Below are 57,671 nucleotides of genomic sequence, written 5' to 3'. Positions count from 1 at the left end.
ACACGCCGAAACGCACATCGGACGTAAATTCACTGAATTGCAGGGCTGGATGAATCAATATCTGGCTAAAAATGCAGATGAAGTGGTATTGATGGTTTCCGGGATTCCGGTTAAAATAAAATAAGGAAATGAATTTTATGACTTCCTGGAGTGGCGGAAAGGATTCCTGCTACGCTATGATGAAAGCAGTTGCCTCGGGCTTAAAACCGAAGGTGCTACTCAATATGATGAATGAAAACGGAAAGGTTTCACGCTCCCACGGATTACCACTGTACATTTTGAAACAGCAGGCAGCAAAAATGAATCTGCCCATTGAGACAATTCCGGCTACCTGGAATGATTATGAATCCAAGTTTATTGAGGCCTTACAAAAGCTGAAAAAGAATTATGGTCTGGATGCAGCTGTTTTCGGAGATATTGATTTGCAACCACACAGGGATTGGGAGGAAAAGGTATGTAAAGCAGCCGGATTGGAAGCAATTTTACCGTTGTGGCAACAGGATAGGGTAGCATTGGTCAAAGAAATGATTGAGGGAGGCATACAAACCATGATTGTATCCTGTAATGTCCAAATGGGAGAAGCTTATCTGGGTAAAATCATGACATTGGAACTGGCTGAAGAATTAGAAGCAAAAGGAATTGATCCTTGTGGCGAAAATGGTGAATTCCATACCATGGTGATGAATTGCCCGTTATTTACCGAAGCGATAACATTGCCGGAACACACAACACAAACCTATAACGATTACTGTTTTATCGTTTGGGAAACCAATTAAATTGAAAGTATGAGTTATTTGGATGATATATTAAAATCACGCCGGGATACCCGACATTTTGAAAGCGACGCCGTACTGGATGAGGTTCTGGAGAAGGCTTTACAGGCGGGACATTGGGCGCCTTCCGTTGGTTTGACCGATGCTACAAAGTATTATATCATCAAAACTCCTGAACTGAAGAAGGAAATTAAAAACCTGTTCTTGGAATATGATGAAAAAGCAGCTAATCAAACCGATAACTCTTCCCAAAAGCAACAATATAAATCGTTAAAGCTCGAAGCGATTGAAGAAGCACCGCTCGGATTGATTATCTGCTACGACCGCTCGGTACTCAATAATTTTACGATTGGAACTGTAGGCAGTAATGAAGCGATTAAATTCAGTGCCGTATGTTCCGCACAAAATATCTGGCTATCATTAACTGAACAGGGTTATTCCATGGGATGGGTTTCAATCCTGAATTACTACCAATTCAAAAAACTAATCGGATTACCCGAACATATTGAGCCCCTGGGCTATTTCTGTGTCGGTAAGCCGTCAACTGATTATGACAACCAACCCATGTTGCAGCAATTGAATTGGAAACAGAAAAGTGAACGCCCATTTGTAGAAGAAATTACCCTAATGCATCTGGATAAGTCGCAAACTGAAGAATTACCGAATGCAAAAAGTAATGAAGACCATACTCTGGAATCTAAATTACAGCATAAAATTGATAACAAAACCAAACCAACGGGTGCACTGGGGGTTTTGGAAATTCTGGCAAAGCAAATCGGAATCGTTTTCCAATCCTTAACTCCTGAAATTAAACAACCCAATATTGTGGTTTTTGCTGCCGATCACGGTATCGCGGCACATGGTGTGAGTGCCTATCCGCAGGATGTAACGCGTCAGATGGTGACAAATTTCCTCGAAGGCGGTGCTGCCATTAATGTTTTCTGTGAACAGCATGGTATTGATTTGTCAATTGTAAACGCAGGAGTGAATTATGATTTTCCGCCTAATGCCAAACTGATTGCTGCTCCAATTGATAAAGGAACGCAGTCTTTTTTACACGGCCCGGCTATGACTAAAAGCCAAATGGAACTTTGTTTTGAAAAAGGAAGTTTCATTGTTTCTGAAATTGCTAAAAAAGGAAGCAATTGTATCGGTTTTGGTGAAATGGGTATCGGAAATACCTCTACTGCATCGGTTTTGATGAGTATCATTGCCGGAATTTCCATTGAAGAATGTGTTGGTAAAGGAACAGGCGTCAATGATGAGAAATTGAAATTCAAAAGTGATATTCTCAGGAAAGCTATTGAGTCCTACCGAGGACAGGATGATTTAGAGGGTAAATTAGCGTATTTTGGCGGATTTGAAATTCTCCAGATGGCCGGCGGAATGCTGGAAGCGTATAAAAATAACATGTTGATTCTGGTGGATGGTTTTATTTGCAGTGTGGCTTTTCTGATTGCCTATACAAAAAGGCCTGAAATCATTAAAAATGCGGTGTTTAGCCATCAATCTGCCGAGCAGGCGCATACTAAATTATTAAGTTATATGAATGCCAAAGCTGTTTTGCAATTGGATTTACGTTTGGGAGAAGGAACCGGCTGTGCGATTGCTTTTCCGATCATTCAGTCGGCTGTAGCATTTTTGAATAAGATGGCTAGTTTTGAAAGTGCCGGAGTCAGCAATAAAGAAAGAATTTGATGAAAAAAGAACTCGATATATTTTTTACGGCGTTGATGTTTTACACCCGGATTCCCTGTCCGAAGAACATCGATCACAATCCTGATTATCTTAATAAAGCATCACGATATTTTCCTTTGGTGGGATGGATAGTGGGTTCGGTTACTTTTGGAGCGTTTTGTTTGTTTAATTATCTTATCGGACCTGAAATAGCTGTTTTGCTTTCGATGATTGCTTCCATTTTGGTTACGGGAGCTTTCCATGAAGATGGTTTTGCAGATGTGTGTGATGGTTTTGGTGGTGGATGGACTAAAGAGAAAATACTTCTGATTATGAAAGACAGTGCCATCGGAGCTTATGGTGCCATCGGTGTTGTTTTGCTGTTACTACTGAAACTGATGTCAGTTAACATGCTCCTCAAAATCACCGGAATACCGACTCTGAATTTGTACATTACTTACTTATTGGTATTTGTTACAGGACATTCTTTGAGTAGATTAGCTGCTGTTTCCATTGTGTTTACACATGAATATTCACGTGATGATGCGACCAGTAAAAGCAAACCGATTGCCCAAAATTATACCTGGCGGGAAGTAGTGGGCGCCTTCTTTTTTGGTTTGTTACCATTATTTATCTTGTCATATTTTCAATGGCAATTGATTTTGGTGTTGGTTCCTCTCTTTTTGATGCGGATTTATCTGGCCCGTTATTTCCAAAAATGGATTGACGGTTACACCGGAGATTGTTTAGGTGCCACGCAACAGGTTTGTGAGGTTGTTTTTTATTTATCTGCGATTGCAATATGGAAATTTATTTAGTCCGTCATACCGAAACCGTTAGTGAAAAAGGGGTTTGCTACGGCCAGACTGATGTGGAATTGCGCCAGCCATATATTCAGCAGTTCAAGGAAATTAAAGATAAATTGCCAAAGCAGGCTTTGTTTTATTCGAGTCCGCTGCAACGTTGTACCATTTTGGCCAATTTTATATCTTCTTCTGATTATAATGTCGATAAGCGATTGATGGAAATGGATTTCGGCAGTTGGGAAATGAAAAAGTGGGACGACATCCCATCTGATGAAATTGACCCATGGATGAAAGATTTCGTGAATGTAAAGGTATCAAGAGGTGAATCATTTGTCGAATTGCACAATAGGGTTTTAACGTTTATTGATGAAAAGTTAACCGATGTGCAGCAACCTGTCGTTATTGTCACCCATGCCGGTGTGATCAGAAGTTTTTTATGCAAACATATGAACCTCGATCTGAAAGATGCTTTTTCAAATAAAGTAGATTTCGGACAGGTAATTAAAATTATAGTTTAAATTATGGATACTACTTCAAATGAATTCATGTACGCCGTTTATACCATCGTTTTTTTACATGTTGTGGTTATTTCAGTGATACTTTATAAAAGATTGAAAAAGAAAAAGAAGTAATCTTTTGCTTAAATATTTTTAATAGGATTAGGATTACATTTAAATAATGCTAATTTTGCATCCGAATTTTGGTTGTTGTTTGAGAATTTTTCAAACAGCATTAAAAGGGAATCAGGTGAAATACCTGAGCTGTACCCGCAACTGTAAGCTATAAAGCTTGTTATTAACTACAATACCACTGCTCGCTCAGGCGAATGGGAAGGTGAATAACAAGACGCAAGCCAGGAGACCTGCCTAAGTTCATTTAATTATCAAATCTTCGGGAAAAAAGATTTAGAAAATGGACATGAAAAATCTCTTAACGGTTTGGGTTACCTTATTGTGCTATGTGGTATATGCGCAGCAAACTCCTGTTATACAGCTCGATGAGGTTCTGGTTTCTGATGTATTACTTAAAAAATTTACCGGAACACAATCGCTGCAGGTTTTAAATGATTCTGTTTTAAAGAAGAATCAACCGCTCTTAACCCAATTATTGAATTATAATACCGGTATTTATTTTAAAGAATATGGCTTGGGGATGACTTCTTCGGCTTCATTCAGGGGAACAACTGCTTCACAGACAGCCGTTATCTGGAACGGAATCAATATTAATTCCCAACTTTCAGGACAAACTGATTTTAACACACTCAATGCTTCCGATTATGAATCGGTTGCCGTACGTACGGGCGGAGGAAGTGTGATCTATGGAAGTGGTGCCATCGGTGGTAGTATACATCTCAATTCTGATTTCAGCTTTAAAAATACTTTCAGGAATTCACTGCATATTGATTATGGGAGCTTTGCAACCCGATTACTCAATTATTCATTGAAAACCGGAACTAATCAATTGTTTTTTGGTACTTCCATTACGCGGACTGATTCGGAAAACGATTATGATATCATCGGAACCAACCGTAAAAATCTGAACGGGTCATTTTATAATACCACTGCCAATATCACTTTTGGTTATAAAATCAATCCGAAGAATATCCTTAAATTTTATAGCAATATTTTTGACGGAGAACGTAATTTTTCGTTAATCTACCCAACCGAAACTCCTACAAAATACAATAACCTCAATGCCAGAAACCTTCTGGAATGGAATAGTATTTCAGGGAAGTTCAATTCTAAATTACGCTTGGCATTTTTGAATGAAAAGTACCGTTATTTTGCCAATAGCAACAATGATAACTTTTCTTTCGGTAAGGTAGAAACACTTGTGGCGAAGTACGATTTGGAATTCAATCTGTCAGACCACATAAAATTGAATTCCGTAGCCGATTTTACCCAAAACAAGGGAAATGGCTCTGATATTGAAAATAAAACCCGACATATAAGTTCACTTAATCTGATGTTTAGCCATAAGATTAGACAATTTCTCTATGAAGTTTCATTAAGACAGGAAGTAACCACGAATTACAAAAGTCCTTTTTTGTATTCCGGAGGTCTGAAATACAAATTCTTGAATTGGTACTCTTCACGGTTGAATGCGTCAAAAAACTTCAGAATTCCTTCCTTCGATGATTTGTATTGGATAAATAGCGGGAATCCAAACTTACAACCAGAAACTTCGCATCAATTGGAATGGGGAAACGAATTTATGTTTAAAAATTGGTCGGTCGAACTGGTCGGGTTTTTTAATGATATTGAAAATATGATCCGTTGGGTGCCGGCTGGTCCGGTCTGGACGCCTATCAATATTGATGAGGTTCAATCTTACGGTGCGGAAGCAAAACTCAACGGAAGTAAGAAGATTAAAAACCATCAGTTTTCTATTACCGGAACTTACGGTTATACGGTTTCTGAGAATAATGAAACAAAAAAGCAATTGATGTATGTTCCGTATCATAAAGCTACTTTGTCATTGGCCTATAATTATAAAAAGCTTTCGGCGTATTACCAGAATATGTTCGTGGGTGAGGTTTTTACACGTTCCGATAACAATCCACTTTATAATCTTAAAGAATACAACGTGTCAAATTTTGGCACCGACTATGATTTTGGTAAAAAAAATAACTACAAAATTGGCTTGAAAATCCAAAATGTCTGGAATGAAAAATATGAAAATGTGGAAGGACGTTTCATGCCGGGCAGAAACTTCAATATGTATGCAATCATAAATCTAAATAAATCATGAAATCAATAGGTAAATTATTTATTACTGTGGCTTCTCTATCACTTTTCTTTGTCTCCTGTAGTGATGACAGCGATTCGGGACAGAAACCTTTAGGCGATTACGAGAAAGGTTTTTTTGTTCTGAACGAAGGAAATAGTAATCCTTCAACGGCTTCGGTGACTTTTATCGGGGATAACGGCGCAATCGAACAAAATGTCTTCGGAAACGTCAATCCAAACGAAATAGGAATGGGAAGTTATCTGCAATCCATGTTTTTTGCCGGAGATAAGGCTTTTATCATTTCGGGTTCTGCAAACAAAGTGACGGTTGTTGATCGTTATACTTTCAAATATCTGGCTTCGGTTACCACAAATCTGGAAAATCCACGATATGGCGCATTGGTCAATGGAAAAATATACATTACCAATTATGCTGATTATTCGACAGGTGCCGATGATTTCTTAACGGTTGTCGATCCGTTGAATTATTCTACCACAAAAATTCTGTTGAACAATTGGTCTGAAAGAGTATTGGAGCATAACGGGAAGCTTTATATCGCCAATGGTTATTACGGAAGCGGTAATTCAGTTACGGTTTTTAATACAACTACCGGAACTGCTGATAAAGTAATCAATCTGGGAACTTCAAATTCCCCTAATTCAATGGAAGTTAAAGACGGAATTTTATATGTATTGGCATCAAACGATTCCGATCAGGGAACTATTTTCAGAATCAATCTCACAACGAACGAAGTAGTTTCTTCGGTAGAAGTTCCAGCCGAAATAGAAAACCCGAAACAGCTGGATATCGAAAACGACAAAATTTATTTCACGGCCGGAACTTCGGTATATAATCTGGGAATCAATGCGACATCGGTTGCCACAACTCCGGTAATGTCATACAGTTCAACATCAGCTTGGGGACAGATGTACGGATTTAAAATCCAAAACGGTAAAATCTACATTGCCGACGGTGGTGATTTTGCATCAGACAGCAAAGTATATCAGTATTCGGCTGCCGGGAGTCTGTTAAATACGTATACGGTGGGTGTTGGTCCAAATGGTTTTTACTTCCAATAATTAATTCAATTTTTAAGTACATAATATGAAAAATAAATACTTCTTTTCGATCATTCTTTTAATCTTAAACCTTTCAGGTTTTTCCCAATCTTTTTTAGATGGAATTTTAGTTCTAAATGAAGGGAATTTTGGAAGTAATGCTGCTTCAGTAAGTTTTATTAATGGAAGTAATCAGGTTACTAATAATATTTTTGGAAGTGCTAATAATAATGCTTCACTTGGAGATGTTGGACAATCAATGGCTATTCACGATGATAAAGCTTATATCGTTTTAAATGGTTCAAATACAATCAAAGTCGTAAACTATGAAACTTTTGAATTAATAGCAACAATTAACATTGGTGTAACATTTCCGAGACATATGGCTTTCCATAACAACAAAGCTTATGTAACCTGTTGGGGAGATGGTTATGATCCATCGGATGATTATTTAGCAGTTATAAATTTGACTACTAATTTGGTTGAAAGTACAATTCCAATGGCAGAAGGTGTTGAAACAATAGAAGTTGTAAACAGCAAATTATATGTGGCTCACACTGGTGGTTATGGATATGGAACAACTGTTTCAGTTATAGATATTCCTTCTTATACCATTTCTTCGATTACTGTTGGAGATCTTCCAAATTCAATGATTGTTAATGGTAATTATTTGTATGTATTGTGTAACGGAATGCCAAGTTGGTCAGGTCAACCTGAAACTCCGGGAAGAATAGTGAAAATTGATTTGTCCAACAATTCCATTGTGCAAAATTTACCCTTTGCAGGAATTACACATCCGAGACATTTAATTGCTGATGCTACAAACCTTTATTATACAGTAGGCGATTATATTTATAAAATGCCTTTTACGGATGTCGTATTACCTGCAAACCACTTTATCGATACTCCGGTTGTTGCTGATGAGTATTCAGGAATTTATGGATTAAACCTTATAGATAATAAAATATATGTTGCAGATGCCAACGGATATGCTGCGCAAGGGTATGCCCATGTGTACAACAACGCCGGAGTTTTGTTGAATACATATACATTGGGAAATATCCCGAATCATTTTTACAAATCGAAAGAAAGCAGTCTTGGCAATGATGACAACACATTAGGAACATTTACGGTTTATCCGAATCCGGCAGTTTCAACTGTTTTTATTACTACCGATAAAAATACTGAAGTAACACTTTATGACATGACTGGGAAGATGGTCAAAAAAGAATCGTACACACTTTCAGGAATTGATGTGTCAAATCTGCAAAAAGGGATTTACCTCATGGAAATCAATTCTGATAATCAAAAGCAGGTCGTAAAACTGGCCGTAAAATAAATTCAAATGCCGAAACATACTTTTTTGCTAATTCCAGTATTGTTTGCAGCCATTCAGGCTACGGCACAATCTTATGCTCCGGCTGCAGGACTTTCGGGTTCTACAGCTTTGCATAAGAATGACGTTTCTTTTGTGGCATGGGCCAAAAATGTCAGTATTATACGCGGTTATAAAAAAATAACCGATCCTTCTTTAGGTTTGGTAACAACTGGTGTTGCGGAAAATGCCATTGGTTTTCCAACGGGAGCCGTGGTAAGTCTTGGCGATGGTGGAGAAGCGATTGTTACGTTCAATAAACCAATTATCAATGGACCTGGATTTGATTTTGCAGTTTTTGAAAATGGAAATATAGGGTATCTGGAGCTGGGTATTGTGAAGGTGAGCTCTGACGGGATTAATTTTTTTGGGTTCCCGAATCACAGCCAAACACCAACCAATGCCCAGATCGGAACCTTCGGAACTCCTTCCGCATCCTTTTTACACAACCTGGCAGGGAAGTACGAAGGTAGTTACGGCACACCTTTCGATTTGAATGATATTCCGGATAATCCTCTTTTGGATAAACAAAAAATAACACATGTGAAGATTATTGATGTTGTGGGTAGTATTGATCCGGCTTATGCGACTTACGACAGTTTCGGAAATGCCATCAACGATTCCTATCCAACGCCTTTTGATTCCGGAGGCTTCGATTTGCAAGCGGTGGGCGTAATTCATCAACAAGTTTTGGGTACTGATGATTTCGAACAAAAACTGTTTTCATTTTACCCGAATCCGGCAAGTGAAACTGTCTTTTTCGATATGACTCTGGAAGCTGAAATTAAATTATATGATTTATCAGGCCGATTAGTGAAAGTAATTGTTGAAGATATTCATGATTCCATTAAAGTCTCGGATTTGCCAAACGGGGTTTACATCATTGAAATCACTTCGGATCTAAAGATAAAAAGAGAAAAATTAATTATTAAACACTAAATAACACTTTATGAAAAAATTACTATTACTTTCAGTAGGTTTGGCTACAGGCCTTATTAATGCACAATCGTATCCACCACCAGCGGGTCAGACCGGTTCAACAGCCATTCATTATACCAGCGGTTCTTTTGTGGCGTGGGCAACCGGGGCAACCATTACCAGAGGAAAGCAGGACATTTCCAATGGAAGCAGTTCTTATGCTTCTTTCGGAACAGCAAGTGAAGCTGTGGGTTCACCTAACGGAAGTACGATGACGGTTGTAAGCCTTGGGGATGGCGGAAATGCAGTTGTTACTTTTGCACAGCCAATTACTGATGGAAGCGGATACGATTTTGCAGTTTTTGAAAACAGTTTTTCAGACACATTTTTGGAATTGGCTTATGTCGAGGTAAGTTCAGACGGAACAAATTTTTTCAGATTTCCTGCGCACAGTGAAACACAGACATCAACCCAAATTGGCGGTTTTGGATCTGTCGACTGCCGATATCTGAACAATTTGGCAGGGAAATATAAATTAGGTTATGGAACTCCGTTTGATTTAGCAGATATACCAAATAATGCCTCATTGAACAAAAATGCAATTACACATGTGAAAATCATCGATGTGGTTGGTTCGATTAATGCTTCGTATGCTACATACGACAGCTATGGTAATAAAGTGAATGATCCTTTTACAACTCCGTTTGCATCGGGAGGATTTGATTTAGATGCTGTTGGTGTTATCAATCAGGGAAGTTCTTCAAGAATGTCACCTGAAAATGTTGTAGCTAGACCATTCTCTGTCGAATTCAAATTTTATCCAAATCCGGCAACTGATGTGGTATACTTCAAATCTAACGCTCCTTTTTCGGTAAAATTATATGACATTACCGGAAGAACAGTTAAAGTATTGGAAGAAGGAAATCATGAACAGTTAACCGTTACAGGATTACCGTCAGGAAACTATTTACTTGAAGTAATCAACGGAGATGAAAAAATTGTAAAAAATATAATTGTCAGACAGTAAGCTTAATGTGGTAGTATTTGACTTACAAATTTCTGATTTCTTTAAATTTTTTTCAAAAATAGAATTTAAAAAGAAGGAAAATTTGCATAATTCATAATTGTAAGACTATATTTGCGTCCGTATTGGGTTTGCATGTTTATTTTTTTCAAACAGCATTAAAAGGGAATTAGGTTCAAAACCTAAGCTGTACCCGCAACTGTAAGCTATCAGGCTTGTTGTTATCTACAAACCACTGTCTCGTTTTTTATAACAAGATGGGAAGGTAAACAACAAGACGCAAGCCAGGAGACCTGCCCAGTACAACGAGTATCAAACTTTCGGGAAAAAAGGTTTGGGTATGGGTAAATTCTATACTTTTCTCCCATTTTAGTATTACAAACGTTTAGTTAAAAATGAACAAAAAGATTACATGGGTCGGTGCTTTTGTATTGGCTTCACTTGGTGTATTTGCACAGGAAAACGATTCTATCCGTAATTTGGATGAAGTGGTTATTTCCGATTCAAAATTTGCTTTGCCTAAAGAAAAATCAGGTAAGGTTGTAGTTAAAATTTCGGCTGAAGATTTAAAAAAGAGACAAGGTCAGTCATTGGCAGCTGTTTTAAGTACGGTTGCGGGCTTGGAAATCAACGGAAACCAAAGCCGTAATGGTAAAGATCTGGGCTATTTTATCCGTGGAGGCAGAAATCACCAGACTTTAATTTTGATTGACGGAATTCCGGTAACCGATGCTTCCGGAATTAGCTTGTCTTTTGATTTAAGATTACTTCCTGTTGAACAGGTTGAAAGTATCGAAATCATGAAAGGAGCTTCAAGTACATTGTACGGAACCGGTGCAGCTACGGGTGTGATCAACATTACATTGAAAAAAGCAGCTAAGAAATCATTTCAAGGGAATGCTTATTTGAATATGGGAACACAGGAAACTGTTAACCATAAGCATAACTATGAGCCGGCTGAATTCAATCAGGGATTCTCTGTAGGCGGAACTTTGGAAAAATTCAATTATTCGGCAGCTTTGAACACGACTTATGCAAATGGTATTTCTGAAGCAAAACCGGCTAATGAAAATACTTTGTTTGAAGACGATGCATTTTCAAGAGTGAATTCTGTGGTTAAAGTTGGTTTTACACCTACCAAAAAACTTTCGTTTGACTTTTTTGCCAACTATGACAGAATGAAAAACGAATTTGACAATGGGTCATTTACAGATAATACGTCAAACTTCAGTACATCAGAGCAGTACAGAGTTGGTTTTTCACCAAAGTATAAGTACAGCAAAGGAGAATTTGTAATCAATTCAGGAGCAAATCTTATCACAAGAGATTTCTTTTCTTACGGATCTCCGTCTGAATACAAATCAAGAAGTGTAAATTCGGATGTTTTCAATAAGTATGAGGTTTCAAAACAGTTTTTCGTTGTAACCGGAACGCAAATTCAGTTCCATGATATGTCAAACTGGAGTCCGTACGGATCTATAGCTAAAGAGTATGCAAGGTTTAATATGATTGATCCTTATGCTACTGTTGTTTATAATTCAGATTTCGGTTTTAATTTGAATGCCGGTGCCCGTTACAATATACATAACAGATTTGGAAATAATCTAGTGTATAATGTGAATCCGTCTTACAGTTTGTTTGATTCTAAACTTAAAGTATTGGCTTCATACAGTACTGCATTTGTAACACCAAGTTTATACCAGTTGTATTCTCCATACGGTGACGGAAATCTGAATGCTGAAGAAGACGCTACAGTTGAAGCTGGTTTTGAAGTAAATTTATTGGATAAAAAAGTTAGTATTAATGCAGTTGCTTTCCATAGAGAGGAAAAAAATGCAATTGGATTTGATTTGATTACGTATAAATACTTCAATGTTGACGGTATTAACAATGTGAAAGGTGTTGAAACTATGGTTTCTTATGCGTTGAATGACAAAATAAAATTCAATGCAAATTACACGTTTACCGAATTACAAAAACAATCAAGAATTTTGAATCCGAAACACAAAGCAAATGCTTCAGTAGATTTTACAGCCACTTCGCGTTTAGGAATTAATTTAGCTTACCAATTTGTTGATAAGAGAATTACTGAGTATACAGTTTATGACCCAATTACCTGGACACCAACTTTGGTAAGAGAAACATTAAAAGATTACCAATTGGTTAATGCCAATGTACGTTATGCTTTAGTAAAGAATAGAGTAAATACTTTTTTAGCAGTTGATAACGTTTTAAACAAAGATTTTGTGGAAGCCAGAGGTTACAGTACAAGAGGCAGAAACTTCAAAATAGGATTCAGTTTCTTATTTTAGGAAATATTGAGTTTTTTGTTTGTCCCGGTTTGCGTAAGCAGGCCGGGATTTTTTTATACCGAATTTTCTCGTTATCTTGTACAAAAATATTGATTATGAGTGAGAAGGCTAAAATAAGTAAAACACTGGTTTGGAGTCTGATTTTATTTTCGGTGCTGGGAATATACGGTTTGATTGCTTTTTTCTCCGGAAATATCGAATCCCAATCGGCTAAAAATGAATTGGGTACCTTTAAAACACCTGAAGAAGCGTTTGAAGAGACTCAGAAAGCCTTGAATTTATTATCTGAAAATATTAATTCTGGCATGGAAAATGCTCAGTATATTAATGAATACGAAAACACAAAGAATAAAGTGTTCAAAAAAGAAAAATAGATATGAAAAAGATAGTATTGTTATTTGCTTTAATGATTTTGTTGCCATTTTACAGTAGTGCGCAAACCGTTTTTGATAAGTATGATAACCAGGATAATGTTACGGCAGTAATTGTCAATAAAAAGATGTTTGAGTTGATGAGTAAAGTCAAAATGGAGAGTAAGGAAGATTTAGCTTATTTGAGTCTGATCAAGAAACTTGAAAACCTTAAAGTATATAAAACAGCAAGCCCAAAGACCGGTTCTGATATGCGCTCAACAGTTGATAAATATTTATCCGGTGCGAGTATGGATGAATTGATGCGTGTGAATGAAAACGGAAAAAATTCCAAGATTTTTGTAAAATCAATTGGAGGAAGCAGTAATGTAAGTGAATTGTTGATGTTTATTGAAGGAACAGGAGCAAAAGGAAATGAAACTGTTTTAATGTCTTTAACCGGGGATTTCAATATCAATGAGATTTCATTATTGACAAAACGTATGAATTTGCCAGGAAGTGAAGAACTGAATTCTGCTGTAAAAAAATAAAAATAAAAGCGACCTGAAGGTCGCTTTTTTAATGCTTGAAATATTTTCGGGGGACAACTAACATTCCGAAGCATTCTCCATCTTCCTTCCCAATATGTTTGTGATGCATTTTATGAGCTCTTCTGACAGCTTTTGCATAAGAGTTATCAATATTTCTGAAAAGCTTAAACCGCTGGTGTATAAAAATATCATGGACGATAAAATAGGCCAAACCATAAGCAAAAATTCCAATACCAATTGCTAATCCAGTTTTAAGAATGTCATTTTTCCAAAGCAGGAAAAAACCAATACTTATAGCTGCATAGAACAGAAAAAAAGTATCATTACGTTCAAACCACGAATTGTGGTCTTTTTTATGATGATCAGCGTGTAAATGCCATAAAAAACCATGCATGATGTATTTGTGACTGAACCAAGCCATGAATTCCATGAAGCAGAATGTAAATATAAAAACCAGAATATTAATCAGCATATCAGTGTTTTTCTTTTTTGAATGAATAATCATGCCTTTTTATCCAGGTGGAAGTTCCATCAAATTTTACATCTTTACTGATTGAAAATTTTGATTTATCCAGCGAATAAGTCGTTCGTAATAATGCTTTCTTTTGGTCATTTCCATCATTTCCATCAACTTCGGTAACTATTATTATATTGTTTTTTGTTCTTTTGATTGAAGTTATTCTGTCATTGTTTAATTCCTGACCGTTCAAAGCTATTTTTAAAGTATCAATTGAATTGGCTTTTGGTTCTTTTGGGTATATGTTTTTATAAAGAAAATGATTTGAATTGATAAAACTTACTTCAATATTAGCCGGCATTGTGTAGGGTTTATTTGTCTGGTAATCCAAATAGGTCAAAGTCCCTTCCCATTTACCAATAAGATTTTTTAAATCTTTTTCCGGATTCAGTTTTTGCGATAATCCAACAAATGTACTGAAAAGGAAGGATGTCAATATGATGAATGTTTTCATGATACTTTGTGTTTAGAGTAAATTCAGACGGTATTTCAGGTAACAATTAGCCAATAATCCCATTTTTTGGTAATCCGGTACTCGTATTCGGGTGTTTTTAATTTCTGCTGAAGGTGTTTTTTTAAGTTTAGACAATAGTTTTTTATAGTAGATGTAGGCTGTGTAAACGCCAAACTTAGCTTCTATGGGTAAATTTTTGATGCCTTGGAAACCAGCAGCGAAATCGGCTTCAATTTCTTTAATAATTCTGTTTTTTGCTTCTTCATTCAGGTTTTTCAAATCAGTATTCGGGAAATACGTTCTGTTTAAATCTTCATAATCAGCTTTTAAATCCCTCAAAAAATTTACCTTTTGAAAAGCAGATCCCAATCGCATTGCCGAATGCTTTAGTTTTTCATATGATTCTGAATTACCTTTTACGAAAACTTTTAAACACATCAGGCCTACAACATCGGCACTTCCGTATATGTAGTCCTCATATTCTTCTTTTGTAGTGTAAAAGTTTTTGATTAAATCTTGTTTCATGCTGCTCATGAATGCCTCAATCAAATTGTGTGGTATTTGGTGTTTGTAGACTGTATTTTGAAACGAATTCAATATTGGATTTAAACTGATTCTATCCGTTAAGGCAGCTTTTAAATCTGTTTCAAACCGCTCAAAGAGCTCTTGTTTATTGTAATCATGAAATGAATCGACAATTTCATCTGCCAGACGGACAAAACCATAGATATTGTAAATATCCTGACGAATACTTGGTGCCAACATTTTTACTGCACCGGCAAAGGAAGTACTGTAAGATTTTGTGACTATCTTGCTGCAATCGAAGGATACTGTATCAAAAAGTGATTTCATGTTATTATGAATATTTCTGAATTAATTCTGCTGCTAACTTACCCGAAATTAATGATGGGGGGACTCCGGGACCAGGAACTGTTAATTGTCCTGTAAAATATAAATTCTTTACTTTTTTACTTTTTAATTTAGGTCTGAGAAAAGCGGTCTGTAGCAAAGTGTTTGCCATGCCGTATGCATTTCCTTTATAGGAGTTGTAATCTTTAATAAAATCATTAACACAGTAGGATTCATGAAATAAAATACTGCTTTTGATTTCCTGATCCGTAAGTTGTTCAAATCGTGAAATGATTTTCTTAAAATAAAGATCTCTTATTGCTGGCGTGTCTTTTAAACCCGGAGCTAACGGAATTAAAAATATTCCGGCTTCTTTTCCTTCGGGTGCTGTGCTTCTATCTGTTTTTGAGGGAAAACTTGCATAAAACAATGGATTTTCTGGCCAATGTGGTTCATCATAAATTGCTTTTGCGTGTGCATCAAAATCGGTGTCAAAAAATAGAGTATGATGTTCGGTGTTTTTTATTTTTTTATCGAAACCAACATAAAAAAGTAACGATGAAGGGGCAAAAGTCTTCTTATTCCAGTAATTTTCAGTGTATGACCGGTGTTTTTCTTCCAATAAACTTTCTGAATGATGGTAATCAGCTCCTGACAGTATTACATCAGTTTCTATTCTCTGCCCGTTGACCTGTAAGGCGGTCACTTTGCCATTTCCGACTTCAATTTTCTCCACATTGGAGTTGGTTTTTATGGTTACGCCTAATTCTTTGGCCATTTTTTCCAATGCTTTAACAACACTGTACATTCCTTCTTTTGGGTGAAAAGTTCCCAAACCGAAATCTGCATAATTCATAAAGCTATAGAAGGCAGGTGTTTTAGAAGGTTTAGCGCCTAAAAATAATACTGGGAATTCAAGAATTTGAATGATTTTATCATTTTTAAAACGGCTTCTGATTTCTTTTGATACTGTACTGAAGAATTGGGTTATTTTTTTTGCTGTTTCGAAGGTAACCAATTCAAAAGCTGACATTCCCGGACGGTAAACCAAATCTTTTATGGCGATTTCATAATTGCTTTTAGCTTCTTTGAGAAACACATCCAGTTTAGCTCCGCTTCCGGCTTCAATACTTTCAAATGTTTGCCTGATTTTGTCTTGGGTGTCATCAATTGTAACAGAATCACTTTTTCCAAAATATACCTGATAGGCAGGGGAAAGTTTAATTAGGTCATAATAATCAGCAGGGGCTTTGCCAAAATCTGAAAAAAAACGTTCAAATACATCAGGCATCCAATACCAGGTTGGACCAATATCAAATGTAAAACCTTCTTTTTTTAGTTGTCGTGCTCTTCCTCCAACCGTTTCATTTTTCTCATATACCGTAACTTTCCAGCCTCCGAGAGCTAAATAGCAGGAAGCGGCAAGGGATGAAAACCCAGATCCGATTATGGCAATTTCTTTTTTCATAATTTTGTTTAACAAATATACAAAAAAGTTAAACAAAATAGATTTTCAATTATTTAATTGTTTCAATCGCTTCTGGTATTGAGTAAAAAGCTCTTATTTTTTCAGACAGAAGATTTGTTTTTATGTTAGTTGCCAATCTGCCTAAAATCCAAAATTCTGAATTATTATCAAGGATTTCCTGTTTTAGGAATTGGATATAATTTGTGATGGAATCACTACTGGGTTCAACGGTCCAATAGCTGGCAAAAACTATATTTTTAAAATATTTTTGTACGTCTTTCAGATTTTCAGAAGGAATACTTTCTCCAAGATATACTGTATGGCATCCGTGTCTGATTAATTCGTAGTTGAGATATAGCAGTCCAATTTCATGAATTTCATTTTGTGGTAAGTATAAAATGTAGGTTTTGTTGTTGGTTACCGGTGTTTCCAATTGGACTTTCTCGGTATTAAGAATTACTTTTTGTCTAACCAGATGGCTGATAAAGTGTTCGTGGGCGGGTGTAATAGTGTCTGATTGCCACAATAATCCGATTTCATCTAATAAAGGAATGAATATTTCTTTGAAAATATCATGAAATGGTTTTTCAAAAAGCAAGTCATTGTAGGTTTTTAAAAATTGTGACTGATCGAAATTCATCATGGCCATTTTAAATTCACTTATTGCATGATGATTGACACTTTTGTCTGATATGATTGCTCTGGCTATTGCCGGTATCTCTTCATTGGAGTATTGTGCTATTTTGGATATTTTGTAGCCATGATTGTGGAGTAAAACTACATTTAGTAATTTCTGAAGATTTTGTGCATCATAAAGTCTAATATTGGTTTCAGTCCGCATGGGATGTAAAATACCATACCTTTTTTCCCAAATACGGATAGTGTGTGCTTTAATGCCGGATAAATTTTCTAAATCTTTAATGCTGAAAACCGACTTGATATTGTTCATTCTTTTTGACTTTACATTAAACAAATTTAAAGATTAAATTTTTTCATTTACTTATATTTGTTAAATATCTAAAAAACAGATGCGCTACGATTTCATATTTTCGGGAATGGGTTTGTCCAGTCTGATGATTTTGCATAAAATGATTCAGTCTGATCTTTGTAGTGGAAAAGATATTCTGATTATTGAAGCTGAAAAGGAAAAGCATAACGACCGAACCTGGTGTTTTTGGGAAAAGGGCGAAGGTCGATGGGATTCTTTGCTTAAAAAGAGATGGGAACAAGCTTATTTTGTTGCTGATGATATCAAGGTAAATTGCCTTAAGGATGGTTATGAGTATAAAATGCTGGAATCAAAATCGTTTTATGATTTGGTTTTAAACGAAATCAGTCAAAATGATAGGATTCAGGTTGTTCATGAAAAGATGGTTTCTTTTTCTGAAAAAGAAGATTTTGTTTGGATTGTAACGGAAGAGAATCATTATGAGGCCAATTATTTTTTCAATTCGGTTTTAAATAAGAGTGAATTTATTGAGAATATTAGGTATCCCTTGTTGCAACAGCATTTTGCAGGTTGGTTTGTTCGGTCTGAATCGGCTGTTTTTGATGATAACAAAGCTGTTTTTATGGATTTTTCAGTCGGGCAGAAGGGAAATACCAGGTTTATGTATGTTTTGCCTGTATCGGCAAGAGAAGCTTTGGTAGAGTATACATTGTTTTCGCCTGATTTGATTGCTCAGGGAGAGTATGAAATAGAAATAGAAGGATATTTGAAATCACAAGGCATTGCTGAATTTACGATAGTTGCTAAAGAGAAGGGGAATATCCCGATGACTGCATATCCATTTTGGAATAAAAATTCAAAACGGACATTGTATATTGGAACTGCTGGTGGCTGGACAAAAGCCAGTACCGGTTATACGTTTAAAAACTCTGATAAATTATCTGATAGGGTAATAGGGAGAGTTAAAGTTGGTAAAATCGATTTCAGAGATTTTAAAAAAGCTGAAAGATTCACTTTTTATGATAGCTTGTTTGTAAAAGTTCTATTTGGTGAAAATTCTATTGGAAAGAATCTTTTTACCGGAATGTTTTCAAAAGTAAGCCCGGAAAAGATTTTACGGTTTCTGGATGAAGAATCTTCAATCGTTGAAGAAATTGAAATTATTTGGGCCTGCCCTAAATGGCCTTTTATAAAGGCGCTTTTTAAAAAGTGACCACGATCAGATTCGAACTGACACGTCTTGCGACACCACCCCCTCAAGATGGCGAGTCTACCAATTTCTCCACGTGGCCATAAACAAAAAAAGTCAAACATTTCTGTTCGACTTTTGTGACCCCGCTGGGGCTCGAACCCAGGACCCCATCATTAAAAGTGATGTGCTCTACCAACTGAGCTACGGAGTCATTGCTTTCAGGAAATTAATTCGGTCAAATTTGTGACCCCGCTGGGGCTCGAACCCAGGACCCCATCATTAAAAGTGATGTGCTCTACCAACTGAGCTACGGAGTCAAAATCATTTCCTGATTGCGGGTGCAAATATAATACCTTATTTTTAACATTTCAAAGGAAAATGATAATAAATTTGTCTTTTTTTTAAAATGATTTTCAAAGTGTTTATTTATAGGGATTTATAATTATGAAAAAAATTGTCTTAGTAGGGTACATGGGCTCGGGTAAAACAAAAATTGGCCAACTTCTGGCGGAAAAACTCAATTTACCTTTCCAGGATTTGGATTTTTTAATCGAAAATGAGCTTCAAAAATCGGTTATGGAGATATTTTCTGATGAAGGAGAAGTGTTTTTTAGGAAAAAAGAACACGAAATTTTCAAAAAAGAGATAGAAAAAGACTTTTCTTATATATTAAGTACGGGTGGAGGTACACCTTGTTATGCAAATAATCATTTATATCTTCAAAATGAAGATGTCTTTTCGGTTTATCTGAAAGCGAGTATACCGGTTTTAATAGGAAGGCTTAAAAACGAAGTTTCAAACCGTCCTTTGTTGAAGAATCTGAATGACGAGGAAACGTTTGAGTATATAGCCAAACATTTATTTGACAGAAACTATTATTACAGTCAATGCAAATACACCATTATGGTCGATGATAAATCACCGGAAGAAATAGTTGCCGAAATTGAAAGCTTATTCTAAATAAGCGTGGTTGTTGTTTTCTTCAAATACGACCTGAACATGTTCTAGTATGGATGTCGAAAGTGAAATTCCTTTGAAATCGGCTTTTACAGGGTATTTTTTATGATTTCGGTCTACAAGTACTGCTGTTTTGAATTTCTTTAGCGGTACGTCAAGAAAATGGCGTACACCATATATTAAAGTAGTTCCCGAATTCAATACATCATCAACTAATATTAATCCCTTTTCAGTATACTGGCTTTTATCAATAGAAGTGGTGATAACTGAATTGGGATTCTTTTTGTCGATCATCACTTCGCATAAAATTACATTAAGAGAAGAAACCGCTTGCAATGCTGCCGACAGTTTTTGCGCAAAAACCAATCCATTTCCATGAATTCCTGCAATCACAATCTCTTTTTCATCAATGAAAGTTTCGTAGATCTGGTATGCAATACGTTTAATTTTATAATCGATTTCCTGATGGCTTAAGATGATGTTTTGGTTCATGGTGTTGTTTTTTTGGTAAAGATAAAAAAGAGTTCGTTTTCCTGACGGGGTTTGATGGAATTATGGGCGGTTTCCAATGTCTTTATTTCAAATAACCCGGAAAATAAATGAATGTATTCTTCTTTGCTGCCGCCAAAAGGAGGTCCGGCCTCTGTTAACGGAAATTGAAATAATAAACCGGCGATTTTTCCTTTCTCTGATAGGAGTTGATACATTTTTTGAACATAATCCTTTCTTAAGTCCGGCGATAAGGCACAAAAAAAGGTTTGCTCGATTATTAAATCATATTGTCTTTCGTGTGTAAAAAAATCCGCATGCAAAATGTTTTTATGGTAGGATTCGGGTATTCTTTTTTTTAGGTTTTCGACCGGATTTTCTGCATAATCCAATACCGTTACGTTTGTAAAGCCTTGACTAATCAGGTATTCAAACTCATAGCTATTGCCGCATCCGGGGATAAGAATCCGGATGTTTTTGTTTTTAATCTGGTCAAAATATTCTTTTAACGGAGTTGTTATATCTCCTGCATCCCAGGGGAAATCATTTTTATGGTATCTGTTTTCCCAATATTCCTTATTCAGTATCATTGTCTTCTTCGTTAAAGCCGAATTCAAAATCGTCTAAATCACGGCGGTCTTTCTTGGTTGGTCTTCCTTCACCGAATTTCCGGTAATGCGCTTTGGAAAGTTTCAGCATTTCCAAGTGCTCAAAAGCTTCAGCAGGTGTTTCATCAATTCTGTACAGGTCGACCAGTTTGGCCCCAACGCGGTTATCGGGAACAGCCAGTACCTTAATAATATAAGTAATCTGGTCTCTCCTGAAAGTGATTTTATCTCCCGGGAGTATATCTTTGGAAGGTTTTGCTACATTTCCGTTAAGGGTAACCTGGTTTTTTTTACAGGCTTCGGTGGCCATATTCCGTGTTTTGTAATAACGGACGCACCACAAGTACTTGTCAATTCGCATAAATTTTAAAAAACTACGTTAAAATTTAAAACAAAAATAAATCAAAATTGTATCTTGCGGCCACTAAAATTAAAGTAATGAGTAAATTTTTTAAAGCAATATTAGTAGTAACAATCGGACTATTTGTTTTTTCGTGCAATAAGAATGATGATTCTGACGGTAAAAAACCAGAGCCATATGATGAACAATATGTGAAGGATTTAGCAAAAATAGACGAGTTTATAGATAACTATTACATGAAGGTTGATCCTGCAACATTTGATGTGAGCTTTAAAAAAATTCAATCACACGGAGCAGACAGTTTGCCTATTCGTACACAAACAGAATATCCTTTACAATTCAAAATGGTCGAAAATGAAAGCCATGAAGTGAATTATAAAATGTATTATATCAACTTCAGACAAGGGACTAATGCGTCACTTACGCGAGTAGACTCGGCATTAGTTGCTTACCGTGGTGAATATCTTTACACTAAGAAGGAAAAAGTGAATAACGTAGATGTAGAGTATACGGCTGGTACTCAATTTGACCAGGCGCAAAATCCATTATGGTTTAAAATGTACGAAGTTGTGGAAGGATGGAGAGAGATTGTTCCTTTATTCAAGTCAGGAACTTCTTCTTATGATGCTGGTACTGGTGTGATTACCTATAATGATTTCGGTGCAGGTGTGTTTTTTATTCCTTCAGGATTGGGGTATTATTCCCAAACGGGTAATATTCCGGCTTATTCGCCTTTGGTTTTCTCATTTAAACTGATGCATGTTAACCGCGTTGATCATGATTTTGACGGAAAAGATTCGTATTTGGAAGACTTAAACGGTGACGGTAAATTCATAGTAAAAGAAGGTGTTGATGATAATACGGTTGATGATGATACCGATGATGACGGAAGACCGGATTACCTTGATCAGGATGATGACGGTGATGGTGTTCTGTCTAAAGTAGAAATCCCTAGGGGAGATACTGATGGTGACGGAAAACCTGATTATTTGGATACAGATGATAACAATGACGGGGTCTTAACCAAGAATCAACGTACAGGGGATTGTGATAACGATACTATTCCTAATTATTATGATATGACACCAGGTTGTTAACAAAACAATAATAGTTATAAATAAAAAGTCCCATTTTACAATGGGACTTTTTTTATGAGGTAAAAGAAAATTATTTTCTTTTGATTACTCTTTCTACAGCTTCAACAATCGCCTGATTGTTTAGTTTGTATTTTTCCATCAATTGCTCAGGAGTTCCTGATTCACCGAAACTATCGTTTACAGCTACAAATTCCTGTGGAGTTGGAGTGTTCAATGCTAATAATCTTGAAACGCTTTCTCCTAGACCACCTAAGATGTTGTGCTCTTCAGCTGTAACAACACATCCTGTTTTGGCAACCGATTTTAAAATAGCTTCATCATCCAATGGTTTAATCGTGTGAATGTTGATTACTTCAGCAGAAATCCCTTTCGCTTCCAAAGCTTCAGCAGCAACTAAAGCTTCCCATACCAAGTGACCTGTAGCAACGATTGTTACATCAGTACCTTCGCTTAACATAATTGCTTTTCCAATAACGAATGGCTCATCAGCAGGAGTAAAGTTAGGAACTACCGGACGCCCGAAACGTAAATAAACAGGACCATGGTGGTCTGCTAATGCAATCGTCGCAGCTTTTGTCTGGTTGTAATCACAAGTATTGATTACAGTCATTCCCGGTAACATTTTCATTAATCCGATGTCTTCAAGAATCTGGTGAGTTGCACCGTCTTCTCCTAAAGTCAAACCGGCATGCGAAGCACAAATCTTCACGTTTTTGTCTGAATAAGCAACTGATTGACGGATTTGGTCATAAACACGACCTGTTGAAAAGTTAGCAAATGTTCCTGTGAAAGGAATTTTACCTCCAATAGTCAAACCGGCAGCAATTCCGATCATGTTTGCTTCAGCGATTCCAATTTGGAAAAAACGCTCAGGGTGATTTTTCTTGAAATCATCAAATTTTAAAGAACCAATTAAGTCGGCGCAAAGTGCTACAACATTTTCGTTCTTCTGACCTAATTCGGTCATTCCAGCTCCAAAACCGGAACGGGTATCTTTACTTCCTTGATTTGTATATTTTTTCATATTCAATGTATGATTGAAATGGTTTAAGAATTAAAAGTTTGGGAGAATAACCCATAACTTAGAACTCATAACTCATAATTCTTAATAATCGATTTCGTCTTCTAAATGGTTTTGTACCAATGCTTTCTCTAATTGCTCATCGTTAGGCGCTTTTCCGTGCCAAGCATGTGTGTGCATCATGAAATCTACACCGTGACCCATTTCCGTATGCAATAAAACACAAACCGGTTTTCCTTTTCCTGCTAAAGATTTAGCATGGGTCATACCGGCAATGATCGCTTCGATATTATTTCCTTCTTTGATTTCAACAACGTCCCAGTCAAACGCTTCGAACTTGGCTTTTACGCTACCCATGTTCAAAACTTCGTCAGTAGTACCGTCAATTTGCTTTCCGTTTAAGTCGATAGTGGCAATTAAGTTGTCAACGCCTTTTGCAGAAGCATACATGATAGCTTCCCAGTTTTGACCTTCCTGTAATTCACCGTCACCACATAAAGCATATACTAAATGGTTGTCTTTATTCAATTTCTTAGCCTGTGCAGCACCAATAGCAACAGATAAACCTTGTCCTAAAGATCCCGAAGCCATTCTGATTCCCGGTAAACCTTCGTGTGTAGTTGGGTGACCTTGCAATCTTGAGTTTAACTTACGGAAAGTAGCCAGTTCTTTTACCGGGAAATAACCGCTACGGGCTAAAACCGAATAAAAAACAGGAGAGATGTGACCGTTTGATAAGAAGAAGATGTCTTCTCCAATACCGTCCATGTCAAATCCGGGTTTTCTGTCCATTAAGTGTTGGTAAAGAACTGTGAAGAATTCCGCACACCCTAAAGAACCTCCCGGGTGACCTGAATTTACAGCGTGCACCATGCGAAGAATATCTCTTCTTACCTGTGTTGTAAATTTTGTTAGTTGTTGAATGTCAGACATTTTGAATACGTATAAATTATTTGCGCCCAAAATTACCTTTTATTTTTCCGACTGGCAAAAGTTTTGTTCATTTTGTTAGTCCTTAGCTCTTAGTCCATAGTTCATAGTTCATAGTGAAGAGTAATTAGTAATTAGTGTTCTTTGATTGGTACCAATGATTATTTAGGTGGTACCAAAGACTTTTTAGTTGGTACAGATGATTATTTAAGTGGTACCGAAGACTTTTTAAGTGGTACAGATAGCTTTTTAGGTGGTACCAAAGATTTTTTAACTGGTACAGACGATTATTTAGGTGGTACCGAAGACTTTTTAAGTGGTACCGATAGTTTTTAGGTGGTACTGATAGTTTTTAAGTGGTACTAATAGTTTTTAGGTGGTACTGATAGTTTTTAAGTGGTACTGCTAATTTTTAGGTGGTACCGATAGATATTCGGTGGCTGAGCCTGTCGAAGTCAAGTGGTACTGATAGATATTCGGTGGCTGAGCCTGTCGAAGTCAAGTGGTACCAAAGACTATTTAAGTGGTATTGATAACTTTTTAACGATTACTAAGGACTAAGAGCTAAGTACTTGGAACTCTAAAGAAGGTACTATGGACTATTCAAAAAGTACTAATTATTCTTTAAATGCTGTGAAACACTCTTTAACCGTTACTAAGGACTAAGCGCTAAGGACTAAGGACTCTTCAAAAGGTACTAATCACTAATTACTAGTCACTGGTTACTAAAACATTCCTAAAATTTGAAAAGAACTCTCAATCAAATTACTGAATTAACTTATCTTTGCCTTTCGAATTTTAAGGAAGAACGCATTATATGAAGTTTGATTTATTACACACCGATCCGCAAACACAAGCCAGAGCCGGTAAAATTACTACAGATCACGGAGTTATTGAGACTCCTATTTTTATGCCGGTTGGTACCGTAGCTTCGGTAAAAGGAGTGCACCAACGCGAATTGAAAGAGGAAATCAATCCGGATATCATCTTAGGAAATACTTACCATTTATATTTACGTCCGCAGACTCCAATTTTGGAAAAAGCAGGTGGTTTGCACAAATTCATGAACTGGGACCGTAATATTTTAACCGATTCAGGAGGATATCAGGTGTATTCGCTTTCTTCTAACCGAAAAATTAAGGAAGAAGGAGTGAAATTCAAATCACATATCGATGGTTCATACCATTTCTTTTCTCCGGAAAGTGTAATGGAAATCCAGCGTACCATTGGTGCTGATATTATCATGGCTTTCGACGAGTGTACACCTTATCCGTGTGATTACCGTTATGCAAAACGTTCGATGCACATGACACACCGTTGGTTGGACCGTTGTATCGCACATTTAGACAAAACACCACTTAAATACGATTACAATCAGGCTTTCTTTCCCATTGTACAAGGAAGTACTTATAAAGATTTACGTCAGCAATCAGCCGAATATATCGCAAATGCAGGAGCAGTAGGTAACGCCATTGGAGGATTATCTGTGGGTGAACCGGCAGAAGAGATGTATGCAATGACCGAAGTCGTTACGGCCATCCTCCCGAAAGACAAACCCCGTTACTTAATGGGTGTGGGTACGCCAATTAATATCTTGGAAAACATTGCTTTGGGTATCGATATGTTTGACTGTGTGATGCCAACCAGAAATGCCCGCAACGGAATGTTGTTTACAGCACACGGTACCATCAATATCAAAAATAAAAAATGGGCTGATGACTTTTCGCCAATCGACGAAATGGCACACACTTTCGTAGATGTAGAATATACTAAGGCTTATTTGCGCCATTTATTTGCTGCCGATGAATATTTAGGAAAACAAATTGCCACGATTCACAATTTAGGATTCTATATGTGGTTGGTTCGTGAGGCAAGAAAACATATCTTAGCAGGAGATTTCCGTGAGTGGAAAGAAAAAATGGTTAAACAAATGGATAAGCGCTTATAATGTTCAAGCAGTTATTTTCTAAACTAACAATTATCGACAGATACATATTGAGAAGGTATTTAATGACCTTTTCCACTATGTTGTTATTGTTCATTCCAATTGGTATTACAATTGACGTATCTGAAAAGATTAACAGGATTTTGGAAAATAAAGTGCCATTTGTAAAGGTGGTTGGTTATTATTTAGACTTTATCATCTATTTTGCCAATTTGCTCTTCCCCATTTTCCTCTTTTTGTCCATTATCTGGTTTACCTCAAAACTGGCCAATAATACCGAGATTGTTGCAATCCTGAGTTCCGGAATTTCGTTCAGCCGTTTCCTTAGACCTTATATGATAGGAGCAACCATGGTTTGTATGTTTGCTTTGTTCATGGGATTCTTTTTGGTTCCCAGAGCCAGTGAAGGGTTTAATAATTTCCGTTATATGTACCTCAAAGGCGGCGGAAGGAGTGAAATGCGGCAAACCAGTGATGTGTACAGGCAAATCAGTGACAGCGAATTTATTTACGCCAGTAACTTCAGTCAGGAAGCCAAAACCGGTTATAACTTCGTTTATGAAAAGTTTGATAAAGAAAGACTACTTTATAAGATAACTGCATCGTCTATTATGTATAACCCGAAAACAAAGGATTATACGATGATGAACTTTACAAAACGTACCGTAGGTGAGTTGGGTGATAAGCTTGAAAGGGAGAATGTTAAGAACATGAAGTTCAATTTTGAGATGGATGATCTTACACCGGTTATTTACATCGCCGAAACACTTAACATGACCGAACTGAATAAGTTTATTGAGAAAGAAAAGCAAAGAGGATCATCGAATATCAACCGTTATATGGTAGTAAAATACCGTAAATACAGTATTCCTATTTCTGCTTTTATCTTAACGATTATTGCTGTTTCTGTTTCTTCAATGAAAAGAAGAGGAGGGATGGGAATCAATTTAGCGATTGGTATCGCTGTGGCTTTTGCCTATATTTTCCTGGATAAAATATTCGGAACCATGGCCGAAAAATCATCTTTTTCACCATTGATCGGAGTATGGATTCCAAATATTGTTTTCGGAGTATTAGCTTATTACCTTCTTAAAAATGCCAAAAGATAAAGTATTCAACAGTTACCTGCATTTACATTTTATAGTATTCGTTTGGGGATTCACGGCTGTTTTGGGTGCTTTAATTACATTAGAAGCCTTACCGTTAGTTTGGTACCGGATGCTTTTTGCTTCTTTATTCATACTGGTTTATATGTGGTTCAGGAAACTGCCGTATAAACTTCCTTTGAAAACCATATTAGTGCTGCTTTTTGCCGGATTGGTTATTGCGTTGCACTGGTATACATTCTTTAAAGCCATTAAGGTTTCCAATGTTTCAGTTACGCTAGCCTGTTTATCGACTGGGGCTTTTTTTGCCTCGATACTGGAGCCTATCTTTTTCAAGAGAAAGGTAATCGGATATGAGGTGCTTTTCGGATTGGTGGTTATCGCCGGACTGTATCTTATTTTTAAGGTAGAAGGACATTATGTGGAAGGGATTCTACTGGCCTTGACATCTGCCTTTTTATCGGCATCCTTCTCGATCATCAATGGTAAATTTGCCCAGGTATATGACCCAACTATCATTTCCTTCTACGAATTGGTGGGAGGAGTGTTGTTTTTCTCCATATTCCTGTTAATAGGAGGGAGTTTTAACGCCGAATTCTTTAAACTTTCCTGGAATGATTTAATCTGGCTTTTTGTACTGAGTTCATTTTGTACCGCTTATGCGTTTATCGCTTCGGTAGGCGTGATGAAATACCTGAGTCCGTACACGGTAATGCTTACCATTAACCTGGAGCCTATCTATGGTATTATTCTGGCTTTGGTTGTTTTTGGTGAAAAAGAGCAAATGAACAGTCAGTTTTATATAGGAGCCTTAATCATACTTTCAACTGTAATATTAAACGGCGTACTGAAAAATAAGGTAAAACAAGTTGAAGTGTAAATTATTGATTATTAAGCCAATGTTGGCAAAATGCAATAATAAGGCAAAATATGCTTTTATACTCAACTAGAAATTTTATCTTTGTTACTTCATATTAGACACAAAAAATAAAAATCTCATGGAATATTTGGATTTTGAATTACCAATTAAGGAACTGGAAGAACAATTGGAAAAATGTCAGGTCATAGGTCAGGAATCAGACGTTGATGTTACTGCTACTTGTGAACAAATCACTAAAAAATTAGAAGAAACCAAGAAAGATATATACGCGAACATGAGTGCATGGCAACGTGTTCAAATGTCAAGACATCCTAACAGACCTTATACTTTAGAGCATATTGCAAGTTTAACTGACAATACATTTTTGGAGTTGTTTGGTGATCGTGGTGTTAAAGATGATAAAGCAATGGTGGGTGGTTTAGGTCAAATTGACGGACAATCATTCATGATTATCGGTCAGCAAAAAGGGATCAATACTAAAATGCGTCAGTTGCGTAATTTTGGTATGGCGAATCCGGAAGGTTACCGTAAAGCTTTGCGTTTAATGAAAATGGCAGAGAAATTCAATATTCCTGTATTGACTTTAGTAGATACCCCGGGAGCTTATCCGGGATTAGAAGCTGAAGAAAGAGGTCAGGGAGAAGCTATTGCCCGTAATATCTTGGAAATGATCCGTTTGAAAGTGCCGATTATTACCGTTATTATTGGTGAAGGTGCTTCGGGAGGAGCTTTGGGAATTGGTGTGGGAGACCGTGTATTGATGTTGGAAAATACATGGTATTCAGTAATTTCACCTGAATCATGTTCTTCTATTTTATGGAGAAGCTGGGAGTACAAAGAGCAAGCAGCGGAAGCTTTAAAGTTGACACCGGTTGATATGAAAGAGCACAAGCTGATTGATGATATTGTTCCTGAACCACTGGGAGGAATTCACAGAGATAAAGAAACCGGTTTCAAATCGGTAAAAGAATATGTTTTAAAAGGATTTAACGAATTAAAAGACTTATCAACAGCTGATCTAATTGCCCAAAGAATGGACAAGTACAGCAAGATGGGGCAGTTTAATGAGTAAAATTCGAATCGAATTATAGAAAATCCGAAGCCCAGTGGTTTCGGATTTTTTTTTGGTTATCAACAGAAAAATTTAGTTTTCAACAAAAAGTTGTTCACACATTTAGAAAGGTCTTTTTACCTGTTTTAGGGACAGAAGACGTACTTTTGTATCATGGAAAATCTCAAGAATATTAACCCTGTAAAGGTAGATAAGACCACTATTATCAACCTGGAGAAAGGAAAGTTACCACCGCAGGCCCTCGACTTGGAGGAAGCTGTGTTGGGTGCTATGATGATTGATAAAAAGGGTGTTGATGAGGTTATCGATATCTTGCAGCCGGATGCTTTTTACAAAGATGCCCATAAATACATCTTTGAGGCAATTGTAACCCTTTTTAATGATTCACAGCCTATTGACTTATTGACCGTTTCGGCACAATTAAAGAAAATGGCCAAATTGGAATTAGCCGGAGGAGATTTTTATCTGATCCAGCTAACCCAGAAAATTTCATCTTCTGCACACATTGAATTTCACTCGAGAATTATCCTTCAAAAGCATATTCAGCGTAGTTTGATCAAGATTTCTTCCGAAATTATCGAAGATTCCTATGATGAAAGTACCGATGTTTTTGATTTGTTGGATAAAGCCGAGTCAAAATTATATGAAGTTACCCAAGGTAATATCAAGCGTAGTTCTGAAACAGCCCAGAGTTTGGTTATCCAGGCGAAAAAACGAATCGAACAAATTGCCGGAAAAGAAGGATTGAGTGGTGTTGCTACCGGATTCCATGCATTGGACAAGGTAACTTCGGGTTGGCAGCCATCCGATTTGATCATTATTGCGGCACGTCCCGGTATGGGTAAAACCGCATTCGTATTATCGATGGCGCGTAATATTGCAATTCAGTTTAATCATGGTGTTGCAGTATTTTCCCTTGAGATGGCTTCGGTACAGTTAATTACCCGTTTGATTTCCTCGGAAACCGGTTTGTCATCTGAAAAATTAAGAACCGGTAAATTGGAAAAGCACGAATGGGAGCAACTTTCTGTTAAAGTACGTGACTTGGAAAAAGCACCTTTGTTTATTGACGATACACCATCTTTGTCTATTTTCGACTTACGTGCTAAAGCCCGTCGTTTGAAATCCCAGCATAATATTCAAATGATTATTGTAGATTACCTTCAGTTAATGACTGCCGGTGGAGGCGGAAAAGGAGGCGGAAACCGTGAGCAGGAAATTTCGACCATTTCCCGAAATCTTAAAGCTTTAGCAAAAGAATTGGACGTACCGGTGATTGCACTTTCGCAGTTGTCCCGTGCCGTTGAAACGCGTGGATCGAGTAAACGTCCATTGCTTTCCGACTTACGTGAATCGGGTGCAATTGAGCAGGATGCTGATATCGTATCGTTTATTTACCGTCCGGAATATTATAAAATTGACGAATGGGATGATGATGAGCGTTCACCTACACAAGGACAAGCTGAGTTTATTATTGCAAAACACCGTAATGGTAGTTTGGAAAACATCCGTTTGAAGTTCTTGGGACACTTAGGAAAGTTTGATAATTTAGATGAGTTCGGATCTGTTTTTGATGATTTGCCTTCAAAAATGAACTTAGACGATTCAAATCCTTTCACTACTCCGAATCTTCCTACTCCGAATGAAGCTTTCGGAAGTAACATGAATAGTTATGATGACGATAGTGATGTTCCTTTTTAAAATAAAATAAAGAGCTGTTCCTTAAAAAGAGCAGCTTTTTTATTTGTATTAATTACTAATCAATATATTGAACTTTATTAAATCTTGCCATTAATTCTATTTAGAGAAGAATTTTAGTATTGAAAATCTCTAAAGTAGAGTTAAAAGAATATTGTTAAATAGCTAATTAAAATTGTATTTTAGTGCAAAATTAAGTTTCCTGTGAAATCAATTTGCAAATAAATGAATAATCTGTTATCTATTATTATTCCTGTCTATAATGAGGAAAGAACAATACTGAAAATTCTTGAAAAAATTGAACTTGTTGTTTTAGAACAAGGGATTGAAAAAGAAATTATAATTGTTAATGATTGTTCTTCGGACACATCTGAAATTTTAATTCAAAACTACTTCAAACAAAACAAGCATCTGAACCTTAAGTATTTTTCCAATGTAAAAAATTTAGGAAAAGGAGCTTCAATTCATAGAGGAATCAGTGAAGCTACCGGCGACTATATTATTATCCAAGATGCAGATTTAGAATACGATCCAAAAGAATATAATATACTTCTTCAACCGTTATTGGATGGATTTGCGGATGTTGTTTATGGTTCAAGATTTATGGGAAGTAAACCACACCGGATTTTGTTTTTTTGGCATACGATAGGGAATAAATTTTTAACTTTTTTGTCCAACATGATGACTAATTTAAACTTAACAGATATGGAAACGTGTTATAAAATGTTTAGCAAAAATGTTTTGAAATCCATACAGTTAAAAGAAAAACGGTTTGGATTTGAACCGGAAGTAACCGCAAAAATTGCCAGAATTCCGAATATCCGAATTTATGAAGTGGGTATTTCTTATTATGGAAGAACATATAAAGAAGATAAAAAAATTACATGGAAAGATGGATTTCGTGCCATATTTTGTATCATTAAATATGGACTTCTAAAATTATAGTTTCAATATTCTTATAAATTATTCCAGTCTTAAAAAAATAGGTTATGGCTAACAAAAAAAAAACTAATCCGGAAATAACTTCTGTGGCAAAAGAAATACAAAAATCATATTCATGGATGTTATGGGCTGTTGGAATTGTTTCTTTTGCTTTATATGCTAATACTTTGGCACATGGTTTTGTTTTAGATGATATAGCAGTAATTCAGGAAAATAAATTTGTTCAAAATGGCATTCTTGGTATCAAAGATATTTTTTCTACTTTTTATTGGCAGGGATATTGGAACTCAAACAGTGGTTTATATAGACCGATGTCTTTGGTCTTTTTTGCAATTGAATGGCAATTGATGCCCAATACTCCTTTTATTCATCATTTTGTCAATGTAGTTTTATATGTTTTGAGTAATGTATTGTTGCTCATTGTACTAAGGCATTTTTTTAAAAATTATTCGTATTGGATATCATTTATCATTGTAATTCTATTTGCTGTTCATCCTATACATACTGAAGTTGTTGCTAATATTAAAAGTAGGGATGAGATTTTGTGCTTGTTTTTTTTCCTGTTATCTGTCTATGGTCTATTCTGTAAAAAAGGAATGTATTGGAAAATAGCATCAATTATTTTCTATTTTTTTTGCTTGCTTTCAAAAGAAGCAGGTATTTTGTTTCTCCCAGTTTTAGCTTTTCTTTTATGGAATGAATTCAAAAACAGTAAGCAATTGGTTAGGGGTATTTTTCCTCATGTAGTTGTTACCGTTTGCTGGCTGCTTCTACATCAATTTATAATAAATTCATCCCCTTATAAAAGAATACAATATTCTTATTTAGATAATTCATTAGTAGCTTGTAACGATATATTAACACAGGTAACTACAGGGTTTTCAATTTTAGGACGTTACATCTGTAATACTTTTTTTCCTGTGAATATGAGTTATGATTATTCGTTTAATCAAATTCCCTGCGCTGAATTTTTATCACTACCTTTTTTGGGTAGTGTATTTTTAATACTGTTATTATTGGGTATTGCTTTTTATTATAGAAAGAAATGCGCTGTTATTTCATTCGGTATTATTTTCTTTTTTGTAACAATTGCTTTAGCTACGAATATTATAACTTTGATAGGAACGACAATAGGGGATAGGTTGTTATATACTCCGGTTTTGGGAATTTGTATTGCTTTTGTTTTTATTGTTTTTAATAGCTTTAAAAAGATGCAAAATGACTCAGATAGCAGTAGATTAATTTTCGGATTTGGATTGCTCTTTTTGTTTTTTTTTACAACCTCTTTTCAAAGAAATAAAGTCTGGGAATCTAATTTTACTCTTTTTACATCGGATATAGAAAATTCACCAAATAGTGCCCGGGTTAATTTTAATTACGCGACTACTTTTTTCTTACAGTTACCTGAAGATATTTCCGAACAACAATCACAATTGCCTGGTATTATAGAATATTATAACAGAGCTTTACGGATTGATCCAAATGATAAAGGTACATTGGTTAATCTAGGCGTTTGTTATTATAGAATTAAAGATTATGATAATGCATATAGTTGTACTAGTAAGGCAATGAAAATGGACCCAAATGATGGAGCACTTTTTAGAAATATGGCAGACATCTATTATATGAAGTCGGATTACGAAAAAGCGGTTGTTTACTATAAAAAATGTATTGTAAGTAAATCAGATAATTCCAATACATATAATTTTTTTGGCTCAGCACTTTTTAATTTGAAGAAATATAATGAAGCGATTACTGCTTTTGAAGACGGACTAAAAAAACAACCGGATCATGCTCAAATGTGGATGAATTATGGTAATGCATTGGCAATGTCAAGTCGTTTAAAAGATGCTATTAGAGCTTTTGATAAGGCATACGCATTAAATCCTAATCAAAAACAAGCCCTTAATTATTTATTTATGGCTTATAGGGACATAGGAGATTATGCTAAAGCTGATTATTATTACCAACTTTATATAAACAAATAGGCCGTATTAAATACGGCCTACTTTTATGATTTATTTATTAGTTACTTCTTTATAACTAATTTTTTTGTTGGAATATTAGTTCCTTTGTTACCTTTTACAAAGTAAGTTCCATCACTTAATTTCTCAATGTTTATGGTTGTTTTAGTGTTAGCTTTTGCACTAAAATTTTCCACAATTTGACCTAGCTGATTTACAATTACAAAATTGCCATCAGTTTTAGTTTCAACAGTAAGAATTCCGTTATTAGGATTTGGATACATTTTGAATTTAGAGAATAAATCAAAATCATCATTACCAAGTACAGTTACAGTGATACAATTTGAAGTAACAGTACAACCACCTAAAGTTATATCTACTTTATAATCGCCAACAACAGTTGGAATATAAGTTTGATTAGTTTCTCCTGTTAAAATTGTATTTGGACAAGTATACCATTGATAAGTAGCTCCAGATTGAATTGCAGTCAATATACCTGCAGCTTGAGTTACATTAGAATCAATAGCTGTTGGTTCAGTAATAGTAAAGTTTACTGATGTTGTACAAGAGTTAGCATCAGTTATTGTACATGTCCAAGATCCAGCAGTTAAACCACTCACAGACGTTGTTCCATCACCAGTTGGATTTCCGGGAGTCCAGTTGTAAGTGTATCCACCAGCACCTCCAGTTGGAGTGTTTATAGCTGCACTACCATTTGAACCACCATTACAAGCTACATCAGTTTGCGAAGCCGCAGTTGCTGCTAAAGCCGTAGGTTGCGTAACCATAATTCCGGAAATGGTTCCTGTACAACCATTAGAATCGGTAATTGTTACAGAGTAGGATCCAGCCGTAAGTGCTGTTCTGTCTTCAGTAGTTATACCACCGCCCCAGTCATAGGTATAAGGTCCAGAACCTCCGGTTGGTGTAAGGTTAATTACTCCGGTATTTCCACCAAAACAAGCAATATTGGTTACTATAGTTGTTCCGTTTACTGCCCAAACAGGTTGCGTAATCATAATTCCTGAAAGAGTTCCGGTACAACCATTAGAATCGGTAATTGTTACCGAGTAGGTTCCAGGTGTAAGTGATGTTCTGTCTTCAGTAGTTATACCACCGCCCCAGTTATAAGTGTAAGGTCCTGTACCTCCAGTTGGGGTAAGGTCGATTACTCCATTATTTCCACCAAAACAAGATACATTAGTTATTAGGGTTGTTCCGCTTACTGCCGCTGCCGGTTGCGTAACTGTAATTCCAGAAACGGTTCCTGTACATCCATTGGCATCCGTAATTGTTACTGAGTAGCTTCCCGCTGCCAATCCTGTTCTGTCTTCGGTAGTGATACCACCGCCCCAGTTAAAGGTATACGGTCCTACACCTCCTGTTGGAGTAAGGTTGATTGCTCCTGTGTTTCCACCAAAACAAGCCACATTGGTTACTACTGTTGTTCCGCTTACTGCTGCTGCCGGTTGAGTAACTGTTGCATTAACAGTTCCGGTACATCCATTGGCATCGGTAATGGTTACCGAATAGTTTCCGGCTGTAAGTGTCGTTCTGTCTTCGGTAGTGATACCACCGCCCCAGTTAAAAGTATACGGTCCTACACCTCCTGTTGGAGTAAGGTTGATTGCTCCTGTATTTCCACCAAAACAAGCCACATTGGTTACTACTGTTGTTCCGCTTACTGCTGCTGCCGGTTGCGTAACGGTTGCATTAACAGTTCCTGTACATCCATTGGCATCGGTAATGGTTACCGAATAGTTTCCAGCTGTAAGTGTTGTTCTGTCTTCGGTAGTGATACCACCGCCCCAGTTAAAGGTATACGGTCCTACACCTCCTGTTGGAGTAAGGTTGATTGCTCCTGTGTTTCCACCAAAACAAGCTACATTGGTTACTACAGTTGTTCCGCTTACTGCTGCTGCCGGTTGAGTAACGTTTGCATTAACAGTTCCTGTACATCCATTGGCATCGGTAATGGTTACCGAATAGTTTCCAGCTGTAAGTGTCGTTCTGTCTTCGGTAGTGATACCACCGCCCCAGTTAAAGGTATACGGTCCTACACCTCCTGTTGGAGTAAGGTTGATTGCTCCTGTGTTTCCACCAAAACAAGCTACATTGGTTACTACGGTTGTTCCGCTTACTGCTGCTGCCGGTTGAGTAACGGTTGCATTAACAGTTCCTGTACATCCATTGGCATCGGTAATGGTTACCGAATAGTTTCCGGCTGTAAGTGTTGTTCTGTCTTCGGTAGTGATACCGCCGCCCCAGTTAAAGGTATACGGTCCTACACCTCCTGTTGGAGTAAGGTTGATTGCTCCTGTATTTCCACCAAAACAAGCCACATTGGTTACTACTGTTGTTCCGCTTACTGCTGCTGCCGGTTGAGTAACGGTTGCATTAACAGTTCCTGTACATCCATTGGCATCGGTAATGGTTACCGAATAGTTTCCGGCTGTAAGTGTTGTTCTGTCTTCGGTAGTGATACCGCCGCCCCAGTTAAAGGTATACGGTCCTACACCTCCTGTTGGAGTAAGGTTGATTGCTCCTGTATTTCCACCAAAACAAGCCACATTGGTTACTACTGTTGTTCCGCTTACTGCTGCTGCCGGTTGCGTAACGGTTGCATTAACAGTTCCTGTACATCCATTGGCATCGGTAATGGTTACCGAATAGTTTCCAGCTGTAAGTGTTGTTCTGTCTTCGGTAGTGATACCACCGCCCCAGTTAAAGGTATACGGTCCTACACCTCCTGTTGGAGTAAGGTTGATTGCTCCTGTGTTTCCACCAAAACAAGCTACATTGGTTACTACTGTTGTTCCGCTTACTGCTGCTGGAGGTTGTGTAACTGTAAAGTTTCTTACAGCAGTACAACCATTAGCATCGGTTACAGTACACGTCCAAGTTCCGGATGTTAAGCCTGTTACTGAAGTTGTTCCATCACCGGTTGGATTTCCGGGAGTCCAGTTGTAAGTGTACCCGGGAGTACCGCCTGTTGCTGTATTTACTGAAGCCGCACCGGTATTTCCTCCAAAACAAGCGACATTAGTTTGCGAATTTGCATTTAAGACTAGAGCAGGAGGTTGAGTTATTATAAAATTACGTGTTGCAGTACAACCAATGTTATCAGTTACAGTTACTGTATAACTATTAGCCGTTAAACCTGAAGCCGTTGCTGCAGTTCCGCCAGAAGGTGACCATGAATAGGTGTAAGGCGCTATTCCTCCAGAGGGTGTTATTGTAGCCGAACCATTATTTCCACCATTACAGGTCACATTGGTTTGTGAACCCGCTGAAGTATTAATATTGGATATTGTCAAGGTTGCTTGATTTGTATTGGTAAAACAAGCAATAGTTGGGTTATAGGTAACACATCTGTATAAATAGCCATTCATACCCGAAGTAGCTCCTGTTATATTTAAAGTGCTTGTAGTTGCGTTGGTATAAACACCACCGTTTGTAATATCCGTAAATCCACTTCCTGTATTTACTTGCCATTGATAGCCGGTTGCTCCCGTTGCAGTTATAGGGAAAGTGGTATTGGCATTGTTACAGATGGATCTGTTTGGTGGTTGCGCAGTAATTGTTGGAGCAACACATGGAGGTGTTTCAAAAAGACGAAAATTATCTATTGCCCATTCTTCACTTGTACCATTGGAATATGCTCTAATTCGAATGTCTATTGTAGTTCCTGTTCCAACGATATTACCTTGGAATTCTGCGAAATTACCAGATAATGTAGGAGTGTTTCCAACACTGTCCCCATCAGTGTCTAAAGCTAATGATTTATTGTCTGTTCCAGACACCACATTATTATTAGCAAAAAAACCTAAAAGTCTTGTATAGCCACCAGTTCCATTAAATCGATATTCGACAATTACGTAATCTGAATGTGAACTTCCTAATACGGTGTTTTCAAATGGTGCATTAATATTGTTTGCTGCGAAAAGACCTCTGAATGAAAGCCCTGTTTTTCCACTCACATTAATACCTGTCCAAGTGATATCCATCTCTTCCTTTCCAGCCCCAAAATGAGTGTCATGGTCTTCACCTGCCCAGAATTTAGCTCCTTCAGAGTTTTGATATCCGGAGGCAGAAAACATTGTTTGAATGCTTGTATTGTTGGTTCTGGCAAAATACGTAGTATATGGAGTACCGGTTCCTGCATCACCTTCCGGGGTTCGTGTCCCGCTTGATGGCGCTCCGGCATCTTCAAAACTGTCACTCCAAAATTGAGTTTGTGCGTGACTGTTAAAGAGACCAAAGATTACCACCATTAAAAATAGAGTAATTTTTTGTTTCATTTTATTTAGTATTTAGTTTGTGCCTTAAAATATTTTATTTTACCAATCTAAAATTGAAAGAAGAAGCTATTTCATTCTCTAAATGTTGATTTTTAGGACAATCTTTATAATCAAAATTTTTGTTGTAATTCCATTCATCACTATGTAAGTTACAACCACTTGTAGACAAATAGATATATCCTGTGTAAGGTTTGTATCCGGGTGCCGTAATTTCGACTTTAATTTTTTTACTTATTTTACCCGCGTCAGTAAAACCGGATATAATAGTATAATCACCGTTAGATGTTAGTATGTCTTGAGTTGAATTGAAAAGTCGATTTACTTTAGCTTTAACAGACATTTTGCAATTTTCAATTGGTTGTGACGTAGTTGCATCTAAAATTATTCCTTTTAAAACAATTTTTTTAGAAGCCTTTCCAAGAGGTAATAAGTCAATGACTGTACTTTTTTCTTTTTCAGTGTTATTAGCAAATACATTGGTTCCGGAAACCGCTAAAATTCCCATTGAAACGATACTCGCGTTTTTTACAAACAATCTTCTTTTCATAATTTTCAGATTTGATTTTTATAAGAATACTTTTCAATGATAATTTAAAATTATCATTGAAAAGTTTGTACTCTAATTAGTTTTAGAAAAAATTATTTTTTAATAATCATTTTTTGTGTAATCATTTTTGTGCCATCTGTACCTTTTACAAAGTAAATGCCATCAGATAATGAATTAACATTAATACTGTTTATCGTATTTGAATGTACTTTAAAAGTATTTACAATTTGTCCTAATTGATTTATTACTTGAAAATCCCCATCAAAATCTGATTTTATATTGACAGTATTACCATTATTAGGATTAGGATACAATAGGAATGATTTGTTTAAAACAAAATCATCGTTGCTTAATGTACTGTCCAGTAATCTTAAATGATCCATAGCCCATTCTTCATTACTTGAATTAGAGTGAGATCGGATTCTTAAATCCATTGTAGTTCCTGTGCCTGGAATTGAACTTTCAAATTGTTGAAAATTAGTTGTAAGTATTGTACCGTCACCAATATTGTCCGAATTAGTATCTAAAGCTAAAGATCTGTTATTTGTGCCTGAGCTAATATCGTTGTTTCCGTAAAATTTTAAAAGAGGGTTGTATGATCCTCCGTCAATTCTATATTCAACAATTATATAATCACTGTGAGTATCGCCCAAAGCTTGTGTGTCAAAAGCTGCTGATGTATTGTTAGCGGCAAAAAGTCCTTTAAAAACAAGATCAATTTTACCACTGATGTTAATACCTGTCCAGTCAATCTGTTGTTCTTCTGTACCAGCTACCGGTGCTCCGGAAATTTCATCATGATTTTCCCCTGCCCAAAACTTAGATCCTTGACCTGATAAATAACCTCCACTAAGGGATGAAACAAGATGAATGTTGGCATTATTTGTTCTGGTAAAATAGGAGGTGAATGGTGTCCCCGAACCCGTATTGCTTTCGGCAGTTCTAATTCCACTGGAAGGAGATCCTGCGTCTTCAAACGTATCATTCCAAAATGAAGGGGTTGGAGCCGGAACATAATTTACAACTGCATTACCATTCATTGTAGCTGTACATGCTCCAATGTTTCTTGTACCAACTACGGTGTACGTTCCTGATACTGTTTGAATTCCAAAAGAAATGGAAGATCCAGTACCCGCAACGGGTGCTCCTACATTAGCCGCCCCATTTTTTAATTGATAAGAAACCCCAACTTCTGAATTTGATAAACCAACAGAAACCGATGAACCTGTTCCTCCTCCTGTAACATTGTATACTATTGGATTAACACATGCCGGTCCTTCCTGAAGTTTAAAATTGTCTATTGCCCATTCCTCACTTCCTCCATTCATGTAACTTCTGATTCTAAGAGTCAAAGTTGTTCCGGTTGATGGGATTTGTTTTTCAAATGATTGAAAAGTTGAACTAAGAATTGTACCGTCACCTACATTATTTGCATCAGTATCCAATGATAACGATTTGTTATTTGTTCCACTGCTTATTCCGTTGTTTGCATAAAACTTTAAAAGAGGTAAGTAGCCACCTGCATCGATACTGTATTCAATGATAATATAATCATTGTGACTTGATCCAAAGGCTGAATTCTCAAAAGCTGCTGTTGTGTTATTAGCAGCAAAAAGTCCACTGAAGTGCAAATTTGTTTTACCACTGATATTAATTGAACTCCAGGTGATTTGTTGTTCCTCTGTACCGGCCACAATTGCCCCAGTTATTTCGTCATGATTTTCTCCAGCCCAAAATTTGGTTCCTTCTCCGGATAAATAACCGCCACTAAGATTAGTCACTACATCTATACCTGCATTGTTAGTTCTGGCAAAATAAGAAGTATAAGGCGTTCCGGTTCCGGTATTGCTTCCCGGAGTTCTTGTTCCGCTTGATGGAGCTCCCGCGTCCTCAAACGTATCGCTCCAAAAAACTTGTGCTTGTCCGGTAAATATACTAAACACAAGTAAGATGATTGATAAAGTAATTTTATTCTTCATTTTATTAAGGTTTTTAGTTTATTGAATGTTTATTCGTAACATTATTTAATTTAATATGTATTGATTTATTTTTTTTAATTTAGAATACTCTTTAGAGGTCATAATTCCCTGATCTGTACTTAAAATTGCTATACCGATTATTTCATTATCGGAACAGGCAACTTTTACCATGCCTTCATCAGATAATGATATAATGGTACCAACTTGTAAGCCATCATGAAGTTCATCTATTAAAACTACTGAAATAATTTTTATCTGCTCACCCAATAAAGTGGCGTCTGCACCTGTATTCCAGGGATTACATGCATTTACTAAGGCAACAATCTCCTGTCCATTCATATTTTTCCAATTGATATAGGTGTCAGACAATTCCGGTTTTTCGTAATAGCAGGAATCATTTTCGTCTTGAATAAAATTTGGTATTTTAGACCCGTACTCTAACATATTTGCCACATTAAGAACAACTTGAGATATTCTGTTGCTCATTTTGACAGTTAAACTGCCGTATGTTTCTTTTTCTTCTATTACAATTGGATCATTAAAAATAATATTACCCTGATCAAAGTTATTATTCATGAAATGGGCACAAATTGCAGTATTACTTTCCTGGTTTCTTAAAACTTCAAAAATAGGCATCGGGCCTCTGTATCTGGGTAATGGGCCAGGATGGAAATTAATGAATTTATCATGTCCATACGATAGGACTGATTCTGGTAACAGAAAAGGGAATGAAATCGAAAATATGTAATCAGGTTGAATTTCATCTATCCATTCACGCATAGCTGAAACGGATTTTTTTGTTGGAAAAGATTTAAAAGCTATTCCGCTGTTTGAGGCTTCGCTTTCTAATGCTTCTGTCGCTGTTTTATTCCCATTGCCAATTGCTATGCCATAAAGGAATTTTTCAAATGCTAATAGTTGCAATGTTTTAAAAGCAAACTTTCCGCCACATAATATTACTATTTTCTTTTTGTTTTCCATATTAAATGCAGACATAGCTATTATACCAGGCAGATGTTACCCCCTCTAATTCCTGACTGTATAAATCATCAAAATGTTGGTCGGTATTTTCTATTATGGTATTTATTTTTACAGAACACTTCCCGTTATCATCAGGTAAAATTGAAGCTTCGTATAGAGGAGAGATGGTCTGATTATGCTTTGAATAAAATGTTATTAATCCTCTGGGACTCTTAAACTGAAATTCATTAAGATCATCAACGACTTTCGATATGTTGTTAGTGTTGGTTTCCAGGAGAAATAATACTTTTTTAACTAATTCTGCACCTTCCCATCCTAACAATGTGAATATATTAGGTGTTTTGCCCAATAATTCTATTTCTTCAATAAATACTTTATTCTCCGGATTGATGATGTTTTTTGACCATGCAGCAATACCATGGATGTTGTTGCTTGGACAAATTACATTTTTCAACATTGTTTCTTCAAAACCAAAAGGAGTTAAAAAAATAGGAATGTTTGTATCATTGAATAAAACTTTTATTTGTTCGAAATACCATTGAACGTAATCACCGCTGAATAATGATAAAAAGGCCGAATCAGGATAAGAATTCAGATAGTCGGATAATGGCTCCATGGTAAAATCCTCTTCTTTATATCCGGTAGCATGATTGAAACATATTTTGCCCCCTTCATTTTCAAAACTTTTGGAAAGGCTATAGGTTTGTAAATAACCACCATCATAATAGCCGGTTATCATTCCACCCGTTTTATACCCCTTTTTGACTGCTAATTTTGATGATAAAAATGCCCCTAATGAATTGTGAAGGGAATGGTAAATTATATTAGGACAAACTGACCATTCCTGTGGCATGTTGGCGCCAGCATCGAGAACAATCAAAATTTTATTTGTAGCCAAGAATAAAGGGCGTAACAACTCTGCCATTCTATGGCCTATATAGGCTATAACCAAATCAGCATTTTCGTCCAATAATAATTTTTCTGCAGATCTATAGCATTGTTGCTTATCAGCGCCAAATCCTATATTCTCAGTTACAATTTTTAAATCCTCTGATCCTATTTTTTTTAAATTGGATTTGAGCCCTTCAAATAGGTCAAATCCAATTGTTGAATAATAAGTGGATTTAGGTAATAAAAGTCCAATTTTTTTCATTTACATTCTTTTTGACAATCGTAAATTGTCATTATCTTTAGTTGCGGGAAGGAAAAATACCTTCTGTGGCAATAGAGTAATTAATTGCTAAGTAAGGGTTCAAAATTGAAAAAGGCTGACTTCCTCCTGCCATGGCAGTTGCTCCGGAAACTACAGGTGCACCTAATGAAGCAGTGGGTGATGCCACAGGACCAAAAGTGTCATTTACCGCATTTCCGATATAATTATTCGCCGCTGCAGAATCTTCACTTGCTGAAGTTACTGGTATTCTTACGTTTATACCGGTTGCAGCATGATTGTGTATTGGCATATTAGCAGTTGTCAATGTTGTAGATACTGTACCTCCAACTTGTCCCATAACATAACTAGGTAATCCGGGTCCTTGTCCTTGACCGATAGGTGCACGCCCCTGTAAGTCAGGCAAAGCAAAAGTTGTTTGGCCATTCCCTCCATAGGTTGTTCCTAATAATGAAAAAAGAGCTGTATTTTGGGCAATTGATAATATTTGGCCCTGACAGGTTGCATAACCTCTTGGTGCGAAGTTAAATCCTAAAATTTTGATTTCTCCAATAAATGGTTCCGTAGACATAGTTTAAAATTTTATTTGATTAGTAATGAATGCTCTCAATTAATTTCTTGAAGGAAAGATACCTTGAAGGGCAATTGAATAATTTATTGTTAAATAAGGGTTCAAAATTGAAAAGGGCTGACTGCCTCCTGCTAAAGCTGTAGTTCCTGAAACTACCGGAGCTCCCAATGAACTGGTTGGCGATGCTACAGGTCCAAAAGTATCATTAACAGCATTACCGATATAATTATTGGCTGCTGCAGAATCTTCACTGGCTGAAGTTACAGGTATCCTTACGTTTATACCGGTTGCAGCATGATTGTGTATTGGCATATTGTTAGATAGTAGTGTCACATTTGTGGTTCCTGCTACTTCTCCCATACTATAAGCCGGTAGCCCCGGGCCTTGTCCTTGTCCAATAGGCATACGGCCTTGTAAATCAGGAAGAGCGAATGTAGTTTGCCCGTTTCCGCCATACATTGTTCCTAATAATGAAAAAAGTGCAGTATTCTGGGCGATTGATAATATTTGACCTTGACAGGTTGCATAGCTTCTTGGGGCGAAGTTAAATCCGAAAATTTTGATTTCCCCAATAAAAGGTTCTGTAGACATAGTTAGTTTGCTTTAAGTTCGACTATTGTACAAATATATGCTTTTTAATTAATTTCTTGACGGGAAAATTCCTTCAATTGCAATAGAGTAATTGACTGTTAAATAAGGATTTAAGATTGAAAAGGGTTGACTTCCCCCGGCCATGGCTGTTGCGCCTGAAACCACGGGTGCTCCCAATGAAGCCGTAGGTGAAGCATTGGGTCCAAAAGTATCACTTGCCGCATTTCCAATATAATTATTCGCCGCAGCAGAATCTTCACTTGCCGAAGTTACAGGTATCCTTATGTTTATACCGGTTGCGGCATGATTGTGAATCGGCATATTGTTTGTCGTTAAGGTTGTAGTTGTTGTTCCTGCTTTTTCTCCAATAGTATAAAAAGGTAAGCCTGGTCCTTGTCCTTGTCCAATGGGCATACGGCCTTGTAAATCAGGAAGAGCGAATGTAGTTTGACCATTACCGCCATACATTGTTCCTAATAATGAAAAAAGAGCTGTATTTTGGGCAATTGATAATATTTGGCCTTGACAGGTTGCATAACCTCTTGGTGCGAAATTAAATCCGAGAATTTTGATTTCTCCGATAAACGGTTCTGTAGACATACAATTGAATTTAAAAGTTAATGTTTTGTTTGAATTTGCTAATTTATTGCATACCTAAAAAAGCGGTACAGGTATTTCTACGTGTTTTTGACAGAGCCCTTTTTTTATTGAATTATAGTATTATTTTTGTTAAATAAACTAATCTGAAAAAATATGAAAGAAAACACAATTACACTCGAAGAAGCAAAAGCATGGGCAGCAAGATGGAGAAAAGAAGAAGGTGATTACAACAAACACCACGAATTGAAAGCTTTCCTTATCCCTAAAGTTGATTTATTGGAAGTTTTAGAAGAAGGTATTGATGCAGCAAGAGCTTATATAGGTATAGATGATGACGGAGTAGAGCGTTTAATGATTGTTGGCACCGTTTATGATGAAAAAACAGATACTTATGTTGATATGATTACCGGTGCTACCAGTAGAAATGATTCTTCAACATTACCGGAAGGGGATATTTATGACTTTACTAAGCCATGCCCTTCAACATGTGATATAAATAGTCCTTTATACGGTTCATAAAGGCATAAAAGATGAAAATTAACCTGATACTGTCTTTTTTTGTTCTTTTCTCGTTAGGTTCCTGCCAGAGAGAAGAAATGAAAAATGAGAATCCGAACAACATAAATCTTTCGGAATTTAATAACAAATGGAAAGATGCTGGTCTGGATGTCAGTATGTTGAAATCGAAACAGAAAATAACCAGTTATCTGTTTTCTGATAAAGCAGTGCTTAACCTGTTAAGAAACCCTGAAGCTTATGGCTTTAGGGTTGTTTTAGGTTTGACAAACGGCAAATTGGATACAAAGTTGCAATGTGTGAAAAGAAACGGAGTAAATCTGGGTATAATTAATCCGATGGTGTATTGTGACAGGTCGTTTAACGATGTTATAAATGAATTGGAAAATTCAAATCTTGAATTTTCAAGCAGTAATAACATAGCTGCAATGCATTTACTTCAACCGGCTGCAGCATACGGTTATCTTAACAGATGGAATACTGAATTGTCTGAGAATGACAATGAAACCCTTTTAGAGATTGTTTCCTATGATAATGAACGTATACGGTATTTTAACCTAAAGAAGGAAATTGTTCAGGAAATAACGGCTTTTGAAGGTTTCAAATATTTTGGAGTGTTTTTCGGAATAAACCCTTCCGGGAAATTAACTACCGTTATGATGGGATTAAACAAAGACAAAAAGATTATTTTGCCTTCATTGCCACAAGGAACTAATCCAAATAGTTCAGGAGCTATTTACGATTTTTCACAGCCATGTCCGTCAACTTGTGATTAATGAATTATTTAAAAAGGAATGGTTTTAGAAATTTTTGCAAATCTGGGCTATATCATTTTACTGATTAATACAGTAATTTTTTTAATGGGTTTTTCAAAATGGGGGAAAGCTTATAAGATTTTTGCTTTTTACCTATTTGTGATGTTTCTGATTCAAATAACTGTCGGAACATTACAATATATGAGAATCGACAACTTGTTTCTGTCTCATTTTTATTTTATCCTGCAATTTATTTTATTAAGCTTTTTTTATTTGAATCTTGGATTGAATGGGGTTCAGAAGAAAATTATCCAATTAGGTTTTGTTTTTTGTCTTCTGACACTTTCGGTACAGTATGCTTTGGATTTCAGTCTGTTTTTGAAATTCAACTTATTTGAAATCTTCATCACTTCTTTCCTTATTATACTCTATGGTACATTTCAACTGTACAACCTGTTAAATGAGAAAAAGGAATTTTATTACATTAATCTTGGGATCCTGATTTATTTATTCGGAAGTACTGTTTTATTCCTGGTCGGAAATCTGGCTACAAAAATGGCAACCGAATTCAATGATATTCCCTGGATACTGAATGCACTTCTCTATGTGGTTTATCAGATATTTATTCTGTATGAATGGAAGAAAAGTTTTTCAGGAACTAAAAAGTTGAGTTATGGACAGTAATGCTGCTATACAACAAAATGAATTAATAAGCGCAATTATATATACATTCAGTGCTTTTTTGCTATTGGCTTTGCTACTGGTACTCTTTTTTTATTTTTCGAGAAAGAAAATTATTCAGAAAGAAATTGAAAAAAAGAATATGGAAGTCAATTACCAAAAAGAGCTACTGCATTCCATAATTGTTACACAGGAGGAAGAAAGAAAAAGAATCGCACAGGATTTGCATGATGACATCAGTTCAAAGTTGAATATTGTTTCACTTAACAGTCATTTGCTCACTGCAAGTAATTTGTCTGAAATCCAGATTGCAGAAATTTCAGCCAATATCATCAATCTTACCACTAAGGCACTGGATAATTCCAGAAGAATTGCCCATGATTTATTGCCTCCGGTTCTTGAAAAATTCGGGTTACATGCAGGTGTTGAAGAATTATGTTTCGAAATCAACAGCAGTAAGTCAATTGAAATTGAGTATAAAAATTCGGTTGAATTCGATAATAATGAAATCCATAAACATTTACATGTTTTCAGGATTATACAGGAATTGTTCAATAATTCCCTGAAGCACGGAAAATCATCGAAGATTTCGCTTTCATTTGAGCAAAAAAATGGTTTTGTATACTGTAAGTTTTCAGATAACGGCATTGGTTTCGATGTTGAAAATTTTGAAAACCAAAAAGGTCTGGGAATGAAAAATATAGAAAGCCGGGTAAGTTTCCTCAAAGGAGCTTTGCATGTAGATTCTGAATTGAATAAAGGAACGCAAGTAATTTTTAATTTTTAAAATGAAAAATACAATAAAGATTATTCTGGCCGATGATGAAGTGTTATTCCGTAAAGGGATATCTTTTTTACTGGACAGGGAAGAAAACTTCGAAATTATTTTTGAAGTATCCAATGGTAAAGAACTGATTTCTTTTTTGAAAGAAAGCAGTATTCATCCGGATATTATAATGATGGATCTCAAAATGCCATACCTGAATGGGGTTGAAACTACCCGCGTCATTCATGAGGAATTTCCGGATATAAAAATAATAGCCCTAACCAGTTATGACTCAAAGTCATTCATTGCCAATATGATCAACATAGGGGCTGCTTCCTATTTAGTTAAGAATACAACTCCGGTTGAAATGATTAAAACGATCAATGAGGTTTATGAAAAAGGATTGCATTATAACGAGCAGGTTTTAAAAATTATTCAGGAAGGAATAACCGCAAGCCCAACCAAGCCACATAAAACATTGTTTGATGAGGACTACCTGACGAACAGGGAAAAAGAGGTTCTGCTTCTGATCTGTAAACAGCTCAATACCCATGAAATTGCAGACAAACTCTTTATAAGCCCGAGAACGGTTGAAGGCCACCGCAATAATTTGTTGCTCAAAACCGAGTCTAAAAATGTGGCAGGTCTTGTAGTTTATGCCATTCAGAATAAAATTATCGCTGTCGATGATTTAGCTATTTGACAGGAAAGATGATATAACCAGAAAATAATAGACTGCAAGAATAAGAGTTAACAGGATGATACCTATTCTTTTGATGGAATAAAAAAAGTACTTTTTATTCTTTTCTGTTGTAGTGTGGACAATTCCCATATTTAGACTTGTTGATCCAAAGAACAAATTTAGCCACTTTATTGTTGACAGCATTACGTATTTCTACGTGTTTTAATATAGTTATAACAGTAAAATAAAAAAGAACTGACTATATTTGGATAGAAATATGTTTAAGATGAAATGTAAAACTTCGTTAGCTTTTATCCTATTGTTTTTGATTTCCTTTTCATTGAGGGCAAATTATGTATTGCTGCCAATGGACGAAAACGCTCAGAAAAACCACCTGAAAGCATACGGGATAACCTATTGGGCTATTGAAAAGCAATACAAGGCCAGCTGGCTTTTGAATTACCGTGGCGGTTCTTTTCTTTTGCCGGATGCAGATGAAATCAGAAAGGAATGCCAAATAAGGGGAGTAAGTTTTGAAGTGTTATCCGATACAGAAACGAATCAGATTCTTGCTGAAATAGCATCTCCTTCCCAAAATATGGAAGTGGTAGCTTTAGAAAAAGCGCCAAAAGTAGCTGTTTATACCCCAAAAGGAAAACAACCCTGGGATGATGCCGTTACTTTGGTATTGAAATATGCCGAAATTCCCTATAAAGAAGTATACGACGAAGAGGTGTTAAGTGATCAGTTGTTGCTTTACGACTGGCTACACTTGCATCACGAAGATTTTACCGGACAATACGGTAAGTTTTATGCGAATTACCGCAATATGCCTTGGTATATCGAGCAGAAAAAAGAAGCAGAAATTTTAGCCCAAAAACTGGGATTCAAAAAAGTATCAGAAGAAAAACTGGCTGTAACCAAGAAGATAAGGGATTTTGTTATCGGTGGAGGCTTTATGTTTGCCATGTGTTCGGCTACTGACAGCTTTGATATTGCATTAGCTGCTGAAGGTGTCGATATCTGTGAAGCAATGTTTGACGGGGATCCAAGCGAACCAAACTACCAATCCAAAATTGATTTCAATAAAACATTTGCTTTCAAGGATTTTGTGCTGGAAAGAAGACCAGACCGTTATGAATTTTCCAATATAGACATGACCGAAAAAAGAGTAGTTCCTTTCGAAAAAGATTATTTTACCCTGATGGAGTTTTCTGCCAAGTGGGATGTTATTCCGTCAATGCTCTGCCAAAACCACACACAATTGGTTAAAGGGTTTATGGGACAAAGTACTTCTTTCGACAGGGAACTGATTAAATCAAATGTCCTGATAATGGGGGAATGCATGATTAATGGGGAAGCACGGTATATTCATTCCCAAAAAGGAAAAGGGTTCTTTACATTTTATGGAGGTCATGATCCTGAAGATTACCAGCATAGGGTAGGTGATGAGCCTACAACACTGGAGCTGCATCCTAACTCACCGGGCTACCGTCTGATATTGAATAATATTTTGTTTCCTGCCGCTAAGAAAAAACATCAAAAAACCTGATTTTTTTTATTAACGGAACAATAAAAAATTATTAATTTTGTTACTTAAGCAACCCAAATCTTATAGAAACAAAATGAATAAAGATTCTGAATTTAGAATCACTTATAAAGACGTTTTGTATGTAATTACTTTAGTATTCTTACTCTGTGTAATTGCTTATGCATGATAGCTTTATAAGTGAAAATATAAAATCCCAAAGTCATTATTGTTGAGTTTGGGATTTTTTATTGAATAAAGCTCAAATTGCATCATGGATTATTTAACCATACTTGAAGATATTTACAAGGAATCACAAGGCCAACCTAAAATAGGCCTGGTTTCAACTTCCATTCCGGAACTTTCCATTATTAATCCCGACAAATTCGGAATCCATCTTTTAACCATGAACGGACAGGATTTCAGTATCGGTGATGCCTCCGAAAAGTTTTCCATTCAGTCGGTTTCAAAGGTATTGTCCCTTACTTTGGCTTTTTCGATTGTAGGTGAAAAAATTTGGGAGCGGGTAGGAGTGGAACCATCAGGAAATCCTTTTAACTCGTTGGTCCAATTGGAATATGAGAAAGGAATTCCGCGTAATCCTTTTATCAATGCCGGTGCTTTGGTTATTGCCGATGTTCTGATCTCCGAATTGAAAAACCCAAAGCAGGATTTTATCGAATTCATAAGGGAAGTTTCAGGTAATCCTACTATTGATTTCAATCCTGAGGTTGCTAACTCGGAAAAAAATGCAGGTTTTAGAAATGCAGCCCTGGCTAATTTCCTGAAATCCTTCGGCAATATTAAAAATGATATCAATGAAGTATTGGATTTTTATTTCTACCAATGCTCAATTGAAATGACCTGTAAAGAACTCGCGCACGCATTTTACTTTTTTGCTAATGAAGGAAAAACAGAAGCCGGGAAACAGGTTTTGAATACAAGCCAGGTGAAAAGGCTGAATGCTTTAATGCAAACCTGTGGTTTCTATGATGAATCAGGGGAGTTTACCTATAGGGTGGGTTTACCCGGTAAAAGCGGTATTGGCGGAGGAATAGTGGCCTTGTACCCTAAAAACTTTGTGGTGGCTTCCTGGTCACCACGCTTAAATGAAAAAGGAAATTCAGAATTGGGAATGTTCGCTCTGGAGCAGCTAACCACAAAAACAGGAATGTCAATATTTTAATTAAAAAGAGCCACTATATAGTGGCTCTTTTTTTATTTATTGTTTTCAATTACATAATCCAATACTTTCTGGATCAAGTGAACTCTGTCTTTCCCTAATACATTGTGTTTGTGCATAGGGTAAGGGAAGTAATCCACCTGCTTTTGCGTTTCCACAAATTTCTTAACTAATGATAAATTGTGTTGCTCTAACACCACATCATCACTTGTTCCGTGAATTAGTAATAATTTACCTTTTAAATCTTTTGCATAATTCAATACACAAGCTTCTTCATATCCTTTAGGATTTTCTTCCGGTGTATCCATATAGCGCTCTCCGTACATGATTTCATACCATTTCCAGTCGATAACCGGACCACCTGCAACACCTACTTTAAATGTATTTGGTTGACGAAGCATTAACGATGTGGTCATGAATCCTCCAAAGCTCCATCCGTGTACTGCTAAACGGTTGGCATCAACATATGGAAGTGATTTTAAGTATTCAATTCCTAACATCTGGTCTTCTATTTCATTAACCCCCAGTCTTCCGTGAATAGCGCTTTCAAAAGCAACACCTCGGTTGTCTGAACCTCTGTTGTCTAAAGTAAATACTAAATAACCTTGCTCGGCCATATAGTACATCCATAAGTTGGCTCCGTCTAAATAAGAGTTGGTAATCAATTGTGCATGAGGACCGCCATAAACATAGACTAAAACAGGGTATTTCTTAGCAGGATCAAAGTTACTTGGTTTAATTACACGGGTAAATAAATCGGTTACACCGTCTGCAGATTTAATCGTTTTGATATCAGCAGTACCCATGAAGTAATCTTTGTACTTGTTCTCGCTCTCTAAAAGTAATTTCCCTTTTTGGTTTTTATCATATAAAACCGATTTTGAAGGAGTCGTATGATTTGAATATTCATCTAAAACCCAGTTACCGTCTGCACTGAATGAAACAGCGTGAACTCCCTGGTCTTTTGTAATAAGGGTTTGCTTTCCTTTTAGGTCTACTTTGTATCCTAACATGTTTGTTCCATTCTCACCGGTAGCCATAAAGAAAACTTCTGTTCCTGCTGTATTGGCACCTAAAATAGCTCTGGTTGGGAATTTATTCTGGGTTAGTTTCTTAATCAGTCTTCCTTCTAAATTATAGTAGTAAAGATTGTTGAAACCGTCTTTTTCCGAAATCCAGATAAAATTGTTGGTTTTAGCCGATGGGAAAAAAGCAGGATGTTCCGGTTCTACCCATTTAGTGCTTTTTTCGTTTAAGATAGTGTGTACAAATGTTCCTGTGTTTGCATCATACAAGTTCAGGTTCATGTCATTCTGGCCACGGTTTAATTCGGCTATAAGAAGGTATTTTTCATCCGGAGTCCAACTAACATTGGTTAAATAATCATTCACATTGCCTTTCGGACTAATGAAAACGGTTTTCCCGGTTGCAATGTTGTAGATGCCGACTTTCGGTTTCTCAGATTTCTGACCGGCCATGGGGTATTTAATGTTAACCAGCTTACCCGGTGTTTGTGTGATGTCTAATAAAGGATAATTGCCAACTTCCGTTTCGTCTTTCTGATAAAAGGCAAGGAAGTTAGATTTTGGTGACCAGAAGATACCTCCTTTAATTCCAAATTCATTTCTGGCAATCGATTGTCCGGAAACAATTTCAGGATTACTCTCGTTGGTTACTGCTACTTTTTCCTGATTTTGGTTGAAGAAGTATAAGTTGTTTTTTTCAGTAAAAGCTAAGTATTGCTTTTTAGAATCAAACGTAATGTTTTCAGCTGTTTCTGTTGCCTGCTGTATTTTTTTTCCTGTTTTGGCAGTAAGATCATAAGTGAAGTATTTTCCTCCTTCGGTTACCAGAACAGTATTGGCGTCTATCCATTCCAAACCGCCAAAGTTTTTCAGCTTGGTACCTAAAGCGGTATTGATGTCGGCCAGTTTAACATATTCAGCCGTAGTGTTGTCTGTAGCTTGTCCTGTAACCATTTTGGTCCAGGCATCAGTATAGTAAACATACTTGCTTGTGTTGGGAATCCACTGGAAACCCGCTAAACGGTCAGCTCTGAATTGTCTGTTTTGCTGTAAAACGGATTCTTCAAGTGTTAGTTTTTTGCTTTGCGCAAAAGTGGTCAGACTTAAAGAAACGCTCAGTAAAACCAGTATTCGTTTATTCATGATATAGTAATTTGAGTTGTTGGCAAATGTATTAAAAATGAGGCTTTAAAAGCTAATTTTTAGAAAACCTTATGAAATAAAAAATCCCATTCGTTAAAATGGGATTTAAGGTAAGTAAGTCAAATATGTTGTTAAACGTTTATTATTTTACTTTGTTAAGAATAGCTTTGAAAGCCTCTGGGTGGTTCATCGCTAAATCAGCTAAAACCTTACGGTTTAACTCGATGTTGTTAGCTTTGATTTTACCCATGAACTGAGAGTAAGACATTCCTTCTAATCTTGCACCAGCGTTAATACGCATAATCCATAAAGAACGGAAGTTTCTCTTTTTTTGCTTTCTGTCACGGTAAGCATAAAGCATTGCTTTTTCTACCGCATTCTTAGCAACTGTCCAAACGTTTTTTCTACGGCCAAAGAAACCTTTGGCTTGCTTCATTATCTTTTTTCTTCTTGCTCTTTTAGCAACTGAATTTACTGATCTTGGCATAATTTTACTTTTTTTTTGAAGTAAGGCGGCTTGCGCACTTTCGAATTCTCAGAATCTTAATCCTGATTTTTATTCGCCCACCCCAGGGTTATTGAATTGTTTTAACCTAAAGAACTTTGGGTTACATTATAAAATTGTACACTTTAAACTTTTGCCTAAAGCTTACAGCTTTTATTACATAATTCTTAATTGCTCTTTAACACTTCTCTCGTCTGATGGGTGAACCAATGCAGAGTGAGTTAACGCTAATTTACGTTTCTTAGACTTTTTAGTCAAAATGTGACTTTTAAAAGCGTGTTTTCTTTTAATTTTTCCAGAGCCAGTAACTTTAAAACGTTTCTTAGCACTAGATTTAGTTTTCATTTTAGGCATAATTTCCCAAATTTATTTAATTCAACTTACTTACTTTCTTTTGAGTCTGAAGCCTAACGTTTAAAGTCTTAAAGTGTTGCAACTTTTGACTTAAGAACTTTCAGCTTTTGACTTAACTATTTTTTCTTTTTCGGAGTAATGAACATGATCATTCTCTTTCCTTCAAGAACCGGCATAGCTTCAACTTTTCCAACTTCTTCCAAGTCCTGTGCCAATCTTAATAATAAGATTTGTCCTTGCTCTTTATAAATAATCGAACGTCCTTTGAAGAATACGAATGCTTTTAACTTCGAACCTTCCTTCAGGAATTTCTCCGCGTTTTTCTTTTTGAATTCATAATCGTGCTCATCTGTCTGAGGTCCGAAACGAATTTCTTTAATGGTAATCTGCGTGGATTTTGCCTTTAGTTCTTTTTCTCTTCGCTTTTGCTCGTATAGGAACTTTTTATAGTCCATGATTTTACATACCGGCGGTTCAGCGTTTGGAGAAATCTCCACTAAATCCAATTCAAATTCGTCTGCTAAGCGTAATGCTTCAGAAGTTTTGTAAACTCCCGGCTCTACATTTTCCCCTACAAGACGTACTTCTGGCACACGAATGTTGTTGTTAATTCTGTGTGCGTCTTTTTTTTCTACTCGAGGTTGAAATCCTCTGTTGTTTCTGATTGCGATAACCTTAAATTTTTAGTTAAACTTCAAATGTCTTTAATGATTTGCTCACTTCTTCGTTCACAAGAGCGATAAACTCATCTATTTTAATTGTAATATTTCCTTTTCCTTCTTGACCGTGACGTCTCACCGATACTGTTCCGTTTTTCTCTTCTTCCTCGCCAACTATCAGCATAAACGGGTATTTCTTCACTTCAGCCTCACGGATTTTCTTACCGATCGTCTCGTTACGGTTGTCAATTAGGGCGCGAATTTCGTGATTTTCTAGCAAATCTGAAACTTTTTTCGCATAATTTTCATATTTCTCGCTCAAACTTAGGATAATAGCCTGTTCCGGCATTAACCAAAGTGGGAAATTTCCACCGGTATGCTCCAGTAAAATTGCAATGAATCGCTCCATTGAACCAAACGGCGCACGGTGAATCATTACCGGCCTGTGTAATTCGTTGTCAGCTCCTTTGTAAGTCAGGTCAAAACGCTCCGGTAAGTTGTAATCTACCTGGATGGTTCCTAACTGCCAGCTTCTTCCCAAGGCATCTTTTACCATGAAGTCAAGTTTCGGACCGTAGAAAGCGGCTTCTCCTGCCTCAATAACATAGTTCAGTCCTTTGTCTTTTGCAGCACTGATAATCGCGTTTTCTGCTTTCTCCCAGTTTTCAACGCTTCCGATGTATTTGTCAGGATTGCTCAAATCACGCACCGATACCTGTGCCGTAAAATTCTCAAATCCTAACGAACCGAATACATATAGTACTAAGTCGATTACGTTTTTAAACTCCTGGTCTAACTGATCCGGTGTACAAAATAAGTGCGCATCATCCTGAGTGAATCCTCTTACACGTGTCAAACCGTGTAATTCTCCTGATTGCTCATAACGGTATACGGTACCAAATTCTGCATAACGCTTCGGTAAGTCTTTGTACGACCATGGTCTTGCATTGTAAATCTCACAGTGGTGCGGACAGTTCATCGGTTTTAATAAAAACTCTTCTCCTTCTGCCGGTGTATGAATCGGCTGGAAACTGTCTGCTCCGTATTTGGCATAGTGACCTGAAGTCACATATAATTCTTTCTGACCGATATGAGGGGAAACTACTTGCTCATATCCTGCCTTCTTCTGTGCTTTTTTAAGGAATTGCTCCAAACGGTCGCGTAAAGCGGCTCCTTTTGGTAGCCATAACGGTAATCCCTGGCCCACACGTTGTGAGAAGTGGAATAATTCCAGTTCTTTTCCAAGTTTTCTGTGGTCACGGCGTTTTGCTTCTTCCAGTAATTCCAAATAGTCAGTCAAATCTTTTTGTTTCGGGAACGAAATTCCGTACACACGTGTCAACTGCTTGTTTTTTTCGTCACCTCTCCAGTAAGCACCTGCAACTGAAAGGATTTTCATTGCTTTAATGATTCCTGTATTCGGAATGTGTCCTCCTCGGCATAAGTCGGTGAATGTAGAGTGGTCGCAAAATGTAATCGTTCCGTCTTCTAAATTCTGGATCAATTCTGTTTTGAACTCATTGTCTTTGTATAGTTCCAATGCTTCAGCTTTTGTAGCCGAACGCATTTTGAATTCATGTTTCTCGCGGGCAATCTCTAAAACCCTGTCTTCAATTTTCTTGAAATCAGCATCGGTAATCTTTTTGTCACCAAAATCCACGTCATAGTAAAAACCTCTCTCAATAGCCGGACCAATTGTTAATTTGATTCCCGGATATAATTCTTCAAGAGCCTGTGCCATTACGTGCGAAGTCGAATGCCAGAACGCTTTTTTACCGTCTGCATCATTCCATGTAAATAATGTAAGCGTACCATCGGTCGTTAATTGGGTTTCAGCCTCAATTGTTGTATTGTTAAAAGAAGCCGAAATCACATTTCTTGCTAAACCTTCACTGATAGATTTAGCCACATCCATAGGAGTTACGCCACTTGCGTACTCTCTAACCGAACCGTCTGGTAAAGTAATCTTAATCATTATTGTTAATTTAAGTCCGCAAATATATGCCTTTCGCAAAACACATACAATATATATAGGTATATTCTTTCGTGTAATTAGTGATTAGTAGTTAGTGATTAGTGAAGAGTCCTTAGTTCTTAGTAGGGAATGTTCGGTTGTTAGAGATAAGAAGTCCAAGCCGTCTAAGTAGTTCAGCAATCGGACAATCTGATAATCGAACAATCTAAGAAATCTAAGCAGTCTGATAATCTAATAATCGAACAATCTAACTAATGGCGTGCCCCTCCGTTCCTCCGGGTCGGGCTCTTTGCTGTATCTTTTATTCCGCTGCGCTGCATAAAAGGATGCCGCTTCGATCCCTCACGCGGGCGTGCATCATTAAAGAAAGTATACCTTATATATAGGAGTAAAGTCTTTATTGGTTTGCAACCCTGTCAGCGGCGGTTACTGAGCTTGTCGAAGTATCAAACCCTGACAGGGTTAAACATGCCGGTTTCCGGTTGGCGTTATATGCTATATAAGATAGGGTTGACCCATACTTGACCCGTACTTGACCCGTATCAAAGTAATATCAAAGTAATATCAAAGTAATATCAAAGTAATATCAAAGTAATATCAAAGTAATATCAAAGTAATATCAAAGTAATATCAAAGTAATATCAAAGTAATATCAAAGTAATATCAAAGTACGGAACGGTGGCTGAGGCTCTCGAAGCCAAGTGCAGTAGGCGTGCAGTACGGCTTAATAAGTATACCTATATATAATAAGTATGCCTTATACTATATATATAAGAGTAGGAGAGAGCTGTTTTAGATCATGCTTGCATTCTTCTGGAAAAACTTTCCTGTCTAACTTGCTGAGGTTCAGTTGAAGTGTAAAAAAGAGGTAAAAAAGATTAAGAAAAGGTTAGGAAAAGTGAAAATAAGTGGTACTTTTGCACCCGCATTGAACAACAAGTGAGATGTGAAACAAGCAGAGTTCTTTAACATAATGTTCTTAAAAAGTCTAAGTGATTGGGTTTGAAACGAAAGTAAAAAACTTAAAAAATAATCGCGAAAAGATTTGGAAAGAAGAAAATAAAGATGTTATCTTTGCACCCCGC

General features: G+C 36.6%; 54 protein-coding genes, 3 tRNA genes and 2 riboswitches (1 of these 59 running past the window's edge). Of the genes, 31 read left to right on the top strand and 26 right to left on the bottom strand.

All coding sequences use genetic code 11. From position 1 onward, the window contains the following. From cobU to NAT51_RS16980, 13 genes are all read left to right on the top strand, one after another. Positions 1–124 carry the 3' portion of a bifunctional adenosylcobinamide kinase/adenosylcobinamide-phosphate guanylyltransferase gene (cobU, locus tag NAT51_RS17040; protein ID WP_250600841.1) on the top strand. The gene continues 383 nt to the left of window position 1, outside the view, so only the last 124 of its 507 coding nucleotides appear in the window; its start codon lies off the left edge, out of view; its stop codon occupies positions 122–124. Positions 125–128: 4 nt separating this feature from the next. Further along, positions 129–776 carry a Dph6-related ATP pyrophosphatase gene (locus tag NAT51_RS17035; protein WP_250600839.1) on the top strand — a complete coding sequence of 216 codons (648 nt, stop codon included), beginning with the start codon at positions 129–131 and terminating at the stop codon, positions 774–776. 9 nt (positions 777–785) lie between these two features. After that, positions 786–2,471 carry a nicotinate-nucleotide--dimethylbenzimidazole phosphoribosyltransferase gene (cobT, locus tag NAT51_RS17030; RefSeq protein ID WP_250600837.1) on the top strand — a complete coding sequence of 562 codons (1,686 nt, stop codon included), beginning with the start codon at positions 786–788 and terminating at the stop codon, positions 2,469–2,471. Next, positions 2,471–3,268, top strand: coding sequence for an adenosylcobinamide-GDP ribazoletransferase (locus NAT51_RS17025; RefSeq protein WP_250600835.1), 798 nt, complete (start codon positions 2,471–2,473; stop codon positions 3,266–3,268). The genes cobT and NAT51_RS17025 overlap by 1 nt, the downstream gene beginning before the upstream one ends. Beyond that, positions 3,253–3,774: an alpha-ribazole phosphatase gene (gene cobC, locus NAT51_RS17020; protein ID WP_250600833.1), complete on the top strand. Its 522-nt coding sequence runs from the start codon at positions 3,253–3,255 to the stop codon at positions 3,772–3,774. The genes NAT51_RS17025 and cobC overlap by 16 nt, the downstream gene beginning before the upstream one ends. Before the next feature lie 166 nt (positions 3,775–3,940). Then, positions 3,941–4,140, top strand: a riboswitch (cobalamin riboswitch). Between the two features lie 28 nt (positions 4,141–4,168). Then, the gene (locus tag NAT51_RS17015; RefSeq protein ID WP_250600831.1) at positions 4,169–6,007 is read left to right on the top strand and encodes a TonB-dependent receptor plug domain-containing protein; all 1,839 of its coding nucleotides are present in this window, start codon (positions 4,169–4,171) and stop codon (positions 6,005–6,007) included. Beyond that, entirely contained in the window at positions 6,004–7,065 is a 1,062-nt protein-coding gene (locus NAT51_RS17010; RefSeq protein WP_250600829.1) for a DUF5074 domain-containing protein, read from the top strand. Before NAT51_RS17015 ends, NAT51_RS17010 begins: the two co-directional genes overlap by 4 nt. A gap of 25 nt (positions 7,066–7,090) precedes the next feature. After that, a complete protein-coding gene (locus NAT51_RS17005; protein WP_250600827.1) occupies positions 7,091–8,383 on the top strand; it encodes a T9SS type A sorting domain-containing protein in 1,293 nt (430 codons plus the stop codon). 6 nt (positions 8,384–8,389) lie between these two features. After that, positions 8,390–9,358, top strand: a complete 969-nt coding sequence (locus tag NAT51_RS17000) for a T9SS type A sorting domain-containing protein (protein WP_250600825.1) — start codon at positions 8,390–8,392, stop codon at positions 9,356–9,358. Positions 9,359–9,368: 10 nt separating this feature from the next. Continuing rightward, positions 9,369–10,364, top strand: a complete 996-nt coding sequence (locus NAT51_RS16995) for a T9SS type A sorting domain-containing protein (RefSeq protein ID WP_250600824.1) — start codon at positions 9,369–9,371, stop codon at positions 10,362–10,364. Positions 10,365–10,471: 107 nt separating this feature from the next. Continuing rightward, positions 10,472–10,676: riboswitch (cobalamin riboswitch) on the top strand. 80 nt (positions 10,677–10,756) lie between these two features. After that, positions 10,757–12,673, top strand: a complete 1,917-nt coding sequence (locus NAT51_RS16990; protein ID WP_250600822.1) for a TonB-dependent receptor plug domain-containing protein — start codon at positions 10,757–10,759, stop codon at positions 12,671–12,673. 95 nt (positions 12,674–12,768) lie between these two features. Next, positions 12,769–13,047 (top strand): hypothetical protein, encoded by a 279-nt coding sequence (locus NAT51_RS16985; protein WP_250600820.1) that lies wholly within the window; start codon positions 12,769–12,771, stop codon positions 13,045–13,047. Between the two features lie 2 nt (positions 13,048–13,049). Next, entirely contained in the window at positions 13,050–13,574 is a 525-nt protein-coding gene (locus NAT51_RS16980) for a DUF4252 domain-containing protein (RefSeq protein WP_250600818.1), read from the top strand. Between the two features lie 28 nt (positions 13,575–13,602). Here the strand turns inward: NAT51_RS16980 and NAT51_RS16975 are convergent, their stop codons facing one another. Genes NAT51_RS16975 through NAT51_RS16955 form a run of 5 tightly spaced genes read right to left on the bottom strand, consistent with a single transcriptional unit; the run spans position 13,603 to position 17,811 of the window. After that, positions 13,603–14,046, bottom strand: a complete 444-nt coding sequence (locus NAT51_RS16975) for a sterol desaturase family protein (RefSeq protein WP_250600867.1) — start codon at positions 14,044–14,046, stop codon at positions 13,603–13,605. A 1-nt stretch (position 14,047) separates the two neighbouring features. After that, on the bottom strand, positions 14,048–14,545 hold the full coding sequence (locus NAT51_RS16970; RefSeq protein ID WP_250600816.1) for a hypothetical protein: 498 nt from the start codon (positions 14,543–14,545) through the stop codon (positions 14,048–14,050). Positions 14,546–14,557: 12 nt separating this feature from the next. After that, entirely contained in the window at positions 14,558–15,397 is an 840-nt protein-coding gene (locus NAT51_RS16965) for a phytoene/squalene synthase family protein (RefSeq protein WP_250600814.1), read from the bottom strand. A 4-nt stretch (positions 15,398–15,401) separates the two neighbouring features. Further along, positions 15,402–16,862 carry a phytoene desaturase family protein gene (locus NAT51_RS16960; RefSeq protein ID WP_250600812.1) on the bottom strand — a complete coding sequence of 487 codons (1,461 nt, stop codon included), beginning with the start codon at positions 16,860–16,862 and terminating at the stop codon, positions 15,402–15,404. Positions 16,863–16,911: 49 nt separating this feature from the next. Then, positions 16,912–17,811: a MerR family transcriptional regulator gene (locus NAT51_RS16955; RefSeq protein ID WP_250600810.1), complete on the bottom strand. Its 900-nt coding sequence runs from the start codon at positions 17,809–17,811 to the stop codon at positions 16,912–16,914. Between the two features lie 79 nt (positions 17,812–17,890). On the opposite strand from NAT51_RS16955, the gene NAT51_RS16950 reads away from it, so the two are divergent. Further along, positions 17,891–19,024: a lycopene cyclase family protein gene (locus NAT51_RS16950; protein ID WP_250600809.1), complete on the top strand. Its 1,134-nt coding sequence runs from the start codon at positions 17,891–17,893 to the stop codon at positions 19,022–19,024. Here the strand turns inward: NAT51_RS16950 and NAT51_RS16945 are convergent. From NAT51_RS16945 to NAT51_RS16935, 3 genes are all read right to left on the bottom strand, one after another. Beyond that, positions 19,022–19,103 (bottom strand) — tRNA-Leu (locus NAT51_RS16945). The genes NAT51_RS16950 and NAT51_RS16945 overlap by 3 nt on opposite strands. A gap of 38 nt (positions 19,104–19,141) precedes the next feature. After that, positions 19,142–19,214 (bottom strand) — tRNA-Lys (locus NAT51_RS16940). A 33-nt stretch (positions 19,215–19,247) separates the two neighbouring features. Further along, a tRNA-Lys gene (locus tag NAT51_RS16935) sits at positions 19,248–19,320 on the bottom strand. 127 nt (positions 19,321–19,447) lie between these two features. Between NAT51_RS16935 and NAT51_RS16930 the strand changes: the two genes are divergently transcribed. Further along, positions 19,448–19,963 (top strand): shikimate kinase, encoded by a 516-nt coding sequence (locus NAT51_RS16930; protein WP_250600807.1) that lies wholly within the window; start codon positions 19,448–19,450, stop codon positions 19,961–19,963. Here NAT51_RS16930 and NAT51_RS16925 read toward each other — a convergent pair. Genes NAT51_RS16925 through NAT51_RS16915 form a run of 3 tightly spaced genes read right to left on the bottom strand, consistent with a single transcriptional unit; the run spans position 19,955 to position 21,418 of the window. After that, entirely contained in the window at positions 19,955–20,452 is a 498-nt protein-coding gene (locus NAT51_RS16925; protein ID WP_250600805.1) for a phosphoribosyltransferase domain-containing protein, read from the bottom strand. The genes NAT51_RS16930 and NAT51_RS16925 overlap by 9 nt on opposite strands. After that, positions 20,449–21,039 (bottom strand): methyltransferase, encoded by a 591-nt coding sequence (locus NAT51_RS16920; RefSeq protein WP_250600803.1) that lies wholly within the window; start codon positions 21,037–21,039, stop codon positions 20,449–20,451. The genes NAT51_RS16925 and NAT51_RS16920 overlap by 4 nt, the downstream gene beginning before the upstream one ends. Further along, entirely contained in the window at positions 21,026–21,418 is a 393-nt protein-coding gene (locus NAT51_RS16915) for an RNA-binding S4 domain-containing protein (protein WP_250600801.1), read from the bottom strand. The genes NAT51_RS16920 and NAT51_RS16915 overlap by 14 nt, the downstream gene beginning before the upstream one ends. Positions 21,419–21,495: 77 nt before the next feature. Between NAT51_RS16915 and NAT51_RS16910 the strand changes: the two genes are divergently transcribed. Next, positions 21,496–22,515, top strand: a complete 1,020-nt coding sequence (locus NAT51_RS16910; protein ID WP_250600799.1) for an FKBP-type peptidyl-prolyl cis-trans isomerase — start codon at positions 21,496–21,498, stop codon at positions 22,513–22,515. Positions 22,516–22,585: 70 nt separating this feature from the next. Here the strand turns inward: NAT51_RS16910 and NAT51_RS16905 are convergent, their stop codons facing one another. Both NAT51_RS16905 and NAT51_RS16900 read right to left on the bottom strand, forming a co-directional pair. Then, complete coding sequence (locus NAT51_RS16905; RefSeq protein WP_250600797.1) at positions 22,586–23,539, bottom strand: transketolase family protein; 954 nt, start codon at positions 23,537–23,539, stop codon at positions 22,586–22,588. Between the two features lie 81 nt (positions 23,540–23,620). Continuing rightward, on the bottom strand, positions 23,621–24,469 hold the full coding sequence (locus NAT51_RS16900) for a transketolase (RefSeq protein WP_250600795.1): 849 nt from the start codon (positions 24,467–24,469) through the stop codon (positions 23,621–23,623). Between the two features lie 141 nt (positions 24,470–24,610). On the opposite strand from NAT51_RS16900, the gene NAT51_RS16895 reads away from it, so the two are divergent. From NAT51_RS16895 to NAT51_RS16860, 8 genes are all read left to right on the top strand, one after another. Continuing rightward, positions 24,611–24,802, top strand: a complete 192-nt coding sequence (locus NAT51_RS16895; RefSeq protein WP_250600793.1) for a hypothetical protein — start codon at positions 24,611–24,613, stop codon at positions 24,800–24,802. A 481-nt stretch (positions 24,803–25,283) separates the two neighbouring features. Next, positions 25,284–26,414, top strand: coding sequence for a tRNA guanosine(34) transglycosylase Tgt (gene tgt / locus NAT51_RS16890; RefSeq protein ID WP_250600791.1), 1,131 nt, complete (start codon positions 25,284–25,286; stop codon positions 26,412–26,414). Then, a complete protein-coding gene (locus NAT51_RS16885; protein ID WP_250600789.1) occupies positions 26,414–27,520 on the top strand; it encodes an LptF/LptG family permease in 1,107 nt (368 codons plus the stop codon). Before tgt ends, NAT51_RS16885 begins: the two co-directional genes overlap by 1 nt. Further along, positions 27,507–28,397 (top strand): DMT family transporter, encoded by an 891-nt coding sequence (locus tag NAT51_RS16880; protein ID WP_250600787.1) that lies wholly within the window; start codon positions 27,507–27,509, stop codon positions 28,395–28,397. The genes NAT51_RS16885 and NAT51_RS16880 overlap by 14 nt, the downstream gene beginning before the upstream one ends. A 118-nt stretch (positions 28,398–28,515) precedes the next feature. Further along, positions 28,516–29,469 (top strand): acetyl-CoA carboxylase carboxyltransferase subunit alpha, encoded by a 954-nt coding sequence (locus NAT51_RS16875; protein WP_250600785.1) that lies wholly within the window; start codon positions 28,516–28,518, stop codon positions 29,467–29,469. A 153-nt stretch (positions 29,470–29,622) separates the two neighbouring features. Next, entirely contained in the window at positions 29,623–31,170 is a 1,548-nt protein-coding gene (dnaB, locus tag NAT51_RS16870) for a replicative DNA helicase (RefSeq protein WP_250600783.1), read from the top strand. Between the two features lie 222 nt (positions 31,171–31,392). After that, complete coding sequence (locus NAT51_RS16865) at positions 31,393–32,112, top strand: glycosyltransferase family 2 protein (RefSeq protein WP_250600781.1); 720 nt, start codon at positions 31,393–31,395, stop codon at positions 32,110–32,112. A 44-nt stretch (positions 32,113–32,156) separates the two neighbouring features. After that, positions 32,157–34,097: a tetratricopeptide repeat protein gene (locus tag NAT51_RS16860; protein ID WP_250600779.1), complete on the top strand. Its 1,941-nt coding sequence runs from the start codon at positions 32,157–32,159 to the stop codon at positions 34,095–34,097. A gap of 41 nt (positions 34,098–34,138) precedes the next feature. Here the strand turns inward: NAT51_RS16860 and NAT51_RS16855 are convergent, their stop codons facing one another. From NAT51_RS16855 to NAT51_RS16820, 8 genes are all read right to left on the bottom strand, one after another. Further along, positions 34,139–38,374, bottom strand: coding sequence for a beta strand repeat-containing protein (locus NAT51_RS16855; RefSeq protein WP_250600777.1), 4,236 nt, complete (start codon positions 38,372–38,374; stop codon positions 34,139–34,141). A gap of 34 nt (positions 38,375–38,408) precedes the next feature. Further along, complete coding sequence (locus tag NAT51_RS16850; protein ID WP_250600775.1) at positions 38,409–38,921, bottom strand: hypothetical protein; 513 nt, start codon at positions 38,919–38,921, stop codon at positions 38,409–38,411. Between the two features lie 92 nt (positions 38,922–39,013). Continuing rightward, positions 39,014–40,900: a T9SS type A sorting domain-containing protein gene (locus tag NAT51_RS16845; RefSeq protein WP_250600773.1), complete on the bottom strand. Its 1,887-nt coding sequence runs from the start codon at positions 40,898–40,900 to the stop codon at positions 39,014–39,016. Between the two features lie 45 nt (positions 40,901–40,945). Beyond that, positions 40,946–41,896: a methionyl-tRNA formyltransferase gene (locus NAT51_RS16840; RefSeq protein WP_250600771.1), complete on the bottom strand. Its 951-nt coding sequence runs from the start codon at positions 41,894–41,896 to the stop codon at positions 40,946–40,948. Beyond that, positions 41,883–43,034 (bottom strand): ABC transporter substrate-binding protein, encoded by a 1,152-nt coding sequence (locus NAT51_RS16835; RefSeq protein WP_250600768.1) that lies wholly within the window; start codon positions 43,032–43,034, stop codon positions 41,883–41,885. Before NAT51_RS16835 ends, NAT51_RS16840 begins: the two co-directional genes overlap by 14 nt. 37 nt (positions 43,035–43,071) lie before the next feature. Continuing rightward, entirely contained in the window at positions 43,072–43,623 is a 552-nt protein-coding gene (locus tag NAT51_RS16830) for a phage tail protein (RefSeq protein WP_250600766.1), read from the bottom strand. A 39-nt stretch (positions 43,624–43,662) separates the two neighbouring features. Beyond that, positions 43,663–44,214: a phage tail protein gene (locus NAT51_RS16825; protein ID WP_250600756.1), complete on the bottom strand. Its 552-nt coding sequence runs from the start codon at positions 44,212–44,214 to the stop codon at positions 43,663–43,665. Between the two features lie 48 nt (positions 44,215–44,262). Further along, positions 44,263–44,814, bottom strand: coding sequence for a phage tail protein (locus NAT51_RS16820; RefSeq protein WP_250600754.1), 552 nt, complete (start codon positions 44,812–44,814; stop codon positions 44,263–44,265). 153 nt (positions 44,815–44,967) lie between these two features. On the opposite strand from NAT51_RS16820, the gene NAT51_RS16815 reads away from it, so the two are divergent. From NAT51_RS16815 to NAT51_RS16785, 7 genes are all read left to right on the top strand, one after another. Further along, on the top strand, positions 44,968–45,333 hold the full coding sequence (locus NAT51_RS16815; RefSeq protein WP_250600752.1) for a hypothetical protein: 366 nt from the start codon (positions 44,968–44,970) through the stop codon (positions 45,331–45,333). A gap of 11 nt (positions 45,334–45,344) precedes the next feature. Further along, positions 45,345–46,106, top strand: coding sequence for a hypothetical protein (locus NAT51_RS16810; protein WP_250600750.1), 762 nt, complete (start codon positions 45,345–45,347; stop codon positions 46,104–46,106). 18 nt (positions 46,107–46,124) lie between these two features. Beyond that, entirely contained in the window at positions 46,125–46,769 is a 645-nt protein-coding gene (locus NAT51_RS16805; RefSeq protein WP_250600748.1) for a hypothetical protein, read from the top strand. Then, positions 46,759–47,553: a sensor histidine kinase gene (locus NAT51_RS16800; protein WP_250600746.1), complete on the top strand. Its 795-nt coding sequence runs from the start codon at positions 46,759–46,761 to the stop codon at positions 47,551–47,553. The genes NAT51_RS16805 and NAT51_RS16800 overlap by 11 nt, the downstream gene beginning before the upstream one ends. A gap of 1 nt (position 47,554) precedes the next feature. After that, a complete protein-coding gene (locus NAT51_RS16795; protein ID WP_250600744.1) occupies positions 47,555–48,235 on the top strand; it encodes a response regulator transcription factor in 681 nt (226 codons plus the stop codon). 265 nt (positions 48,236–48,500) lie between these two features. Beyond that, positions 48,501–49,766: an asparagine synthetase B gene (locus tag NAT51_RS16790; protein ID WP_250600742.1), complete on the top strand. Its 1,266-nt coding sequence runs from the start codon at positions 48,501–48,503 to the stop codon at positions 49,764–49,766. A 250-nt stretch (positions 49,767–50,016) separates the two neighbouring features. Then, positions 50,017–50,928, top strand: a complete 912-nt coding sequence (locus NAT51_RS16785) for a glutaminase (protein ID WP_250600740.1) — start codon at positions 50,017–50,019, stop codon at positions 50,926–50,928. 32 nt (positions 50,929–50,960) lie between these two features. Here the strand turns inward: NAT51_RS16785 and NAT51_RS16780 are convergent, their stop codons facing one another. From NAT51_RS16780 to thrS, 5 genes are all read right to left on the bottom strand, one after another. Further along, positions 50,961–53,093 (bottom strand): S9 family peptidase, encoded by a 2,133-nt coding sequence (locus tag NAT51_RS16780; RefSeq protein ID WP_250600738.1) that lies wholly within the window; start codon positions 53,091–53,093, stop codon positions 50,961–50,963. Between the two features lie 142 nt (positions 53,094–53,235). Continuing rightward, entirely contained in the window at positions 53,236–53,580 is a 345-nt protein-coding gene (gene rplT / locus NAT51_RS16775; RefSeq protein WP_250600736.1) for a 50S ribosomal protein L20, read from the bottom strand. 174 nt (positions 53,581–53,754) lie between these two features. Further along, a complete protein-coding gene (rpmI, locus tag NAT51_RS16770) occupies positions 53,755–53,952 on the bottom strand; it encodes a 50S ribosomal protein L35 (RefSeq protein ID WP_250600734.1) in 198 nt (65 codons plus the stop codon). Between the two features lie 116 nt (positions 53,953–54,068). Then, a complete protein-coding gene (infC, locus tag NAT51_RS16765) occupies positions 54,069–54,623 on the bottom strand; it encodes a translation initiation factor IF-3 (protein ID WP_394799708.1) in 555 nt (184 codons plus the stop codon). A gap of 16 nt (positions 54,624–54,639) precedes the next feature. Further along, positions 54,640–56,586, bottom strand: coding sequence for a threonine--tRNA ligase (thrS, locus tag NAT51_RS16760; RefSeq protein ID WP_250600732.1), 1,947 nt, complete (start codon positions 56,584–56,586; stop codon positions 54,640–54,642). Positions 56,587–57,671: the final 1,085 nt, after the last annotated feature.

The organism is Flavobacterium amniphilum (assembly GCF_023634845.1).
Classification (GTDB): domain Bacteria; phylum Bacteroidota; class Bacteroidia; order Flavobacteriales; family Flavobacteriaceae; genus Flavobacterium; species Flavobacterium amniphilum.
Note: the sequence above shows the minus strand (reverse complement) of the source record. Positions and strands in the feature narration are given on the sequence as shown.

Bases quoted from the DNA above. Each gene is read 5' to 3' on its own strand.
- NAT51_RS17035 (WP_250600839.1), top strand. From the start codon at position 129: ATGAATTTTATGACTTCCTGGAGTGGCGGAAAGGATTCCTGCTACGCT.
- cobT (WP_250600837.1), top strand. From the start codon at position 786: ATGAGTTATTTGGATGATATATTAAAATCACGCCGGGATACCCGACAT.
- NAT51_RS17025 (WP_250600835.1), top strand. From the start codon at position 2,471: ATGAAAAAAGAACTCGATATATTTTTTACGGCGTTGATGTTTTACACC.
- cobC (WP_250600833.1), top strand. From the start codon at position 3,253: ATGGAAATTTATTTAGTCCGTCATACCGAAACCGTTAGTGAAAAAGGG.
- NAT51_RS17015 (WP_250600831.1), top strand. From the start codon at position 4,169: ATGGACATGAAAAATCTCTTAACGGTTTGGGTTACCTTATTGTGCTAT.
- NAT51_RS17010 (WP_250600829.1), top strand. From the start codon at position 6,004: ATGAAATCAATAGGTAAATTATTTATTACTGTGGCTTCTCTATCACTT.
- NAT51_RS17005 (WP_250600827.1), top strand. From the start codon at position 7,091: ATGAAAAATAAATACTTCTTTTCGATCATTCTTTTAATCTTAAACCTT.
- NAT51_RS17000 (WP_250600825.1), top strand. From the start codon at position 8,390: ATGCCGAAACATACTTTTTTGCTAATTCCAGTATTGTTTGCAGCCATT.
- NAT51_RS16995 (WP_250600824.1), top strand. From the start codon at position 9,369: ATGAAAAAATTACTATTACTTTCAGTAGGTTTGGCTACAGGCCTTATT.
- NAT51_RS16990 (WP_250600822.1), top strand. From the start codon at position 10,757: ATGAACAAAAAGATTACATGGGTCGGTGCTTTTGTATTGGCTTCACTT.
- NAT51_RS16985 (WP_250600820.1), top strand. From the start codon at position 12,769: ATGAGTGAGAAGGCTAAAATAAGTAAAACACTGGTTTGGAGTCTGATT.
- NAT51_RS16980 (WP_250600818.1), top strand. From the start codon at position 13,050: ATGAAAAAGATAGTATTGTTATTTGCTTTAATGATTTTGTTGCCATTT.
- NAT51_RS16975 (WP_250600867.1), bottom strand. From the start codon at position 14,046: ATGCTGATTAATATTCTGGTTTTTATATTTACATTCTGCTTCATGGAA.
- NAT51_RS16970 (WP_250600816.1), bottom strand. From the start codon at position 14,545: ATGAAAACATTCATCATATTGACATCCTTCCTTTTCAGTACATTTGTT.
- NAT51_RS16965 (WP_250600814.1), bottom strand. From the start codon at position 15,397: ATGAAATCACTTTTTGATACAGTATCCTTCGATTGCAGCAAGATAGTC.
- NAT51_RS16960 (WP_250600812.1), bottom strand. From the start codon at position 16,862: ATGAAAAAAGAAATTGCCATAATCGGATCTGGGTTTTCATCCCTTGCC.
- NAT51_RS16955 (WP_250600810.1), bottom strand. From the start codon at position 17,811: ATGAACAATATCAAGTCGGTTTTCAGCATTAAAGATTTAGAAAATTTA.
- NAT51_RS16950 (WP_250600809.1), top strand. From the start codon at position 17,891: ATGCGCTACGATTTCATATTTTCGGGAATGGGTTTGTCCAGTCTGATG.
- NAT51_RS16930 (WP_250600807.1), top strand. From the start codon at position 19,448: ATGAAAAAAATTGTCTTAGTAGGGTACATGGGCTCGGGTAAAACAAAA.
- NAT51_RS16925 (WP_250600805.1), bottom strand. From the start codon at position 20,452: ATGAACCAAAACATCATCTTAAGCCATCAGGAAATCGATTATAAAATT.
- NAT51_RS16920 (WP_250600803.1), bottom strand. From the start codon at position 21,039: ATGATACTGAATAAGGAATATTGGGAAAACAGATACCATAAAAATGAT.
- NAT51_RS16915 (WP_250600801.1), bottom strand. From the start codon at position 21,418: ATGCGAATTGACAAGTACTTGTGGTGCGTCCGTTATTACAAAACACGG.
- NAT51_RS16910 (WP_250600799.1), top strand. From the start codon at position 21,496: ATGAGTAAATTTTTTAAAGCAATATTAGTAGTAACAATCGGACTATTT.
- NAT51_RS16905 (WP_250600797.1), bottom strand. From the start codon at position 23,539: ATGAAAAAATATACAAATCAAGGAAGTAAAGATACCCGTTCCGGTTTT.
- NAT51_RS16900 (WP_250600795.1), bottom strand. From the start codon at position 24,469: ATGTCTGACATTCAACAACTAACAAAATTTACAACACAGGTAAGAAGA.
- tgt (WP_250600791.1), top strand. From the start codon at position 25,284: ATGAAGTTTGATTTATTACACACCGATCCGCAAACACAAGCCAGAGCC.
- NAT51_RS16885 (WP_250600789.1), top strand. From the start codon at position 26,414: ATGTTCAAGCAGTTATTTTCTAAACTAACAATTATCGACAGATACATA.
- NAT51_RS16880 (WP_250600787.1), top strand. From the start codon at position 27,507: ATGCCAAAAGATAAAGTATTCAACAGTTACCTGCATTTACATTTTATA.
- NAT51_RS16875 (WP_250600785.1), top strand. From the start codon at position 28,516: ATGGAATATTTGGATTTTGAATTACCAATTAAGGAACTGGAAGAACAA.
- dnaB (WP_250600783.1), top strand. From the start codon at position 29,623: ATGGAAAATCTCAAGAATATTAACCCTGTAAAGGTAGATAAGACCACT.
- NAT51_RS16865 (WP_250600781.1), top strand. From the start codon at position 31,393: ATGAATAATCTGTTATCTATTATTATTCCTGTCTATAATGAGGAAAGA.
- NAT51_RS16860 (WP_250600779.1), top strand. From the start codon at position 32,157: ATGGCTAACAAAAAAAAAACTAATCCGGAAATAACTTCTGTGGCAAAA.
- NAT51_RS16855 (WP_250600777.1), bottom strand. From the start codon at position 38,374: ATGAAACAAAAAATTACTCTATTTTTAATGGTGGTAATCTTTGGTCTC.
- NAT51_RS16850 (WP_250600775.1), bottom strand. From the start codon at position 38,921: ATGAAAAGAAGATTGTTTGTAAAAAACGCGAGTATCGTTTCAATGGGA.
- NAT51_RS16845 (WP_250600773.1), bottom strand. From the start codon at position 40,900: ATGAAGAATAAAATTACTTTATCAATCATCTTACTTGTGTTTAGTATA.
- NAT51_RS16840 (WP_250600771.1), bottom strand. From the start codon at position 41,896: ATGTCTGCATTTAATATGGAAAACAAAAAGAAAATAGTAATATTATGT.
- NAT51_RS16835 (WP_250600768.1), bottom strand. From the start codon at position 43,034: ATGAAAAAAATTGGACTTTTATTACCTAAATCCACTTATTATTCAACA.
- NAT51_RS16830 (WP_250600766.1), bottom strand. From the start codon at position 43,623: ATGTCTACGGAACCATTTATTGGAGAAATCAAAATTTTAGGATTTAAC.
- NAT51_RS16825 (WP_250600756.1), bottom strand. From the start codon at position 44,214: ATGTCTACAGAACCTTTTATTGGGGAAATCAAAATTTTCGGATTTAAC.
- NAT51_RS16820 (WP_250600754.1), bottom strand. From the start codon at position 44,814: ATGTCTACAGAACCGTTTATCGGAGAAATCAAAATTCTCGGATTTAAT.
- NAT51_RS16815 (WP_250600752.1), top strand. From the start codon at position 44,968: ATGAAAGAAAACACAATTACACTCGAAGAAGCAAAAGCATGGGCAGCA.
- NAT51_RS16810 (WP_250600750.1), top strand. From the start codon at position 45,345: ATGAAAATTAACCTGATACTGTCTTTTTTTGTTCTTTTCTCGTTAGGT.
- NAT51_RS16805 (WP_250600748.1), top strand. From the start codon at position 46,125: ATGGTTTTAGAAATTTTTGCAAATCTGGGCTATATCATTTTACTGATT.
- NAT51_RS16800 (WP_250600746.1), top strand. From the start codon at position 46,759: ATGGACAGTAATGCTGCTATACAACAAAATGAATTAATAAGCGCAATT.
- NAT51_RS16795 (WP_250600744.1), top strand. From the start codon at position 47,555: ATGAAAAATACAATAAAGATTATTCTGGCCGATGATGAAGTGTTATTC.
- NAT51_RS16790 (WP_250600742.1), top strand. From the start codon at position 48,501: ATGAAATGTAAAACTTCGTTAGCTTTTATCCTATTGTTTTTGATTTCC.
- NAT51_RS16785 (WP_250600740.1), top strand. From the start codon at position 50,017: ATGGATTATTTAACCATACTTGAAGATATTTACAAGGAATCACAAGGC.
- NAT51_RS16780 (WP_250600738.1), bottom strand. From the start codon at position 53,093: ATGAATAAACGAATACTGGTTTTACTGAGCGTTTCTTTAAGTCTGACC.
- rplT (WP_250600736.1), bottom strand. From the start codon at position 53,580: ATGCCAAGATCAGTAAATTCAGTTGCTAAAAGAGCAAGAAGAAAAAAG.
- rpmI (WP_250600734.1), bottom strand. From the start codon at position 53,952: ATGCCTAAAATGAAAACTAAATCTAGTGCTAAGAAACGTTTTAAAGTT.
- thrS (WP_250600732.1), bottom strand. From the start codon at position 56,586: ATGATTAAGATTACTTTACCAGACGGTTCGGTTAGAGAGTACGCAAGT.